Genomic DNA, 55174 nt, shown 5'->3' on the forward strand with positions numbered 1-55174 from the left:
CAAGGACGGCATCCTCGCCCCCTACAAGGTCGCCACCTTCGACAAGGTGCCGGACACCATGAAGGACGCGAACGGCGCCGCCGTCAACGACTACGGCGGCTACGTCTCCATCGGCTGCGACGCCAAGAAGATCACCAACTGCCCGAAGACCTTCGCCGACCTGCTCAAGCCGGAGTACAAGGGCCAGGTCGCCCTCAACGGCAACCCGACCAAGTCCGGCTCCGCCTTCGGCGGCGTCTACGCGGCCGCGCTCGCCAACGGCGGTTCGCTGGACAACGTCCAGCCCGGCATCGACTTCTTCGGCAAGCTGAAGCAGGCCGGCAACTACAACCCGGTCGAGTCGACCCCGGCCACCATCGAGAAGGGCGAGACCCCGATCTCGATCGACTGGTCCTACCTGAACGCCGGTTACACCGACGAGTTCAAGGACAAGGGCGTCGACTGGAAGGTCTCCATCCCGACCGACGGCTCCTACGCCCAGTTCTACAACCAGGGCATCAACAAGTGGGCCCCGCACCCGGCGGCCGCCCGCCTGTGGCAGGAGTACCTGTTCAGCGCCGAGGGCCAGAACCTCTTCCTCGGCGGCTACGCCACCCCGTCCACCTTCGAGGCCCTGAAGAAGGACGGCACCCTGGACACCACCGCGGCCGCCAAGCTGCCGACCGTCGAGAAGCCGTTCACGACCTTCCCGACCGTCGACCAGATCAACGCGGCCAAGAAGGTCGTCACCGAGAACTGGACCAAGGCCGTCGCGGGCTGACACCCCGGCCACGTACCGCACTTCGGGCTGAGAAAAGGCACTCATGACCACGGCTCCCACCCCGGTGCCGACCACCCCCGCCGCCACCTCCCCCGGTGGCGGCGCGGGGGCGTCCGCCACCGCCACGACCACCTCCCCCACCAGCACGGCCCCCACCCCGCGGCGCCGGCCGCTCGCCCGCCTCGGCGGCGCGTCCTGGCTGGCCACCGTGCCGCTGCTGCTGTTCTTCCTGATCGGCTTCGGACTGCCCACGGTCGCCATCGTGATCGGCGCGTTCACCACCTCCAGCGACGCGGAGGCCGGCGCCGGGCAGTTCACCTTCGACAACCTGACGGCCTCCGTCCAGGGCGGCTACCTGACGGCCATGCTGAGCAGCCTCAAGCTCTCCGCGCTGACCGCGCTGCTCGCCACCGCGCTCGGCCTGCCGCTCGCCCAGGCCGTCGTCACCTCCCGGCGCGGCTGGCTGCGCCAGGCGGTGCTCACCGCCTCCGGCGTGCTCGCCAACTTCGGCGGCCTGCCGCTCGCCTTCGCGTTCGTCGCCACCCTCGGCAACGCCGGCGAGATCACCAAGCTGCTGCACCTCACCGACCACGGCTGGTCGCTGTACTCGTTCACCGGCCTGACGGTCGTGTACCTGTACTTCCTCGTCCCGCTGATGGTGCTCACCATCACGCCGGCCCTGGACGGCCTGCGGATCCAGTGGCGCGAGGCGGCCCAGAACAACCGGGCCACCACCGTCCAGTACTGGCTCCACGTCGCCCTGCCGATCCTGGCGCCCTCCCTGCTCGGCGGCTTCGTGCTGCTCTTCGGCAGCGCCTTCGCCGCCTACGCGACGGCCGCCGCCATGACCGGCGCGACCGTCCCGCTGGTCAGCCGCTCGATCGCGGACGCGCTCTCCGGCAACGTGCTGGTCGGCCAGGGCAACCTCGCCCTCGCGCTCAGCCTCAACATGATCATCGTGGCCGTCCTGGTGATGGCCGTGTACCTCCCCCTCCAGCGCCGGAGCGCCCGATGGCTCAGCTGACCACCCCCGCCCGCCCCGGCCGACGCACCGTGCGCTGGTGGCGCGGAGCCGTGCTGCTGCTCGCCGGCGTCTACTTCGTCGTCCCGCTCGCGGCCTCCTTCTGGTTCTCCATCGACGACCCCAAGGGCATCTCCTTCGAGGCCTACACCGGGCTGCTCTCCGCCCCCGGCTTCCTGGACAGCCTCTGGCTGACCCTCGGCCTCGCCGTGGTCACCGTCCTGGTGCTGCTGCTCCTGCTCGTCCCGGCGCTGATCGCCGTCCGGCTCGGCTCGCCGAAGCTGCGCCCGGTCATCGACGTGCTCTGCACCCTGCCGCTGGTCGTCCCGCCGGTCGCCCTGACCGCCGGTCTGATCGGTGTGCTCCGCTGGGGCCCGGACTACCTGATGGACACCCCGTTCTTCCAGACCTTCGTGTTCATCCAGGACCCGGACTTCCCGCTGGTGCTGGTCATCGCGTACGTGCTGATGGCCCTGCCGCTCGCCTACCGCGCCCTGGACGCCGGCCTGCGCTCGATGGACGTGCGCACCCTGGTCGAGGCCGCCCGCAACTGCGGCGCGAGCTGGCCGCGCGCGGTGCTCACCGTCGTCCTGCCCAACCTGCGCGGGGCCCTGCTGAACGCCTCCTTCCTCACCCTGGCCCTGGTCCTCGGCGAGTTCACCACCGCCTCGATCCTCGGATTCCAGCCCTTCCCGGTGTGGATCTACTCGGTCGGCAACAGCCAGGCCCACATGTCGGTCGCGGTCTCCATCCTGAGCCTGCTGCTCACCTGGCTGCTGCTGCTCCTGCTGGCCACCGCCGGGCGCGAGCGCCACGCCAAGACCGCCACCTCCTGACCCCCGGAGTTCCCAGTCATGACCACGCCCACCGCCCTCGCCAACGGCGTCTCGCTCTCCCCCGGCAGCGCCACCGTCGAATTCCGCTCCCTGCGCCGCGCGTTCGGCGCCACCACGGCCCTCGACGGCCTGGACCTGACCGTCCACCCGGGCGAGCTGCTCGCCCTGCTCGGCCCGTCCGGCTGCGGCAAGACCACCGCGCTGCGCATCCTGGCCGGCTTCGAGCAGCACGACTCCGGTGAGGTGCTGGTCGACGGCCGGGACATCACCGCGATCCCCGCGCACAAGCGCGACGCGGGCATGGTGTTCCAGTCCTACAGCCTCTTCCCGCACCTGACCGCCGTGGACAACGTCGCCTTCGGGCTGCGGATGCGCGGCACCGGCAAGGCCGAGCGCCGCAAGCGGGCCCAGGAGCTGCTGGAGCTGGTCGGCCTGCCGCACCGCGCCGACCACTACCCGCACCAGATGTCCGGCGGCCAGCAGCAGCGCATCGCGCTCGCCCGCGCGCTCGCCCTCCAGCCGCGCGTCCTGCTGCTGGACGAGCCGCTGTCCGCGCTGGACGCCAAGGTCCGCCTCCAGCTGCGCGACGAGATCCGCCGCCTCCAGCAGGAGCTGGGCATCACCACCCTGTTCGTCACCCACGACCAGGAGGAGGCGCTGTCGATGGCCGACCGGGTCGCGGTGCTGCGGGCCGGGAAGCTGGAGCAGTGCGCCACCCCGTCCGAGCTGTACGGCCGGCCGGCCACCGCCTTCGTCGCCGAGTTCGTCGGCACCATGAGCCGCATCCCGTGCACCCGCGTCCCGGACGGCGTCGAGGTGCTCGGCCGCCGGCACGCGGTGGACGGCGAGCTCCCGGCCGACGGCGAGCTCCAGGTGCTGGTCCGCCCGGAGAACGTCACCCTGACCCCGGCCGAGGACGGCCCCGCACTGGTGATGACCGCCTCCTTCCTGGGCGCCGTCACCCGGCTCACCGTCCGCCTGGACGACGGCACCGAGGTCAAGGCCGACCTGCCCACCGAGGCCGCCGCCGCCCTGCCGGCCGGCGCCCGGGCCGCGCTCACCCTGCCGGAGCGCCCGGTGCTGGTGGACCGCCGCACCGCCTGAGAACCTCGTACCTCCCCGCTCCGTCCGCCGGAGCCCCGAAGAACCACCGAAGGTACCGCCATGCCTGACTCCGCCATGCCCGAAACCAACGCCGTCACCGCCGCCGCCTCACCCGCCGCCGCCCTGCCCGCCGCCGTCCTGTTCGACATGGACGGCACCCTGGTCGACACCGAGCAGCTGTGGTGGCAGACCGCCGCCGAGATCGCCGAGGAGCTGCACCGCCCGCTCACCGACGAGGACGCCCCCGAGGTGCTCGGCCAGGCCGTCGAGCACACCGCCGCCCACCTGCACAAGGTCAGCGGCACCACCCTCGGCGAGGCCGAACTCGCCGCCCGGCTGGGCGATTCCTTCGCCGCCAGGGTCGCCGCCGAGACGGTTCCGCGCCCCGGCGCGCTCGCCCTGCTGGCCTCACTGCGCGACGCCGGGGTGCCCACCGCACTGGTCTCCGCCTCCCCGCGCCGGGTGGTGGACCTGGTGCTGTCCGCCATCGGCCGGGACTGGTTCGCCGTGACCCTGGCCGCCGAGGACACCGAGCGCACCAAGCCCGCACCCGACCCGTACCTCGCCGCCGCCGAGCGGCTCGGCCTGGACCCGGCGGCCTGCCTCGCCGTCGAGGACACCCCGACCGGGGTCGCCTCCGCCACCGCGGCCGGCTGCGCCGTGCTCGCCGTGCCGTCCACCGCGGTGCCGATGCCCCGGGGCGAGCGGATCACCCTGCTCGCCAGCCTGGAGCAGGCCGACCTCGCCCTGCTCGGGAAGCTCGCCGGTTCCGGCGCGGTTCGCCCCTGACATGCCCTATCTCCTGCTCGCGCTCGCCATCGTCAGCGAGGTCTGCGCCACCAGCTGCCTCAAGCTCACCGAGGGGTTCACCCGGCTCTGGCCGAGCCTCGGCGTCGGCATCGGCTACGCGCTCTCCTTCGTGCTGCTCGGCCGCGCCCTCAAGCACATACCGGTCTCGGTCGCCTACGCGGTCTGGTCCGGGGCCGGCACCGCCGCGGTCGCCGGGATCGGCGTGGTGGCCTTCGGCGAGTCGCTCGGGCGGCTCCAGTGGCTGGGCATAGCGCTGGTGATCGTCGGGGTGGTCGTTCTCAACCTCAGGGGCGGACACTTCTGACGGCTCGTCACTTCACGAACAACTGATCAACTCCCCTGTCGGGGCGGGAAGTCGGACGTGCCGACCGCCCGCCCCGAACGCTTCGCTACGGTGTCCCCCATGACGGACCCCCGGCCCCATCACTACCGCTTCGTCCACCGCGAGCTCGCCCGCCAGGTACTGGAGTTCGGCCCGCGCGTGGCCACCCCGACCCCGGACGGCAACAGCCTGCTGCCCGTCGTCACCCAGATCTGGGACGACCTCGGCGCCGCCCTGCCGCCCGAGGACCGCCTGCCCCACCACGGCCTCGACTGCCGGCACCTGTCGGTCGACGGCCACCACATGCTGCTGGTCACCCTGCCCACCCCGGCGGGCGCCACCGAGGCCCACTTCGTCGCCGCCGTCCAGCCCCAGGGCGCCAGGGCCGTGCGCTACGTGACGCTGGAGCACGCGATCAGCCCCCTCGACGGCAGCCCCGGCACCGTCCTCGGCGAGTGGACCGCCGAGAGCCACCTCAACCACGGCCCGGGTCCCTCGCCCGTCGCCGAACTGTTCGTCACCGCCGTGGTGCAGCTCGTCACCCCGAAGAAGCGCGGCTTCTGGCGCCGCTGAGACCCGACCGCACACGTACTCCTCCGGGCCGGGCCGGCGGCGTCAAGAAGGCGTCGACGGCCCGTAAAAGTCACGCAAACATCCTCCTCCGCCCCCGGATACGGCGATCACCGGCGCAACGGTCGGGGCTATGCTCGCCCGGTCCGACAAACCACGCATCGGGGGGCGAAAGTGTCCGACTTCAAGGTCAGTACCGAATTCCTCGCCAAGTTGGCGCAGGACCTCAAAGGCTGTGGCGACGAACTCGACCAGGGGCTCAAGGCGTTCGAGGCGGCCGGCCACACCGGCACCGGCTTCGACTTCCTGGACGAGGCCTGCGGGCACTTCAAGGACAAGTGGCAGTTCGGCCTGAAGAAGGTCCGCGAGTGCGTCAAGGTCCTGGACGAGGGCCTGGAGCAGGTGCAGAAGAACTACGACGGCACCGAGCAGAGCATCGTCAAGGTCCTCACCCCGGCGGGGCAGTCGTGACCGCCCCCACGCCGCCGGCACCCGACTGGTCCGGCCTCGGCTTCAACCCCACCCCCGGCGACTCCGCCGCCGTCACCGCGCTCAGCACCAGCCTGCGCCGGGTGGGCCAGCACCTGAGCGGCGTGCACACCACGCTCTCCCAGATCTCCGGCAACGAGGGGCAGTGGACGGGAGAGGCCGCCAAGGCCTTCTCGAAGCAGTTCGGCAAGCTGCCCGGCTACCTCCAGGACGCCGCCGACTCGATCACCGCCGCCTACACGGCGCTCGACGTCTGGTACAAGGCGCTGACCGAACACCAGCCCAAGGCAGCCGAGTTGGCCGCCTCGGCGGTCGCCGCCAAGAAGCGGAAGGACGAGGCGGACAAGGCCCACGGCGCCGCGGCCGCCGACCCCGACCTCCAACTCGCCGGCCGGCACTTCCCCGACGACGCGAGCCTCGCCGCCGCCGAACAGCGCTACACCAAGGCCAAGGGCCACCTGGACGCGGCCGCCGGCCTGCTCAGCAGCGCGAGCACCGAGCTCTCCGGCCTGCAGAAGCAGGCCCACGAACTCGCCGGGACCCACCAGTCGGACGCGAAGAAGACGGCCGAGGCCGTCCGCAAGGCCGCCGACAGCAAGGCCCCGCCGGAGCCCGGCTGGCTCAGCAAGGTCGGCGACTGGTTCAAGAACCACGGCGCGGACCTGCTGACCGTCGCGGCCGGCGTCTGCGGCGTCGCGGCGATCTTCTTCCCCGCCTTCGCGCTGCCGGCGCTCCTGCTGAGCGCCGCCGCCGCGGGCGCGCACGCGACCCAGTACGCCGCCAAGGGCCAGCTGTGGCCGCCGCAGAAGAACATCGGCAACTGGCTGACCCTGGGCGGCGACGTCCTCGGCGCGATCCCCGGTGTGGGTGTCGCGGCCAAGGGCGTGACCGCCGTCCGGGAGGCCCGCGCCGCCGGTGCGGGCGTGCGCGGCGCGGTCTCCGCCGGGTCCACCGAGGTCCGGACCGCCGCCCGGGGGATCGACCCGGCCAACCCGGTCTTCACCACGGCGATCGAGAAGCCGGCCATCAAGCTCGGCGTCTCCAAGGCCACCGCGATGAACGTCTCCGACGGCGTCCAGGCCGCCACCACCGCCGGGCTCAACGCCCCGACCGCGTACGCGCTCACCCAGGACAATCCGAGCGACGACCTCGCCGGTGCGGTCAACTACACCACCGGCGGCAACAGCGTCGTCGGCTCGGCGGGCATGGCGGCCGGCGGCGGCAAGGCCAACGTCATCATCGGCAGCGTGTCCACCGTCGGCAACCTGCTCGGCATGGGCGGATGGGCGGCCGGCTATGGCCGTTGAGACCCCGGGCGCCACCGCCCCGCCGCTCTGGCTCGACCTGCCCGCGGGCTTCACCGCCGTCGACCTGGACGAGGACCCCGGCGACCGGATGGCCCGGGCCGCGGAGCGGTTGGACGCGCTCTTCCCCGACGCCGGGGCCGAGCAGAAGCTCGCCGCCGTGATCGCCTCCGAGACCGCGCTCCAGGCCCAGCTGCGGGAGGGCGCGGTCCACGTGTCCGGCTGTCTGGTCCGGGCCGGGGACGGCGGTCCGATCCACGGCGTGCTCTCCGTCTTCCTCCGCCCGCAGGACCTCGGCGCGCCGGGCAGCTACCCCGCGCGGGTCGCCGCGGAGCTGGCCGAGGCCTGGCCGGACGCCGACGTCGGCGTGGTGGACCTGCCGCTCGGCCGCGCCGCCCTGGCCGCCCGCGAGCTGACCGTCCCGGTGCCCGGCGCGGTGTTCGGCGTACCGGAGTCGGCCGTCAGCACGGTCCGCCAGCTCGAACTGCTGATCCCGCACCCGTGGAGCCCGTACGTGGTCGCCGCCGTCTTCACCACCGAGGACGTCGACCACTGGGACGAGTGGCTGCCGCTGGTCGCCGCCGCGTACCGGGGCATCTCCTTCCACCCGCCCCGGGACGAGAGCCGCGACACCGTGCCGCCCGACCAGTGGGACAACGTCCGGAAGGCCTTCGGATGACCGTCGCCCCGCCCGACCAGGCGACTCGAAGCGGCCCGCGCCGGCTCGGGGGCGCGGCGGCGCTCATCGCGCTCTCCACCGCCATGCTCGTCGCCGTCATCGCGCTGGACGTCCACGTCAACTCGTTCCTCGCCACCGTGGTCGGGTTCGGCTACCCCCTGGTGATGCTGATCGCGTTCGCCCTGCGCCGCGACGCCGACACCAACCCCGCCTTCCAGAAGAGGATGTTCGTCTGGAGCGCGGGCATCTGCGCGGTCGCCTTCGTCGCGTACCTCGCGGGTTCCGCCGCCTGGACCAACCTGATCCTGGGCTCCGGCCGGACGGTGCGGGCCGTGGTGGTCGACGAGAAGGTCACCGACTCGCTCCACGGCACCGGGCGGGCGTACACCCTGGCCGCCACGGAGCTGAACGACGAGGTCCCGGGCGGCCCGCTGGAGGAGCGCGACGCGCTGTTCAAGCGCGGCGACGTGGTGACCGTCCGGATGGACCCGGCCGGGCGGGTCGCCCCCAAGCTCCCCGGCGAGGTCGGCTCCCCCGCCTACCTGCTGCTGTTCCTCGGCTGCAACGTCCTGATCGACGGCGCCGTGCTCTGGTCGGTGCGACGGCCCGGGCCGTCGCCCGCCTGAGCCGTCGCCCGCCCCGGGCTGGGCCCGGGGCGGGCGGGCCGGATCAGCCCAGCAGGGTGGGCAGTTCGGCGATCGAGCCGAGGACGTGGGTCGCGCCGTCGGCCCGCAGGCGGGCCTCGTCGTGGGCGCCGGTGAGGACGCCGGCGACGATCGAGGCGCCGGCCCGGGTGCCGGTCAGCATGTCGTAGCCGGTGTCGCCGGCCACGGCGATCCGGCGGACGGAATCGGTGCCGGTGCGCAGCAGCGCGGTGAGCACCAGGTCGGGGTACGGGCGGCCGCGGCCGGCCTCGGCGGGGCAGAGGGTCAGGTCGGCGACGGACTGCCAGCCCAGGGCGTCCAGGATGCGGTCCTGGGTGGTGCGGGAGAAGCCGGTGGTGAGGACCACCTTGCGGCCCTGGCCCCGGAGTTCGGCGATGGCCTCGGCGGCGCCGGGCAGGGCGGCGCAGTGGCCGGCGTCGACGAGGTCGTCGTAGGCGGCCTCGAAGGCGGCGTTGGCCAGCTGGGCCTTCTCCTCCTCGCCGAACAGGTGCCGGAAGACGGAGATCTTGGACTCGCCCATGGTGGCCCGGACGTGGGCCAGCATCGGGTCGAACTCCGGGCTGCCGGCCTCGACGCCGAGCTTCGCGGCGGCCGCGGTGAACGCCTGCTCGACGAGGCCGTCGTCGGCGACGGTGGTGCCGGCCATGTCGAGCACGACCAGGCGGATGTCGGTGGTCACAACAACGTTCCTTACAGGTTGGCGAGTTCGGCGGTGGTCTCGGCGATGGCGGGCGAGCAGGTCATGCCCCGGCCGCCGGGGCCGGTGACCAGCCAGACGGCGTCGCGCACGCGCTCGCGGTGGACGACCCGGGTGGTGTCGACGCACTGCGCGTACACCCCGGCCCAGCGGCGGCGGATCCGCGGCACCGGGCGGCCGAGCAGTTCCTCGACGACGCCCACCAGGTGGTCGTAGGGGTCCTCGACGACGTCGAAGCCGAACGGCTGGTCGTACTCGTGGGTGTCGCCGATGGTCAGGCCGCCGTCGCGGCGCTGGACCATGAGCAGCTGCATCTTGTGCTCGGCGGCGACCGGCGGCTGCGGCTGGGTCTCGCGCAGCCGGTCCAGGGCGGTGCCGGCGAACGCCGGGTAGTAGCGGAAGCTGTCGCCGTCGGCGACGGAGGTGGTGAGGGTCTCGCCGAGCGGGTCGGTCTGCATCATCTGGAGCCGGACCCGGCGGACCGGCAGGGCGGGGGCGAGTTCGCGGACCAGGCCGCCGATCCAGGCGCCGGTGCAGAGGATCACCAGGTCGCCGGTGTGGACGTCGCCGTGGTCGTCGCGGACGGCGTTCTCGCCGACGACCTCGCGCACCTCGCGTCCGGGCAGGAAGGTGTACCGGCCGGTGGCCTCCAGGGCCGCGCGCAGCGCGCGCTGGGCGGTGCGGGGCTCGACGGCGGCGTCGCGCTCGCACCACAGGGCGCCGAGCAGCTTGCCGCGCAGGGCCGGGTTGGCGGCGCGGGTCTCGTCCGGGTCGAGCAGCTCGTAGCCGCGGGCGGCGGCGTCCGGCAGGGTCAGGGCCTGCTCGGCGACGGCGAGTTCGGCCTCGGTGCGGATCGCGGTGAGCGACCCGTTCGCCCGGAAGCCGAGGTCCGGGACGCGGGCGCCGATGGACTCCCACAGGTCGCGGGCGCGCAGCGCGGTGTCCAGTTCCTCGCCCTGCGCCCGGCCGCTGACCCAGACCAGGCCGAAGTTGCGCACCGAGGCGCCGCGCGCCTCGGTCTCGCGCTCCAGGTGGACGACCTCGTGGCCGCGCTCGACGGCCTGCCAGGCGTGCATGCTGCCGAGCACGCCTGCTCCTACGACGATGACTCTCATGCGTCCAGGCTGATGCGCCCGGGTGTCCGAGGGGCGTCGGAATGCCGTCCCGCGGATGAACCGCCTGGAAAGTTGTACAGACAACCCGAGCCGACCATCCGGCGGCGCCCGGGCCGGCTAGGACCGCACCACCCGCGCCCGCAGGTAGTTGCGCCGACCGAAGTTCGGCTCGTCCACCGCCGTCAGCTCCTCCACCTGGAACCGGTAGAGCGCCGACGCCCCGCCGCCGGTCAGGAACTGCCGCCGGACCTCCTCGTCCTGCGCGAAGGCCGGGTAGCGCCCCCGGTAGGCGGCCAGCGCCGCCTCGGCCTGCCGCCCCCAGGCCTCGCTCGCGCCGCCGGTCAGCTGGAGGCCGCGCAGCTGCTCGCCGAAGACCGGCGGCGGCAGGAAGACGGTGGCGGCGGCCCGGGCCTCCTCGGCCAGGTGGTGGCTGTGCCGGGTGGAGCGCTCGCTGACGAAGTAGAGGACGAGGTCGTCGTCGTACGCGAAGAAGGCCAGATTGGCGTGCGGGCCGTGCTCGTGGCCCGCGGTGGCGAGGGTGAGCACCATGGCCTCGGCCAACAGCCCCTCGACGCCCTTGTGCAGCAGGTCCCCCTGCCAGTCCCCCTGCGTGATGTCGAGTCGGTACGGCATTCGGCACTCCCTCCGCTGGCACGCCCGGCGCCCTCGCGCCCGGGCACGACTGAGCCGGGCGGGCGCCCCCCGGAGGAGGCTCCACGCCCGGCTCACATGCTCCACCCGTCGTCCGAAAGCGGACAAGGGGCGGGCGGACACCGGCCCGGTGCTACCGGGACTCGTACGGCGCGTACCCGCGGGCCGTCACCGCCGGCGTCCCCGGCCCGAGCAGCGGCCGCAGCGCGCCCGCCCGCATCCGGTCCACCAGCGGTCCGCAGCGCCCGGCGACCGGCGCCAGCACCACCGCGACCAGCAGCCCGACCAGCGCGCCCACCGCCACGTCGTGCGGGTAGTGCACACCGACCCAGACCCGGGAGGCGGCCATCAGCACCGCGAACAGGCCGGCCACCGCGCCGAGCCGCCGGTCGACGAACCAGAGCGAGGCCGCGGCGGCGAAGGCGATCACCGAGTGGTTGCTCGGGAACGACCAGTCCCCGGGGCCCGGGCAGGTCTCCAGGCTGACGCTGCCGGGGATCTGCGCGCACGGCCGGAGCTCCTCGACCCCGTCCTTGAACACCGAGTTGACGGCGTACGCGACGACCACGATCAGCGGCGAGGCGAGCACCCTGGCCATCACGGCCGAGTCCGCGCCGCGCGCCCGCCACCACGCGTAGAGCATGAAGACCGCGAACAGCCCGAGGCCGAGCGCCGACCAGACCTTGATCAGCTCGTCCAGCCAGTGCGGGGCGGACTGCGCCCAGCCGTTGACCCGGGTGTACAGGCCGCCGTCGATCCCGCTGCCGTCGTACACGGCGAGCACCCGGGAGGACATCACGCGTCACCTCCGTGACGTCGCGCCTTACGGGCGCGGAACAGTTCGAGAACAAGGGGGAGCATGGAGACAACTACTACCAGACCGATGATCGGCAGCAGATACCGGTCGATACTGGGGACGGACGAGCCGAGCCCGTACCCGGCGAGCACCACGCCGACCGTCCAGACCACACCGCCCGCCACCTGCCAGAAGGTGAACGAGCGGACGGGCACGTCGAGCACGCCGCAGAGCGGATTCAGCACCGTACGGACCACCGGGATGAACCGGGCGAGCACGATCGCCTTGCCGTGGCCGTACCTGTTCAGCAGCTCCTCGGCCCGGGCGACACCCTCCAGCAGGCTCTTGCGCCTGGTCCGGCCGAGCAGCGCCCGACCGCCGCGCCGGCCGATGAGGTAGCCGACCTGGGCCCCGACGAGCGCACCGACCAGGGCGGCGGGCAGCACCTGCCACAGGTGCAGCTGCGGGCCCTTGGTGGCGCCGGGCACGCAGAGCAGTCCGGCGGTGAACAGCAGCGAGTCGCCGGGCAGGAAGAAGCCCACCAGCAGGCCGGTCTCGGCGAACAGCACCGCGGCGATGCCGAGCGCGCCGAACGCGGCGAGCAGTGAGGACGCGTCCAGCGGGTTCACCGCGAGGTGAACGGCCGGATCGGCGAGGAACTGGAGCAAGGCCGACGGACCTCCCGTACGTTGGGGGGCGGTTCGCATCGGAACCCGCCCCGACCGTCTACAGTTGCGTAGACGGTCTACATGACTGTAGACGAAACTTGGAGGAAGCGCCGCCATGCCCGACGTACCGTCCGCCCGCCGGCCCGCCGGGGAGCTGGAGGCCGAGGTGCTGGCCGCCCTCTGGTCCGCCCGGCAACCGATGACGCCGCAGGACGTCCAGGCCGCGCTCGGCGGGGACCTCGCCCGCACCACCGTCGCGACGATCCTGGGCCGGCTGTTCGACAAGGGAACGGTCGTCCGCACCCGGGCCGGCCGGGCCTACGCCTACACCCCGACCGTCCAGGACACCGCGGGGCTCGCCGCCCGCCGGATGCACACCGAACTCGGCCGGGAGTCCGACCGCTCCACCGTGCTGGCCCGCTTCGTCTCCGACCTCTCCGCCGAGGACGAGCAGCTGCTGCGCGAACTGCTCGGCGACGGCGCCCCGGGCGTGGACGCGGCGGGCATGGGCGCGGCGGTGGACGCGGCGGGGCCGAGCGCCGAGGGCCCGGGCAGCGCCGGCCCGGGCGCGCCCGGAGCGGCCGGAGCGACCGGAGCGACCGGAGCGACCGGAGCGACCGGAGCGACCGGAGCGACCGGCCGATGATGCTCGCCGTCTGGGTCCCGCTGCTGCTGCCCTTCCTGGCCGTCCCCCTGGCCCGCCGCCTCGCCGAGGCGCTGCCGCCGCGGCCCGCCGCCTGGATGCTGGCCGGCAGCGCCACCGTGCTGGCCGGCGGCACCCTCTGCTCGCTCGGCCTACTGGCCGCCGACGGGCTGCTCCAGCTCCCGCCCGTCGCCGCCCTCGGCCACCTCTCGCTGCCCTGGCTCACCGCCGCCGCGCCCGACGCGCCGTTCGCGGCCGCGCTCGCCGCCCTGGCGCTCCTCGCCCTGGGCGCGCTGGCCGTGCGCACCGTCCGCCGGCGGCAGCGCGAGCTGCGCACCGCCCGGGCCGCGCTCCCGGCCCACCACCACCGCGCGGAGCCGCTCGACGACCGGCTCGCCGACGGCGCCGACCACGCCGACCACGCCGACCACGCCGACCACCACCGTACGGACCGGACCGGCGCCCACCGGCCGGGCCGCGCCCCCTCCCCTGTCCAGCATCCGGACATGCGCCCCCCGCAAGCCTCCGTGCGCCGGTCGCGCCCCTCGGCGCGGCCGACTTCCCTCTGCCGGCCCGCCGTGCTCTTCCGGCCCGCCGCCCTCCTCCGGCCCACGGCCCTGCTCCGGCCCGCCGACCACCCGCTCACCGTGCTGGACGACGAGTGCGCCGACGCCTTCGCCCTGCCCGGCCGCCTGGGCCGCCCCGGCCGACCGGGCGAGCCCGGCCGGATCGTGGTGACCTCCGGCATGCTGCGCGCCCTCGACGGCCCCGAGCGCTCCGCGCTGCTCGCCCACGAACGGGCCCATCTGACCGCCCGCCACCACCTCTTCCTCGCCCTCGCCGAGCACGCCGCCGACATCCACCCGGCGCTCCGCCGACTGCGCGCGCCCCTCGGGTACCACCTGGAGCGCTGGGCCGACGAGGTCGCGGCGGCCCGGGTCGGCGACCGCGCCGTGACCGCCCGCGCGGTCGGCCGGGCAGCCCTGGCCGCGAGCCGTTCCCCCTGGCCGGCCCGCCCCCGGACGGTCGCCACCGCCCACTCCGGCCCGGTCCCGCGCCGGGTCGCCGCCCTGCTCCAGCCCCGCCCGGCGACCGCCCCCGGCACCCGGCGGCGGGCCGCCGCCGTGGCCCTGGCCGCCTGCCTGGCGCTGAGCACCGCCGCCACCCTGGAGGCCACCGCCGACCTGCACCACACCGTGGAGGCGGCCCAGCACGGCTCCGGCGCGCAGCACTGAACCGACCCCCGCCCGCCCCGGGGCCCGGGCGGCGGGCCGCGTTCCGCCCCGCGTTCCGACCGCCCGGTATGCCGACTTGCCGGACCCCATCCCCTGCGGCCCACGGCACCCGTACGCTTTCGTCAGCGCGTCGGCCCCGACGCGTCCTCGAACGGCGGCGAGGAGCGAAGCGAGTGCGGCAGACCGGACGGCAGTCCCGACGACCAGAGCGCCGCACCCCGCCGACCGCGACGGAGCTGGCCAAGGTCCACGACCGCACCCTCGCCGACGCCGCCGCCCGGGAGCTGGCCGTCCCCGCCCGCGCCGAGGAGGCCGCGAGCCCCGGCCTGCTCGAACCCCGGCCCGAGATCGGCGACTCCTGGGCCCGGCTGCGCCGGCTCGGCCTCGACCCCGACACCGGCGCCGCCGCCGTCCTGCTGGGCCCCGGCGAAATCGAACAGCGACGCCGCACCAGCGGGCTCGACACGGTCCTGCCGGTGCTGCGCGAGACCCTGATGGACGGGGGCGGCACGGCCCCGCTGCTGTTGGCCGTCGCCGACGCCGAGGGCCACGTGCTATGGCAGGAGGGCGAACGCGGCCTGCGCCGCAGCGCCGAGCGGATCGGCTTCACCACCGGCGCCCGCTGGATCGAGGAGAGCGTCGGCACCAACGGCATCGCGGTCGCGCTGCGCGCCCGGCGCCCCATGCACGTCCACTCCGCCGAGCACTACCTGCGCAGCCACCACTCCTGGACCTGCGTGGCCGCGCCGGTGCGCGACCCCGGCACCGGCCGGCTGGTCGGCGCCATCAATCTGAGCGGCCCCGCGCACACCGTCCGCCCGTACCTGCTCCAGCTCACCGCGACCGCCGCCCGGCTCGCCGAGACCGAACTGCGCGCCCACCGGATGGAGGCGCTGCACCAGCTGCGCGCCCTGGCCGCCCCGCTGCTCGCCCGGGTCGGCGGCCCGGCGCTGGTGGTGGACGCCGCCGGCTGGACCGCCGCCTCGGCCGGGCTGCCGCCGCCCAGCCGGCTGCGGGTGCCCAGCGAGGGCTGGACCCCGGCCGCCGTGCACTGGGTGCCGGGCCTCGGCGAGTGCGTGCTGGAGCCGCTCGCCGACGGCTGGCTGGTGCGACCGGTCCGGTCGCCCGAGGCGGACGGCTCCGGCACGGTGACCGCCGAGCAGGCCGAGGGCGCCCGTCTCCGGCTGGACCTGCGCCGCCCGGACCGCCCCGAACTGTCCGTCCGGGGCGCGGCCGGCAGCTGGTCGCACCCGCTCAGCCCGCGCCACGCCGAACTGGTGCTCCTGCTCGCCACCGGACGCGAGGGCAGCACGGCCGCCCAGCTCGCCGAGGCGCTGTTCGGCGACGCCGGGCGGACGGTGACGGTGCGCGCCGAGCTCTCGCGGCTGCGCCGCTACCTGGGTGGGCTGCTGGCCCACCGGCCGTACCGGATCGCCGAGTCGGTGCTGGTCACCGTGGACGGGCCGGACGACCCGTACGACCTGCTGCCCGCCTCCTCGGCTCCCGCCGTGCGGCGGCTGCGGGCCGCGCTGGCCGCGGGGACGACCCGGCTGCCCGGTGCGCCGCCCCTCCCGCCGCCGCCGCTCCGCCGCACCGGCGGAGCGGCGCTGACGGAAACGGAGCCGGCGGAACGACGCTGACGGCGGAGCGCCCTCGGCCGGTCGGGGCGTCGGCGCCCCGCCGTCAGCCGTTCGCGAGCAGCGCGGCCAGCTCGGCGTCGGTGGGGCCGCAGCGCCGCTCCTGGTCCTCGGAGACCAGCGCGTAGGTGCGGTCCAGCCAGGCCTGCACCCGGGGCTTGGAGGCCTCCAGCAGTGCGCTGCCGTGCGGGGATTCGAGCGCCAGGTGCAGCGTCGAGCCGTGGCACGGGCAGTACGCCGGCCACAGTTTGACGTCGCCCTGGCCGCTCAGCGTGCGCAGGCCGTCGCGCAGCAGTTCGCGCGAGAACACCCAGTCGGCCTCGTCCGGCCGCCCCAGGTGGAAGGTCAGCAGCACCTCGTACGGGCGAGCGGCGACGAACCGGAAGCGGGTGCGCACCTCGCCGACCACCTCCTCGCCCAGCGAGATCCGCAGCATCAGCACCTCCTCCACCGCCGCCGGAGCGGCGGTGGAGCCGTCCCCATCGCCGCCCGTGGGGGTGGCGGCGAGGGGTGCACTGGAGGCTGCGGACAGCGGGTCGGGCGGCATGACGGTCTCTCCGGGACGGCGTGGGATGACCTCAGCCTGCGTCACGCCCAAGGCACCGGGCAAGGGTTGCAAGGGGGTTGCAACAACCCCCGCCGAGGGCCGTCGCCACCCCGCCCGCGCTTGTCAGACGATCCGTCAACTTCCGTGCTTCGGAAGGGCATCGGTGACACAGACGGGGACCGATCGGGAAGCGACCACCCACTGGTACGCTCTCCCCTCTCCCCGGGCGGGCCCGCGCGGATCCGGTCCCCGGCGGCCGGAGCCGGACCGGGCGGCGACGCGTGGGAGAATACGGCGGACGCGACGGCGGCTTCGGGGAGGGAGGGGTCCGGTGGCTGTGCGCGAGGACACCGCGCGGGACGTGCGACACGAGCCCGCACGGCAGGCCCGCCACGGGCGGCCGCGCCCGTTCGGCGGCCGTTTCCGGCTGCCCACCCTGCGCTTCTCCGGCGCCGCGATGGCGATGTCCACCGTGGTCGGCATCAGCATCGCCACCACCCTGCTGCTCAACGAGCAACAGGGGATCGGCCGCCGGGCCGGTGTCGCCCGGGTCGGCACCACCCCGCCGCCCACGCCGGGCGCCACCGACCAGGCCGAGGCGGCCTCGGCACAGACCCCGACCGACGGCCTGTCCTCCGCCCCCTCCGCCGGCCACCCCGCCGCGGGCCGGCCCTCGACGGGCCCCTCCGGCCACCTCTCGGCACGCCCGTCCGGGCCGGCGCCGGTCGCCGCCACCCCGCCCGCACCCCGCACGGCGGGCCCGGGCACGCCCCAGACCGGCGGCCAGGCCTCGGCCGGGCAGGACGCGCCGGCCCCCGGCACCCAGCTCGCCGGCACCGAGGCCGGCACCCCGGCCCCGGCCGGGCCGTCGCCCTCCCCGTCCGTCCCCGTCCCGGACTGGCAGGCCAAGCAGCCCGGTTACGGCCCCTCCGCCCCCGGCCAGGGAGCGAACGCCCCCGGGCCTCGGCCGACCGCGCCCACCCGCCCGGTGCCGCCGCCGCCCGGCGCCACTCTCCCGGACTCCGGCGTCGCCGCGGGCGTCCCGGGGAAGGACGCCCCGGCCGACCCCGCCGAGGGCACCGGGCCGGCCGGCCCCGGGAACGTCCCGGACACCGACCACGCGCTGTCCGGCGTCGGCCTGCTCTCCCCCCTCGGCCCTGACGGCCTGCGGCACCGGCTCACCCTCGCGGTGGCCGAGCCGGTCACCGCGTTCCAGGCCGAGTTCCGGCTCGCCCCGGGCGAGTCCGCGCCCGGCACCGGCGCCGCCTGGACCGACCTGCCGGGCGCCGTGGTGACCGCCCAGCAGGAGCGCGGCACCCTCGTCTACCGCTTCACCACCCCGCCCGGCACCGACGTCCGGCCCGGCCACTACACCTTCGCCGTCCGCGGCGCCCGGGCGGCCGCCGAGCCGTCCGCCGCGGTGCGCAAGGCGCCCCCGGCCGAGAGCTGGAGCGCCGCCGCCTTCGCCCTCGACCACCCCCGCGCGGTCGCCGCGCTCGGGGGCTTCGGCCCGGCGCAGCCGCTGCCCGTCGCTCCGTGCGCGCCCGGCGCCCGCGCCGCCGCGCCGCTCCCCCGGCCGACCGTCGGCCCGGACCCCGCGCCGACCGCCGCGCCGGACTTCGTACCGGCCCTCGAGCCCGCCACCGGCCCGGCCCCCGCGGCGCGCTGACCTGCCGACGGCCGGGTGTAACGGTCGTTCGACGATCCGACGGTCGGCCGTTCCCGACGGGCACTTCCCCGAACCTCGTTCGTTACTGTGGGCAGCACCCGGCCCGGCGCCCCGACGGCCCCGGCCCGGCCGCCGTCCCGCACCCGAGGAGGAGTCCGTGTCCACCGTCCTGACCCAAGGCGGCAACGCACCGCTGACCGCCGCGCGAGTGACCGTCGAGGTCACCGCACCCAAGGCGTTGGACGTCTCCGGCCTGCTGCTGACCGATGCCGGAAAGGTCCGCTCGGACGACGACTTCGTCTTCTTCAACGCCCCGAACGGCCCCGGCGTCAGCCACCGTCCGGCCGCCGCCGGGACCCCCGACGCGATCACCGTCGACACCCGGGCCGTCCCGGCCGGCATCACCAAGATCGTGGTCACCGCGAGCCCCGCCGACCAGGTCTCCACCTTCGCCGGGACGGAGCCGACCGCCACCGTGCGCGACGCCGACACCGGCGAGGTGCTGGTCACCTTCACCCCGCCCCGGCTGGGCCTGGAGACCGCGCTCATCGTGGTCGAGGTCTACCTGCGGGGCGGCGCCTGGAAGGTGCGCGCGGTCGGCCAGGGCTACGCCGACGGGCTCGCGGGCATCGCCACCGACTTCGGCGTCAGCGTCGAGGACTCCCCGGCCCCGGCGGCCCCGGCTCCTGCCCCGGCCGCACCCGCCGCACCGGTCGCGCCGCCGGCGCCGGCCCCGGCGGACCGCACCGTCCAGCTCCCGACCCCGCCGGCCGCCCCGCCCGTGCCGCCCGCACCGGCCGGCCCCCCGGCCACCGCCCCGGTCGACCCGCGGATCGCCCTCGCCACCGGTCAGACCGCCGTCCCGGCCCCGCCCGCGGCTCCCCCGGCTCCCGCCGCGCCCGCGGCCCCGGCCGCCCCCGGCCGGATCACCCTGGACAAGGGCCGGGTCAGCCTGGTCAAGGGCAGCTCGGTCTCGCTGGTCAAGAACGGCCGCCCGTTCCTCTCCTCCATCCGGATGGCCCTCGGCTGGGAGCCCGCCGCCCGCGGCCGCAGCGTCGACCTGGACGCCTCCTGCCTCGCCTTCGACGCCCGGCACAAGCGCCTGGAGACGGCCTGGTTCATGAAGCTGAACATCTTCAACGGCGCGATCTCCCACTCCGGCGACAACCTCACCGGCGGCGGCGAGGGTGACGACGAGCAGATCACCGTCCACCTGGAGGGCCTGCCGGCCGAGGTCCACGGGCTGGTCTTCGTGGTCAACTCCTTCTCCGGCCAGAAGTTCACCGACGTGAAGAACGCCTACTGCCGTCTGCTGGACGCCCGGACGGAGGAGGAGCTGGTCCGCTTCGACCTCACCAACTCCGAGCCCCACACCGGTGTGATGATGTGCAAGCTGGTTCGCCGCCCGGGCGGCGAGTGGGAGATGACGGCGATCGGCGAGTACGTCGACGGCAAGACCGCGCGGGCGATGATCGAGCCCGCCGCCGCGGCGCTCTGACGCCCTCCGTCACAGGAACGCCCGTGGATTCACCCTCCCGAGGCATCAAGTCGTCCACACGGCGACTCGATTGACTCTCAGGGGGGTGAATCGCACTCTCCCCCGCCCCTCGAGGAGGAGAGCCGTGCCACGCTTCCTGTCCCGCCTCGCCGTCGCCGGCACCGCCACCGTGCTGGCCGCCGGGCTGACCACCCCGACCACCGCCCAGGCCGCCGCCCGGCCCGGCGACCGCGCCGCCGCACTGCGGTGGACGGCCCTCGGCGACTCCTACACCGCCGGAGTCATCGTGGCCACCGGCAACGAGACCGAGCCACGCGACGGCTGCGCCCGTACCGCCGAGTCCTATCCCGAGATCCTCCGCCGCGACCTCGGCTCCCTGGTCGCCCTGCGCAACGTCAGCTGCAGCGGCGCCACCACCGACAGCGTCGACAGCAGCGCGCAGTCCCCGCTCGGCCGGCCGCTCCCGCCGCTCGGCACCGACCCGAACGGCCCGTACCCGGCCGTCCCGCCGCAGATCGACGCCGTCGACCCGGCCACCGACCTGGTCACCGTCGGGATCGGCGGCAACGACCTCGGCTTCGCCGAGATCCTCAAGAGCTGCTTCGAACTCGGCGCCGTCCAGCTCGGCCAGGGCACGCCCTGCAAGGACAAGTTCGACGCGAGCCTGCCCGACCGCCTGAACCGGCTGCGCGGCGACTACGGCCGGATGCTGACGGCGGTGCACATCAAGGCCCCGTCCGCCAAGGTCCTCACCGTCGGCTACCCGCACCTGATCCCCGAGAACGCCGCCCTCTGCCAGTACGGCAACCCCCTGCAGTTCGGCACCTTCACCACCGGCGACCTCGCCTGGGCCCGCACCGCGCTCCTGGAGCCGCTCAACGCGGTCATCGCCCAGGACACCGCCGCCCGCGGCGACACCTTCGTGGACCTCTACCCCGCCAGCGCCGGCCACAGCGTCTGCGACGCCGACCACTGGCTGGACGGCGTGCTGACCAGCGTCATCCCCCTCAAGTACGCCGTGGTGCACCCCAACGCCACCGGCCAGGCCCACACCGCCGCCCTGGTCGAGGACGCCCTCCTCGGCGGCTGACCCGCCCCCGAGAACGGCCCGGCGCCGGGCGGGACCACGGAAAACCGGTGGCCCGCCCGCCCGTCGGGGACCATCCTGGTCCGATGCCCATCGACATCCGCGAGGCCACCCCCGAGGACTGGCCCGCCATCTGGCCGTTCTTCCACACCGTCATCGCCGCCGGGGAGACCTTCCCCTACCCCCTGGACATGGACTCCGAGCTGGGCCGGGAGTGGTGGATGCTCGCCGCCCCGAACCGCACGGTGGTCGCGGTGGACGAGGACGGGCGGATCCTCGGCACCGCCAACATGAACCGCAACCGCCCCGGCAACGGCTCGCACGTGGCCAGCGCCAGCTACCTGGTCGACCCGGCCCACCACGGCAGGGGGATCGGGCGGGCCCTGGTCGAGTACACCCTCGACTGGGCCCGCCGGTCCGGCTTCCGCGCCATGCAGTACAACGCGGTGGTCGCCAACAACCACCACGCCGTGAAGCTCTACGAGTCGCTCGGCTTCGAGGTCGTCGGCACCGTCCCCGAGGCCTTCCGCCATCCGGTGGACGGCTACGTCGGCCTGCACGTCATGCACCGGCCGCTGTAACCGACCGCGGTGACCGGCCGCGGTGACCGGCCGCGGTGACCGGCCGCGGTGACCGACCGTTGTCACCGGCCGCAGTGACCGGCCTACTCCTCGATCGCCCCGCCGACCCGCCGCAGGTGCTGCCGGAAGTTGTACGCCGGGTCCGCGGCGCGCCGCTCCAGGTACTCGTCGAAGGCGGTCTGGCGGCGCAGCGTGTCCCCGGCGGCGATCCGCCCGGCCTGCGCGCGCTCGGTCCGGGCGATCGAGCGCGCCGTCTCCAGCACCTCGTCGACCCGGTCGGCGGGCACGAACAGCACCCCGTCCGCGTCGGCGAACACCACGTCCTCGGCGCTCACCGGGTGCGGGCCGAACTTCGCCGTCAGCAGCGCCTCCGGCTCCCGGTCGTCCAGCCGCACCGGGCCGAGCGGCAGCGCCCCGTAGCTGAACACCGGCAGCCCGATCTCCAGCAGCTCGGGCGTGTCCCGGTGCAGCCCCCACACCACGATCCCGGCCACCCTGGCGGCGCGCGCCTCCAGCACCGCGAGGTCCCCGATGCAGGCCTCGTCGGTCCGCCCGCCGTTGTCGACCACCAGCACGTCCCCGTCCCGGGCCGCGCCGTACGCCTCCAGGAACACGTCCACGCTCCCGTAGTGCCGCACCGGCAGCACCCGCCCCGCCACCCGGCTCCCCGCGACCACCCCGGCAACCCCCACCGGCGCCACCCGCACCCCCACCCCGAGCCGCACACAGGCGTCCGCCACCAACGGCGTCGACAGCTCCGCGAAAGCCTTCAGCATCCCCAACTCCTCCACTCGAAAAGCCAGTTCACCAGCACCAAGATCCTAGGCCCGACCTCAAACTCACACCATCGAGTGAAACCTCGCCGTATACGGCATAACCCCGCCGAGCAGCGAATAGCGTGACGGCCACCTGAAGGAGGGGCATCATGAGTGCTGTGGCGCATGAGCAACCGATCACGGGCTCCCCATCGCAGGCCGACATCCTGCTGGAGAGCTTCCTGAGCCTGCACTCCCCCGAAGGCTTCCGGGCCGAGCTCATCGAGGGAGAGATCATCGTGGCACCACCGCCGGACGGCAGGCACGAGTACTACTTCGACCTGCTGATCGACGAGGTGAAAGCCAAGTCGGCTGTCCGCATGCAAGGTTCCGGCAACAAGGGACTGCGATTGACCAGGGGTGGCCTCTGCCCCAAGAACTACGTCATCCCGGACCTGACCTTCGCGCCGAGAGAACTCGACCTCTTCTGGGATGCCCCGTCCTGGATGGACCCGGATGGGGTTGCGATGGTCGCGGAGATCACCTCCAACAAGCCCGACCAGGACCGCATCGCCAAACGCCACTGCTACGCCCGGGCCGGCATCCCGCTCTATCTCCTTGTCGACCGCGAGAAGTCGCAGGTCAGCCTGTTCGCCAAACCGCACCGTGAGGAGTACACCGAGGTCCACCTGGCCGCATTCGGCGAGCCGCTCGCCCTCCCCGCGCCCTTCGACTTCGACCTGGACACCAAGTACTTCCTCCGCCCCTGAGCATGACGACGGCCCGCACCCCCCGTCAGGGGTGCGGGCCGTGGTTCGTGGGCGCCGGGGTCAGCCGCGGGTGGCCATGGCGCGCAGGAAGAAGGTCAGGTTGGCCGGGCGCTCGGCGAGGCGGCGCATGAAGTAGCCGTACCACTCCTGGCCGTACGGAAGGTACACGCGCATCGTGTTGCCCTCGCCGGCGAGGCGCAGCTGCTCCTCGGGGCGGATGCCGTACAGCATCTGGTACTCGAAGGAGTCCCGCTTGCGGCCGTTCCACTGGGCCAGCTGGCCGGCGATCTTGATCATGTTGGGGTCGTGCGAGGCGATCATCGGGTAGCCCTCGCCCGCCATCAGGACCTTCAGGGCGCGGACGTACGCGAGGTCGACCTCGTGCTTGCCCTGGAAGGCGACCGACTCGGGCTCCTTGTAGGCGCCCTTGCACAGGCGCACGCGCGAGCCCTCGCCCGAGAAGTCGCGGCAGTCGGCCTCGGTGCGGCGCAGGTAGGCCTGGAGCACGACGCCCACCCAGGGGAAGTCCGCCCGCAGCTCGCGGGCGATGGCGAGGGTGGAGTCGGTGGTGGTGTGGTCCTCCATGTCGAGGGTCACCGTGGTGCCCGCGTCGGCGGCGAACTCGCAGATGCGGCGGGCGTTCTCCAGCGCGATCTTCTCGCCGTCCACCGGGAGGAACTGGCCGACGGCCGACAGCTTGACGGACACCTCGGCGCCGGCCGCGAGGCCGGTCTCCTTGAGGGCCTTGAGCAGGTGCTCGTAGGCCTCGGCGGTGCCGGCGGCCTGGGCGGCGTCCTTGGTGTCCTCGCCGAGGTGGTCGAGGGTGACCTTGCGGCCGGTGGCGATCAGGTCGTCCGTGGCGGTGACGGCGTCGTCGAGGACGTCGCCGGCGACGAAGCGCTCGACTATCGCGTGGGTCGGCGGGAACTTCTCGACCACGGTGCGGACCTGCGGGGACCGGGAGGCCGCGAGAAGGGCGGAACGGAGCATCGTGACTCCTGGTGCTGGTGTTTCCAAGGGTGGCAGAAGGGCCGGGGCGGCGGGTACGGGGGAGCCCCGCCGCCCCGGCGGGCGACGCCCGGCTGCGGGACCGGGCGTCGCGGGTGACCGGTGGCTACTGGACGAGCCGGACGATCAGTGGCACGGGGCTGGTCAGCCCATGTGCGGGTAGCGGTAGTCCGTCGGCGGGACGAAGGTCTCCTTGACCGAGCGGGTCGAGGTCCAGCGCGCCAGGTTCTGCTTGGCACCGGCCTTGTCGTTGGTGCCCGAGGCCCGGCCGCCGCCGAAGGGCTGCTGGCCGACGACGGCGCCGGTCGGCTTGTCGTTGATGTAGAAGTTGCCGGCCGCGAAGCGCAGCTTGTGCATCGCGTCCTGGGCCGCGGCGCGGTCCTGGGAGATGATCGAGCCGGTCAGGCCGTACGCGGACACCGACTCCATCTGGGCCAGCATCTCCTCGTACTTCTCGTCCTCGTAGACGTACACGGCCAGGATCGGGCCGAAGTACTCGTCCTTGAAGTACTCGCTCGCCGGGTCCTGGCAGACCAGGACGGTCGGGCGGACGAAGTAGCCCACCGAGTCGTCGTAGGTGCCGCCGGCGAGGACCTCGACCTGCGGGTCGGCCTGGGCGCGGTCGATCGCAGCCTTGTTCTTGGCGAAGGAGCGGTCGTCGATGACGGCCGACATGAAGTTGGACAGGTCGCTGACGTCGCCCATGGTGAGGCCGTCGACCTCGGCGGCGAACTCGTCCTTGAGGCCGGCCCAGATCGACGCCGGGACGTAGGCCCGCGACAGCGCCGAGCACTTCTGGCCCTGGAACTCGAAGGCGCCGCGGGTCATCGCGGTCTTCAGGACCTTCGGGTCGGCGGACGGGTGGGCGACCAGGAAGTCCTTGCCGCCGGTCTCGCCGACGATCCGCGGGTAGGTGCGGTAGCCGGCGATGTTGGTGCCGACCTCACGCCACAGGTGCTGGAAGGTGGCGGTGGAGCCGGTGAAGTGGATGCCGGCCAGCGCGGGGTGCTTGAGCGCGACCTCGGAGACGGCCAGGCCGTCACCGGTCACCATGTTGATGACGCCCTTGGGCAGGCCGGCCTCCTCCAGCAGCTGCATCAGCAGGTGCGCGGAGAACTGCTGGGTCGGGGACGGCTTCCACAGCACCACGTTGCCCATCAGCGCGGGCGCGGTCGGCAGGTTGCCGGCGATCGCGGTGAAGTTGAACGGGGTGATCGCGTAGACGAAGCCCTCCAGCGGGCGGTGGTCGCTGCGGTTCCACACGCCGTCCGAGGAGATCGGCTGCTCGGCCATGATCTGGCGGGCGAAGTGCACGTTGAAGCGCAGGAAGTCGACCAGCTCGCAGGGGGTGTCGATCTCGGCCTGCTGGGCGGTCTTGGACTGGCCGAGCATGGTGGCGGCGGCCAGGGTCTCGCGCCAGGGGCCGGCCAGCAGGTCGGCGGCCTTGAGGAAGATCGCGGCGCGGGAGTCGAAGGAGAGCGCCTGCCAGGCCGGGGCGGCGGCCAGGGCAGTGTCGATGGCGTCCTGCGCGTCGGCCTGGGTGGCGTTGCGCAGGGTGCCGAGCCGAGCCGCGTGGTTGTGCGGCTGGACGACGTGGAACTCGGTGCCGCCGCCCATCCGGCGCTCACCGTTGATCGTCATGGTCAGCTGGACCGGCTCCTGGCCGCCCAGCTCCTTCAGCTTGGCCTCCAGGCGAGCCCGTTCCGGGCTGCCGGGGGCGTAGCTGTGGACCGGCTCGTTCACCGGCGCGGGGACCTGGGTCACAGCGTCCATAGAGCGCACGCTCTCCTTCGTTCAGTGCGGGGGGAAGGCCGGCGCGGGTTGCACACCGACCACAGCACGAACGCTATTCCTGGCCACCGGGCCACATGATTGGCCGGGCGGCTAAATTCCCCCGTACGGCGTTGTCCGGCTCGACGAACAGGGTCACGCCGCGGTCACGAACCGTCCCCGTTCGCCCCACCGTTCACACCCCCTCGCACCTCCTCGCACCCCGTCGCACCACCTCGCGCCCCCGGGCCCGCGCCCCCGGCCCGGGGCCCCGGCTCACGCTCCGGCGCTGGCGGCTCCGACCGGTGCGAAGACGGCGCGAAGACGGTGCCCGGACGTCGCGCGGACGTCGCACGACGCACATCGGGGGTCGCGAAGGGGCTTCCCATCCGATGACGGGCCCGAACACTGTCCACCCGGCTAAAATCGACGGCGAAACGTTGTCCGGACGGCTGAAGGAGGACCGGCGTGACCACCCCCGGCCTGCCGCTCCGTCAGCTCCTGATGTCCCTGGGCGAACCGCTGGTCGAGCTCCAGGCCGCCCCGCAGGGCCTGGACGTCCCGGTGCGCGACGTCGCCATCCTCGACCCGGAGGACCCTCCGACCGCCGCTCCCGGCGAACTCGTGCTCGCGATCGGCGCCCGCGGCCGGGCCGCCCTGCCCGCCCTGCGCGCGGCCGGCCGGGCCGGGGCCGCCGCCGTCGCGGTCAAGCTGGACGCCCCCGGCCAGGCCGACGCGCTGCGGGAGGCCGCGACCGACGCGGGCGTCGCCCTGCTCTCGGTGCGCCGCGAGACCCGCTGGGAGCACCTCGACTCGCTCGTCCGGGCGATCATCGTCGGCCCGGACGCCCCGGACGCCGCCGGTTCGCCCGAACCCAACGCGGGCGACCTCTTCTCGCTCGCCCAGACCGTCGCCGTGCTCACCAACGGCATCGTCTCGATCGAGGACACCTCCAGCCGGGTGCTGGCCTACTCCCGTTCCTCCGACTCCGACGAGGTCGACGACCTGCGCCGGCTGTCCATCCTCGGCTGGCAGGGCCCGGAGCCGTACCTGTCCAAGCTCCGCGAGTGGGGCATCTTCCAGCACCTGCGCAGCTCGGACACCCCGATCGCGGTCGAGCCGCACCCCGAGCTGGGCCTGCGCCGCCGTCTGGCGGTCGGCATCCGGGCCGGGGCGCAGCCGCTCGGCACCATCTGGGTGCAGGAGGGCTCCCAGCCGCTGGCCCCGCTGGCCGAGCAGGCCCTGGTCGGCGCCGCCCGGGTCGCGGCCGCCCAGCTGGTGCGCCGTCGCCGGGAGCTGTCCGCCGACGTCCGGCTCACCCAGACCCTGCTCACCGGCCTGCTGGAGGGGTCCACCGGCCCCCAGTCCCTCGCCACCCACCTCGGCCTGGACCTGCGCCGCCCGGCCACCGTCCTGGGCTACAGCGCGCACACCACCGACGCGCTGCACCGCTCCGACGTCACCGGCCTGATCTCGGTGCACACCGCCGCCCGGCACCGCACCGCGCTGCTCGCCCCGATCGAGTCCCGGGTGTACGTGCTGCTGCCCGAGCTGCCGCCCGGCCTGCCGATGACCACCGTGCGGGGCTGGGCCTCCGAAGTGGTGACGGCCGCCCGCGAGCACCTGGGCGTCCCGCTGCGCGCCGCGATCGGCTCGACCGTCGACGGACTGGCCCAGGTGCCCGACTCCCGCGCGCAGGCGGACCGGATCCTGGACGCGATGGGCCGCGGCGGAGTGGACCTCGACGTCGCGGCGCTGATCGACGTCCAGGCGGAGGTGCTGGTCAGCGAGATGCTCGCGCTGCTCCAGGAGCGCACCGGCCTGCGCGACCCGCGGCTGACCGCGCTCACCGAGTACGACCGCCGGCACGGCACCCGGCTCGCCGAGTCGGTGCTGGCCTGGCTGGACGCGCTCGGCGAGGTCCGGGTGGCCGCGGACGCCCTGCACATCCACCCCAACACCCTGCGCTACCGGGTCCGCCGGGCCGAGCAGCTGACCGGCGTCGACCTCGCCCAGCCGCAACAGCGCCTGCTGGCCATGCTGCAACTGCGACTGCCCGCGGACGAGTGGTCCGCGGGCAGTCCGTCACGCTCGGAGGGTCACTCGCCGTAGCCCTGGCCGCGCTTGTGCTCGTTCAGCCGGCGCCACGGGCCGCTGATGGCCAGCTGGATGCCCGGGGTCTGGATGTTGGCGAAGAGGGTCTTGCCGTCGTCCGAGAAGGTCACCCCGGTGAACTCGCTGAACTCGGGCTTCTCGGCGGTGCCGATGTTCAGCTCGTTGCGGGCGATCGGGAAGACCAGGCCCTCCTCGGTGGCGCCGAACAGGTGCGAGACGCCCTCGCCGTCCTCGGCGATCACGATGCCGCCGTACGGCGAGACGGTGATGTTGTCCGGGCCGTCGAAGTTGTCGTGGTCGCCCCAGACGTCGTTGTTGACGCCCAGCAGCACCTTCAGGGTGATGGTGCGGCGGGCCGGGCTGTAGAACCAGACCTGGCCGTCGTGCTGGAGCGGGCTCTCCGAGCGGGCGAAGCTGGAGACGAAGTAGAAGCCGCCGTCACCCCACCACATGCCCTCCAGCTTGCGGGCGCGGGTGACCTCGCCGTCCTTGAACTGCTTGCGCACCGAGACGGTCTTGGCGTCGCGGTCCTGGACCTTGACCCAGTCCACGCCGTAGGTGGTGCCGACCTTGGTCGCGCGGGAGAGGTCGTCGACGAACTTGCCCTGCGCGTCGAAGACCTTGAAGGCCTCCAGCACACCGGCGTCGGCGGCCAGCTGGCGCAGCTTGTAGCGGCCGTGCTTGAAGCCGGCCGGCGGGGTCCAGCGGAACAGCAGGCCGTTCGGGTTCGAGGCGTCCTCGGTCAGGTAGACGTGGCCGCGCTTGGGGTCCACGACGACGGCCTCGTGCGCGTAGCGGCCGAAGGCCTTGACCGGCTGCGGGTCGCGGTTGTAGTCGTCGTCGAACGGGTCGACCTCGAAGATGTAGCCGTGGTCCTTGGTGAAGCCGTTCTTGCCGGCCTTGTCCTCGGTCTCCTCGCCGGACAGCCAGGTGCCCCACGGGGTCACGCCACCGGCGCAGTTGGTGGAGGTGCCCGCGATGCCGACCCACTGCTCGACCGAGCCGTCCCGCTTGGCGTGCACGATGGTGCAGCCGCCGGCCGCGCCCGGGTCGTAGACGTGGCCCTCGGTCAGCGGCACCGGGTGCGGCCACTTGTCGCGGGAGCCGGACAGCTCGTGGTTGACGACCATGTAGTTGCCGCCACGCTCGTCCTCGAAGGCGGAGGTGCCGTCGTGGTTGCTCGGGGTGAACTCGCCGGTGCGCAGCTTCGTGACGCCGGCCCGGTTGAGGACCTTGTACGAGAAGCCCTTCGGCAGCGACAGCAGACCGGCCGGGTCCTGGACCAGCGAGCCGTAGCCGATGGCGGTGCCGGCGGCCGAGTTGGTCCCGGCGGCCGCGGCGACCGGGGCCTCGCCGCCGACCGGGGCGGCGATCGCGCCCGGGGCGCTGGCCAGCGCCTCGGCGCCGCCGGCGATCAGCACGCCGGCCCCGACGAGGGTGGAACGGTTGACGAAGTCCCGGCGGGACAGCGACATGGCAGCAACTCCTGAGGATGAGCGGGGGCGTCGGTGCGGGATGCCGACGCCCAGCAGGCTCCGCCCGGCGGGTGAACCCGGTATGACGTCCACCTCACGTCCAGGCGGCCATTTGCCGACCGATGACCGTCACATGACCTTCGCTTTACGCGCCTCCCCACCGGACGGGCGCCCCACCGGAGGCCGCCCGGACCGACGTCCCGTCAGCGCCGGGCCGCCCGCCACTGCTCCCAGGCCGACAGCCACAGCTGCTCGGCCAGCCGCTGCTCCTCCCACACCCCGGCCCCGCCGCCGCCCGGCCGCTCCCGCCACAGCTGCGCCCAGGCCCGCTGCGCCGGCAGGCTCGCCACCTCGCTGGCGAACACCGTGTACCGGACCACCTCCTCGACGGCCGCCTCGCCGTCCGCCGTGCCGACCAGCCAATGCGTCTGCTGGGACAGCCGGTTGAGGTGGTTCACCATCGAGGTCACCGCCGCCGCGGCCTCCTCCCGGGTCTCGGTGGCCAGCCGCATCTGCTGGCGCACCGCGGCCTCCCAGCGCACCGCGCCGACGTCCCCGCGCAGCCCGCGCGGCAGCCTCGGCGTGCGCCCGACCCGCACCTGCGCCTCGATCGCGGCGGACTCGGCGACGGTCTGCGCGATCAGTGCCCGGTGCGCCTCCATCCCGACGGCGGGCGGCAGTTCGCGCTCCTCGACCGGCACGTGGCGGGCCCGCCGGGCGGCCAGGGCGCGCAGCAGCTCGGTGCGCCCGCGCAGGCAGCGCTCGAAGTCGCCGATCGCGCCGAGCTCCAGAGCGCCGGGGGCCACCCCGCGCCCGCACACCGTCACGGTCAGCCCGCCGACCCGCAGCCGCCCGGCCCACACCGCCTCCGGCCCGGCCGGCGCCGGGGCACCGGACTCCGGCACCGGCCGGTCCTCGTGCACCTCCACCGCGCAGGGCTCGCCGTCCACCGTGATCCACACCCGCAACGCCCGTACCCGGCCCGGCCCGTCGCCCTCGTCGACGCCCAACTGCTCGTAGACGCGGTCCCGTTCGTCCTCGACCAGGTCCTCCAGCTCGGGCAGCTGCTCGCCCCGGTCCGCGCCCGGCCGGTAGGTGCGCACGGTCACGTAGGGGCCGGCCGCCGAGCGCCAGTCACCGCACTGGACCTCGACCCAGCGCAGCTCGCCGCCGGAGGTCTCGAAGGCGGCCAGCGCCTGGCCGATCGCCGCGCCTCCCCCCGGCCCGCCCGCGGGGGCCGGACAGGCGGCCACTCCGTACACCGGGAAGTCGGCCGCCGCCAGGGTCCGGCGGGAGAACTCCTCCTGGTCGGCGAACGGGTCGGCGGCCCGCTCTGCGGCCTGGGCCGCGGCCCGGTCTGCGGCCTGGTCGGCGAGCCGGTCCGTGGCCCGGTCGCCGCGCTGGTCCGCGGCCCGGTCCGCGCTCCGCTCCGCGGGCCGACCGGCGAAACGATCCTCCCGGACCGGCCGGTCCGGAGCCGGGGCGGACCCCGAGGGCCCGCTGTTCCGCTTCTGGTGCCTGCCGCCGCTCTCCCGCATCATCCTGTGCCGCACCCCCGATTCCTCGCACCCGCACCGCTGACGCCACCTTACGTGCCCGCAGCTGCCGGGTCATCAGCTCCGCCTCCGGACGGGGGTGGTGGCCGTGTCAGGCGCCCGGTTGTCAGCGGCCCTCCCTAACCTGGCGGCATGACAGCACAGAACGAGACCACGCAGGGCGCCTTCCCCGCCCGGATCAGCATCGTCACCCTCGGGGTGACCGACCTCGACCGCAGCGCCCGCTTCTACGAGGCCCTCGGCTGGAAGCGCTCCGCCGCCTCCAGCCCGGAGATCGTCTGGTTCCGCACCGCGGACTCGGCGCTCGGCCTCTTCCCCACCGACGAGCTGGCCGCCGACGCGGGCGTGCCCGCCACCGGCGAGCCCTCCTTCCGCGGCGTCACCCTCGCGGTGAACCTGGAGTCCCCCGCGCTGGTGGACGCCGCGCTGCGGACGGCGGTCGAGGCCGGCGCCGTGGTCGTCAAGCCGCCGGTCCCGACCGACTGGGGCGGCTACTCCGGCTACTTCGAGGACCCGGACGGCCACCTCTGGGAGCTGGCCCACAACCCCTTCTTCCCCTTCACCGAGGACGGCTCACTGGACCTCCCGTGACCAGCGCCCCCACTCGGAGCACCCCGTGAAGGTTCGGAGGTTCAGTTCCTGGAGCGCGCCTTGAAGGCCGCCTTGCGCGCCTCCTTGGCCAGCGCCCGGTCCGGGTGCAGCTCCCCGATCGCCTCCAGGACGTCCGCCGTGTACGGGTGGTCGACCCGCCACAGCTCGCCGAACCACCCGGCCGGATCGCCGTTCACCGGCAGGTCGGTGATCAGTTCGCGCAGCAGCTCGGCGTCCCCGCCGTTGTCCAGCAGCTGGGCGGCGAAGGTGTCGACCACCGTCCACAGCGCCATCGCCCGGTCCGGCACCGGCACGTCCGTCGCGCCCTGCGAGGTCAGCCAGGCCCGCGCCGCGCCCCCCAGCTCCGGGTCGTCGATGACCTCCCGGACGGCCGGCTCCGCGGCCGGCCCGAGCAGGTTGAGCGCCGAGACGCAGAGCATCCGGCGCAGCGGGCCGTAGCCGTCGGTGCCGCGCGCCGCCGCGAGCAGCTCGCGCGCCGCCGCCACCGGTTCCCGGTCGGCGGTCCACACCCGCAGCTCCTCGTCCGGCAGCACGTTGGCCGACTCGCACACCCCGCGCAGCAGCTCGGCCGCGTTCCCCCGGGCCAGGTCGCCGACGAGCGGCGCGTCGTAGCCGTCCTCCAGCAGCCACTGCCGGATGCCGTACTGGCCGAGCGGGGTGAGCCGGACCAGCCCGAAGCGGGCCGACTCCTCCTCGTCCAGCGGCTCCTCGCCGACCACGGCGGGCTCCTCGCCGTCCTCCTCGTCGAACAGCTCGGGGTCGATCGGGCGGTAGTCCAGCAGGCCGAGCTCGGCGAGGTCGCCCAGCATCGGGTCGAGCGTGACCATCACGTCCGTGATGTCGCCGAGCAGCTCCTCGCTGGGCTCCTCGCCCTCGGGGACCACCAGCAGCGCGGCCAGCACGCCCAGCGGCACGGTCTCGTTGCCCGGCTCGGCGAAGGCGGTGGTCTCGTAGAGCACCTGGAGGGCCTCGTCCAGCAGCTCGGCGGCCTCGTCGCGGGCCTCCTCGACCTCGGAGAGCCCGTCCTCGTCCTCCTCGGCCTCCTCGCCGTCCCCGTCCGCCGCGCCCTCGGCCCCCTCCGGGACGGAGTCCGCCTCGACGGCCAGCTCCCGGACGATCCCCGCGGCGGTCAGCCACAGCTCCAGGACGGTCTCCGGGTCCCCCTGCTCGGCGGGCTCCAGGTCCGGGCCCGGGACGGCGACGTGCTCGCCCTCGGCGGTCGTGCCGAGCTCCACCAGGTCCAGGTCGCAGGCCAGCGACCAGGCCCGCAGCGCCTCGACCTCGGCCTCCTCGGGCACCTCGCCCCCGCCCTCCGCCGGGGCCAGGCCCAGCAGCCGGGCCGCGGGCGCCCGGTCCTCCTCGACCAGGTCGCCGAACTCGTCCACCGCCCGGTGCGGGGCGGCCCAGCGGGCCAGCGCCAGCGCGTACCCGAACATCGGGACGGCCTTCGCCTGCTCGGCCAGCTCCCGCTCGGCGGGCAGTTTCACCGGCGGGACCAGGACCGCCGCGTCGTCCAGGTCCTCGTCGTCCAGCCCGTGCGCGGCGAACGCCCCGTAGAGGTCCTGGAGCTCCAGGTCCGCGGGCAGCACCGGCTCGGCCGTGCCCTCGCCCGCGGAAGCCCCGGTGTTCTTGCGACGTCGTCCGGCCATCGTTAGTGCGCTCTCCCTCAGCCAGCGGTCAGCCCAACAGCGCCGCGTACCGATCCACCACCTCAGCGTATAGGCCGGGCACTCCCGATGCCCCGCCGATCGGGGCGCATCCAGGGGCGCGCGCCGTGGGCGTGCGCCCACCCTTTATCCTTCGGTCTGGTACGCGCACACCCCGCGCGTGCCACCGGGGCAACGAAGCCCATCGCCCTCCACCCGACCCCGGGCCGGAGGGGCCCTCTTCAGCTCACCTCGCCCCACCAGGGAGCCCGTACCCGCGGCCACCACCACAGCGCCTCCGGACGGGCGCGCCGGCACACCCCGCCGACCCCGGTGGTGCCCGGCCACAGGAGATCCCTGCCATGGCGGACCTCTCCCCCGCCGGCTCCGGCCTGCGCACCGCGCAGCTCGACGGACGCCGACTGTCGGAGGCCCTGCTTCCCCTGGAGCTCGCACCACGTGCCCAGCTCCAGCTCGCCGCGATCAGCCGCTGGAACGCGCTGCGCGGCGTCCGCGTCGGCCTGGTGGCCGCCGCCCTGCTGCTGATGCTGATCGGCGCCAACCTGGCCACGCCGATCTACTCGCTCCTCCAGCAGCAGCTGCACCTCACCGCGCTCGACACCACCGTCCTGTTCGCGATCTACGTGTTCGCGCTCGTCCCGGTACTGGCCGTGGTCGGCCACTGGTCCGACCACCTCGGCCGACGCGCCCTGATCCTGCCCGCCGTCGCGCTGTCCGCCGTCGGCGACGTCGTGTTCGCCACCTCCGGCAGCTTCTGGCAGCTCGCCGCCGGCCGCGCCGTCCAGGGCATCGCCGTCGGCCTGTCCACCGGCGCCGCCGGGGCCGCCCTGGGCGACCTGCTGCCCGACCAGCCGACGCTCGCCGCCAAGATCACCCTGGCCTGCTCGGCGGGCGGCGTCGCCCTCGGCCCCATCGTCGGCGCCCTGCTGGCCGGCGGCTCCGACCCGCTGCTGACGCCCTTCCTGCTGCACGCCATCGCCCTCGTGGCGCTCTGCGTGCCGCTGGCCCTGGTCCACCCCCGGATGCCCGGCCGCAACCGCCCGCCCGCGTCGCCGCCGCGGATCACCACCCCGGCCCACCTGCGCCCCCAGCGCCTGCGGCTGCCGCGCACCGGCCGCCGGGAGTTCCTGCTCGCCGCCACGGCCGGGTTCATCTCCTACGCGGTCTTCGGCGTCTACCTCAGCCTGGCCCCGGCCTTCGCCGCCACACTGCTGCACACCGACTCCAAGCTGGTCGGCGCGATCGTGGCCGCCCTCCTGCTCGGCTCCTCGGCCGCCACCCAGCTGATCGTCCCGCCCACCTCGGACCGCGTGGTGACCGCCCTCGGCATGACCGGCCTGGCCACCGGCCTCGGCCTGGTCGTGGCCGCCGGGTACACCGGCACCCCCGCGCTGCTCTTCATCGGCAGCGTCCTCGGCGGCATCTCCCAGGGCGTGGCCTTCCGCTCCCTGTTCACCAGCGCCGTCGCCGCGATGAACCCGGAGCGCCGCGGCTCCGAGCTCAGCTCCCTGTGGATCATCGTCTACCTCGGCAGCTCCCTGCCCATCGTCATCGTCGGCGCCCTGGTCAGGAGCTACGGCCTCCTCCCCGCCGTCAGCGGCTTCGCCGCCCTCGCCGCCCTCCTCTGCGCGGGCCTCGCCGTGGCTGTGGCCCGCAAGCCCCGACCGACGGCCTGACCGTACGAACCACCGCTGCCCGGGCCCTCTGTGGGGGTCCCGGGCAGCGGCGCATCCGCCGCCGGGTGAACACCCGCGCATGGTCTGCTTCGGCTGAGCAGGTCCCCCGCCGTTCCCCACCATCCACCCCCCACCCGCCTGCCGGCGGGTGCCCGCCCCCGCCCCAGCGCGGACCGGAGCGCGACGAAGCCGACGCGCGCGACTACCGCGTGAGCTTCGCCCACCTCCAGCACCGCATCCCCGGGGCGTGCTCCACCACCCTCAAGGAGGGTGTGCAGGAGATCGCCGATCTCCTGGCGACCCGCCAGGTCACCGACACCGACGAGCCGCAGTACGACAACCACCGGGGCCTGGTGGACGCCTTCGCCACCGGCAAGGTACGGGCCCCGCGTACCCCCGCGTGCCGACGTTACCGGTCCGAGTACACGGCCGTGTGGGGGCAGTCGTGACGGCCACCGCCCCGTTCCTGCCGTGGAACCGGCCCTCGCTCGGGCAGGAGGAGGAGGCCGAGGTCATGAACACCTTGCGCTCGGGTTGGCTCACTGCCGGCCCGAAGGCGGGCCGGTTCGAGGCCGCGGTGAAGGACGCGCTCGGCGTGGAGGAGGCGTTCGCGGTCTCGTCGTGCACCGCCGCTCTCCACCTTGCACTGCTGGCGGCCGGGATCAAGGCGGGCGACGAGGTGATCACCCCGAGCCTGACCTTCTGCGCGGCCCCGAACGCCATCGTCCAGTGCGGCGGCACCCCGGTGTTCGCCGAGGCCGATCCCGACACCTTCAACATCGACCCCTCGGCGGCCGAGCAGGCGATCACCTCCAGGACGAAGGCCGTCGTGGTCATGCACTACGGCGGCCAGCCCTGCGACCTGATGGCCTTCCGCAAGCTGGCCGATGACCACGGCCTGATCCTGATCGAGGACGCCGCCCACGCCCTGCACGCCTGGCGCGACGGCCTTCGGGCGGGCAGCGTCGGCGACCTGGCGGTCTTCTCCTTCTACGCCAACAAGGTCATCACCTGCGGCGAAGGCGGGATGATCGTCGGCCGCACCGACCTCGTCCAGGCCGCCCGTCTGCTCGGCCGGCACGGGATCGACTCCTCCGTGTGGCAGCGGCACGGCGAGCGCCGCACTGCCGACTACGAGGTCACTGTTGCGGGGCTGAAGTACACGATGCCGGACATCACCGCCGCGGTCGGCCTCCAGCAGTTCCACAAGCTGCCGGACTTCACCGCGCGCCGGGCCCAGATCGCCGCCTCCTACGACCGGTCGCTGACCGGTCTCCCGGGGCTGCGGCTGCCGACCGTCCTGGACGGGGTCCGGCACGGCTGGTTCCTCTACCCCGTGCTGATCGACCCGGTGGGCGACCGGACCAGGGATACGGTGGCCGGCATGCTCCTGGACGGCTACGGGGTGGGCACCAGCGTGCACTTCAAGCCGGTGCACCGCCTCGCCGCGTACCGCTACCTGGACTGCCACCTGCCCGTCACCGAGCAGATCGCCGCCCGACAGCTCTCCCTGCCCTGCTACCCGGCCATGACAGCTGCGGACGTGCAGCGCGTCATCGACGCCCTCCATGCCATCTGGGCCTGACCGGGCGTGCTGGGCCGGCCGTCAGAACACGGGCGGCCGGCCCAGCTTCGCCATCCGCCACACCGTGCTCCACCGCATCGGCCGACGCGGCGGACAGGCTGTCCGAACGCCCTCGAGGAAACCGGACCACCACGCCTTGAGTCCCGACATCGGCGGCCGACGAACCACCGTGTAGGCCGCCCAGGAGGTGAGGTAGATCGGCACCAGGACGGCGGGCAGGTGGCGCTTGGCCAGCCACACCCGGTTGCGGGCCGTCATCCGGTAGTAGGTCGCGTGACGGGCCGGGTCGGTGCGAGGGTGCTGAAGCACCAGGTCGGCCCGGTAGTCGATGCGCCAGCCCGCGTCCAGCGCACGCCAGGCGAAGTCGGTCTCCTCGTGCGCGTAGAAGAACGGGGCGGGGAAGTCGCCGACTTGGTCGATCACGCTCATGCGGATGGCGTGGCCGCCGCCGAGGAAGGTGGTGACCTCCCCGGACAGCATCGGGTCCGACGCGCCAAGGCGGGGGACGTGTCGGCGCTGGGTGAACCCGGTCTCATCCGCGATCCGGAAGCTGGCAATGCCCAGCTTCGGCTCGTGCTCGAAGGCCTCCCGGATCAGCCGGAACGTGTCGGTGCGGGGCAGCAGCCCGTCGTCGTCCAGGACGACCAGCACGTCCGTGCCGCCCAGCTTGCGTAGCCGCTCGACACCCGCGTTGCGGCCACCGGGGATGCCGAGGTTCTCCGGCAGCTCCACCGCGTCTACCCACTCCGGCAGCTCGGGCAGCTTCACGCCCTGCCCGAGCACGACGGTCCGAACGCCGCTGTCGCCGCCGTCCTGGGCCCGTACCGACTCCAGCAGCGCCGTCAGCTCCGCAGGCCGGTTTCCCATCGTCAGCACCACCACGCCCAGCGTGACGCCCATCGCACCCGACCCCAACTCGGAGGAACCCTTCATGATCTCGCTGACACCCCGGCCCGGCGGGCCGTCGCTGCGCGAGCTGGCCGGCTCTGGCCGTCTGCCAGACCACCAGGTGATGGACCGGCCGACACTGGACTGGATCACCCGCCACCGGCCGGCTGGCGCGAGTGTCCGAGTCACCATGCCACACCGGCCGCTGCTGCTGGTACCGAACGCCTCCTGGTTCGCCCGCAGGGAGACGGCCACCTCGATCCACGGTGTCCGCCACGGTGCCCGGCTCGCCGTGCTCGTGCAGCTGCTCGCCCCCGGCCTCGGCCTCCCGTTGGACCGTGGGCTGGCACTCGCGGCTGCTGCGGCCTGCCACGACTGCCGGAGGCTCAACGACCGCGACGATCCCGGCCACGGTCAGCGCGCCGCCGACTGGCTCACCGAGTACATCGCCGACGTGGAGGCGGTGTTCGGGACGGCGGCCACAACGGAGGCGATCACCGCGGTCGCCCTCCACGACGTCCCGCACGACACCTTCACCCGCAACCAGGCACGCGGCTACCGGCAGCACCAGGTGGCGGTGGACCTCCTCAAGGCAGCTGACGCGCTCGACCGCTACCGGCTTCCGCTGGCCCGCTGGTGGCCCGACCTCAACCGCCTACGCCTGCAGGTTCCCGCCTGGGCCCCGGTCCTCGCCCACGACCTGGTCGTGGGCAGCGAGCAGGCCCACCTCGACGGCGCGACCGACACCCAGGCCCTGGAGCACGCGCTCCGGGCCGTGATGCCCGAGTAGGAGAAGCCCCGTGCACACCGAGTGGGATCTCGCGCACAACGACTACAGCGCGCTGCCCGACCGACCGTTGCCCGCCGGCCTCACCGACACCGAGGCCGACTGGCGCCAGCGCCTGGCCCAGAGCCCGAACGGGCACCTGCTGCACGAGGACGGCAACGCCATGCTCGCCTCGCTCGCCTCCGGCGGCCCGGTCCACCTGCTGCACCTGACCCGTTCCCTGGACGCCATCCGCTCCAGCGGCCACCTGCTCGCCTCCACCGGATGCCTGATCGGGGCCGTCTACGGCTCGCCCCTCACCCCGCTGCCCGGCGGCGCGCTGCGGCCCCACAACCTCGGCTCCTACCTACTGGACGCCCGCCACGGCCTGGCCAGCCGCCGCGACAGCACACCCCTGGTCATCCAAGTCACCCCCGGTCGCCCGGCACCGGCCAAGGGCCTGAACTACCTGCGGCTCGGCGGCATCCATCTGCGGACCTACCAGGCGTGCCGGCATGTCCTCACCGCAGCCGAGGACGACCAGGTGCTGCGGTCCATCGTGGACCGGGTGTGCGTCGCAGCCCCGTTCCTCGACAAGCTCCTGCACAACGCCAGTGGTGGCACGACGCCGGAAGAGTCGTTCATCGACGCCCTCGCCGCCACGGTCCCCGTCTTCCCCTATCTCGGGTACCTCTACTTCGAGACCGTCGCCGAATACCTGATGCTCCACTCCACCAGCCGGGCCACCCGGGAGTACGCGGACCGTGGGGAGATGAACAACCGGCTCTACAAGGAACTCGCCTTCTCCGCCGTGGACAGCATGGGCACTCTCTTCGACCTCGGGCGGTTCTACCCGGGCCACGCCCGGCTCCTCGATCTCGTCGGAGGCATCGAGCCCGGCCTGGCGACGTCGGCCGCCGACTACATCCGCCGGCGCATGTCCCATCTCTTCGCCACTACGTCCCTGACACCCCGCCAGGACATCCGGGACTTCACGTTCCACGCGGCGGACCTGGGCGCGATGGCCGAGACGGCACCACACCTCCTCGGCCAGCTGATCTTCCGGGAGATCCGGCTCCTCGACCGCTACCCGCAGCTCTACCACTGCTTCGAGCAGGCCAAGGCCATGCAGGCGTGGGCCTACTGGAACAGGGAGGGCATCTCGACGCCGTTCAACGGCGTCAGCCCCAAGGGAGAGATCGGCATCAACCCGGCCTGCCCCGACGCCCGGTTCACCGTCTGGACAGCGGAGTCATGCAAGCAGGGGCTTCTCCGACCGGTTGAGCAGATCGCCGCTGTTCCAGCCCCGCGGCTCGTGCCGTGGCTGGTTGCTCCCTTTCGGGACCGGACGGAGGAGGAACGGTGGTCGAAGCGCCGCGTGGCCCCGACGTGATCGGGCGGCACCAGTTGATCGTGCTTCGCGGCAACTCCTACGCGGTCAAGGGACGCCACCCGAGCCCGCACCAGCCGGTGCGGGCCCGACCGAGGCCTACGCCGCCCTCGGACTGCCCCTGCGGGTCTTCCGGCTGCGGATCGGACCCCGGCGAGGGCTACATTGCCCCCACCGAACTGCTGCCCCACGACAGCTCCACCGAGGACCAGCCCCAACCGTCCACCGTCGCGTTCCGGCTCGGCCACTGGCCACGCGGCGTCCTGGCCTCGCTGATCTGGGCCCGGCCCGTGTGAGCCTTTCCGCTGCCTGTGATGGTGGCAGCATCGCGTCCAACTCCCGTTCATGTAGGAGAACTTCCATGGCTGCTGCGCCACCGCGTAGCCCCCGTCCGGTCACGCCTCGACTTCCTGACGGCCCGACCTTCGACCAGGAGCTGTGCGGGCTCGTGCTCGACACCGCACCCCGCCTGTTCGCCGTTGTCCAGGTGTGCGACGAGGGCCTGCCGGATGTCGACGGGTGGGTCGTGGCCTGGGGGGGTCGTCGACCACCGCGGGCGGGCGCACGTGATCAGCATCGACGGGCAGGCGCGAATGACCCTCACATCTCCCTATCGGGCCTTGCGCCATTTCGCCGAGCGACCGGGGATCACCGCGCGGCTGGTCTGGCTCGCAAGGCCGACTGCAGCCGCGCTGGAGCAGGCCGAAGCCGCCTAACCTTGACCTGCTGGCACGAGCGGGCCGTGAAGGACGCGGCAGGCTGGGGTCTTGGGGCGAACCCACCCAGTTGGGCCGGGTGGGCCCGCCCCTGCGGCATTGGTGCCTGACCGTCCCCCGCACCACCGACCAGGAAAGCAGACCACCATGCAACACCGCGTCCGTGCCGTCCTCCTCACCCCGAACAACACGATGCTGCTGATCAAGCGCATCCGCCCCGGCGTCGCCCCGTACTGGGTGATCGTCGGCGGAAAGATCGAGCCGACCGACGCCGGCCCCGAGGAGGCCCTGCTGCGTGAGGTCCGTGAGGAGATCGCCGGCGAGGCCGAGATCGTCGGCCTCCTCCACACCGTCCAGACCGGCGACGAGCGCCAGGACTTCTACCTCGCCACCGTCGACAAGTGGAGCTTCGAGGACCGCACCGGTCCCGAGTTCAGCCAGGAAGGCCGGGGCGAGTACCTCCTGGAGGAGATCCCCCTCACCGCCGGAGCCCTCGATGCGGTCAACCTCCTGCCTCAGGAGATCGCCGTAGTCCTCCGCGAGGCGGTCGAACGCGGGGAACTCCTCGCCGCCAGGTAGTCGCGGTAGTCGCAAACGCCGGATGCCACGAAAGCCTCACCCAGTGTCAAATACCGTGATACGTTCCGTCATCCAATCGAAGAACAGGCGACCCCGGCGGTGCTGGTAACACCCCGGGGTCCGGCAACAGGAGCAGACACTCCCGATGCGTGTCCATCGTAGCGCCCACGTGCGCGACTTCACCGTGCTGCCCAACGCCCTTCTCCAGTACCGGCGGTTGAGCTACACCGCCCGCGGCCTGCTCGCGGACCTCCTCTCCCGCCCCGACGGCTGGCGGGAGGACGGTCGGCACATGGCCGACTCCAGCCCGCAGGGGCGCGGTGCTGTCCGCAAGGCCCTGAAGGAGCTGACCGACGCGGGCTTCTACCGCGTCGAGAAGATCCGGATGCCGGACGGCACCATCCGCACCGAGACCCACGTGTACGACACGCCGTGGTGCGCGCCGGGTGCCACCCCTCCGGCGCCCGGTAGAGCGGCAACCGGCGCTGCTGGCAGCCCTGTTGTAAAGAACCGGCACAAAGAACCCTCCCTCCCCGCGAGTTCGGACGGTGACGTCAGGCCGGAGGAGCGGGACGAGGCTTCCGAGACCGAGGAGGTCCGGGAAGCGATGGCCACGCTCTTCCGCGTGATCCGCCCCGACCCCCGCCTGCGCCTGGGCGAGGCCGAAGCGCGCGAACTCGCTCCCCTGGTCGCCGAATGGCTGGCTCGCGGCAGCACGCCGGCCGACCTCACCCACGCCCTGCTGCCGGGCCTGCCTGTCCCGATGCACTCGGCGGCCGCCGTGCTCCGCTACCGCCTGGAGCACAAGATGCCGCCCGCCCGGCCCGCTGCACGGCCACCGGCCCGGTACGCCGAGTGCGCCGAGTGTCACGACCCGGTGCCCGGGCCGGGCATCTGCCGCCCGTGCGCCGGCCTGACGCCCCGGACCCTCACGGTCGGCCAGGGGGCGGACGTGGCAGCGGCAGGTGCCGCCCGGGTCCGAGCCGCTCTTCGCTCCGCGATGACCGGCGGTCGGCCTGCCCGCATCGCCGCCTGAGACACACTGTCCCACCGGTCCGAAGGGGCTCCGGCAGGTAGGTCGCCCTGCTCCGTCAGCGCCGCGTGGGCCGGGGGCGGGGGCGGGGGCGGGAATGATGGCCTCGCGACGGGCAGAGCCACCGCGTGCCGACGCGCCGAAACGCCGCTGCCCGCGACTTCCGAAGAAGTCCCGGGCAGCGGCGTCCGGTACGGCAGGCCTCAGACGTTGAAGCCGAGGGCGCGGAGCTGCTCGCGGCCGTCGTCGGTGATCTTGTCGGGGCCCCACGGCGGCATCCAGACCCAGTTGATGCGCAGGTCCTGCACCAGGCCGTCGGTGGCGGTCTTGGCCTGGTCCTCGATGACGTCGGTCAGCGGGCAGGCCGCCGAGGTGAGCGTCATGTCGATGGTGGCCACGTCGGACTCGTCGATGTGGATGCCGTAGATCAGGCCCAGGTTGACGACGTCGATGCCCAGTTCGGGGTCGACGACGTCCATCAGGGCCTCGGTCAGGTCCTCGACCGAGACCGTGCCGGCGGTGGTGCCGACGATGATGCCGGCCTGCTGCTCCTCCGCAGCGGAGGCCTCGGCGGCGGCGGTGGTGGTGCTCTCGTCACTCATGGTCTTGTCCTCCTCTGCGGGGTCAGTCGTTCACGGCGGGGTTCTGGGCGAGCGCCTGGGCGGTGGCGTCCTTCCAGGCCATCCAGCTGAGCAGGGCGCACTTGACCCGGGCCGGGTACTTGGAGACGCCGGCGAACGCGACCGCGTCCTCCAGCACCTCCTCGTCGCCCTCGCCCTGGCCCTTGCTCTGCATCAGCTCCAGGAAGGCCTCCTGGACCGCCTGCGCCTCGCCCACGGTCTTGCCGACCACCAGGTCGTTGAGCACCGAGGCGCTCGCCTGGCTGATCGAACAGCCCTGCGACTCGTACGAGACGTCCGCGACGGTGGCGCCGTCGAGCTTCACCCGCAGGGTGATCTCGTCGCCGCACGTCGGGTTGACGTGGTGCACCTCGGCGTCACCGTCCCGCAGCCCCTTGCCGTGCGGGTTGCGGTAGTGGTCCAGGATGATGTCCTGGTACATCGAGTCGAGCTTCATGGTTCGTCCTGCCCCGTCCCGTCAGCCGAAGAAGTTCCGGACGTGGTGCAGGCCGTCGATCAGCGCGTCGACCTCGCCCGGCGTCGAGTACAGATAGAACGACGCCCGCGTGGTCGCCGGAATTCCGTACCGCAGGCACACCGGCCGCGCGCAGTGGTGGCCGACGCGCACGGCGATGCCCTGCTCGTCCAGCACCTGGCCCACGTCGTGCGGGTGGATGTCGCCGAGGGTGAAGGAGATCGCGGCGCCGCGGTCCACGGCCGTGCGCGGGCCGATGATCCGCAGGTCGGGGACCTCCAGCAGCCGCTCGACGGCGTACTCGGTGATCGCGTGCTCGTGCGCCGCGATCCGCTCCATGCCGATGTCCTGGAGGTAGTCGATGGCCGCGCCGAGCCCGACCGCCTGGGCGATCGGCGGGGTGCCGGCCTCGAACTTGTGGGGGGCCGGGGCGTAGGTGGACGAGCCCATGGTGACGGTCTCGATCATCTCGCCGCCGCCGAGGAACGGCGGGAGGTCCTCCAGCAGCTCCTGGCGGCCCCAGAGGACACCGATGCCGGTCGGGGCCAGCATCTTGTGGCCGGTGAAGGCGACGAAGTCGGCCTCCAGCGCCTGCACGTCCAGCACCATGTGCGGCGCGGCCTGCGAGGCGTCGATGACGACCAGCGCGCCGACCGACTGGGCCTTGCGGACGATCGTCTCGACCGGGTTGACCGTGCCCAGCAGGTTGGAGACCAGGGTGAAGGAGACCACCTTGGTCTTCTCGGTGATCAGCTCGTCGATGTTCGACAGGTCGAGCCGGCCCTCGTCGGTCAGCCCGAACCACTTGAGCTTCGCGCCGCTGCGCTGCGACAACAGCTGCCACGGGACGATGTTGGAGTGGTGCTCCATCTCCGTGATGACGATCTCGGAGTCGGCGTCCACCCGGTACGGCTCGTCGGCCCAGGCCAGCATGTTGGCGACGAGGTTGAGCGACTCCGAGGCGTTCTTGGTGAAGATCACCTCGTTGCGGCTCGGCGCGTTGACGAACGCCGCGACCTTGTCCCGGGCGCCCTCGTACAGCGCCGTGGCCTCCTCGGCGAGCACGTGCACGCCGCGGTGGACGTTGGCGTTGTGCCGCTCGTAGTAGGCGTTCAGCGCCTCCAGCACCTGGCGCGGCTTCTGCGAGGTCGCCGCGTTGTCCAGGTAGACCAGCGGCTTGTCGTCGTGCAGCACCCGCTGGAGGACCGGGAAGTCCTTGCGGATCGCGTCGGTGTCGAGCAGTCCCGTAAACGGATGGGTCACTCGGACGCGCCCCCCTTCACGTACGCCTCGTAGCCCTCGTTCTCCAGCTTGTCGGCCAGCTCGGCGCCGCCGGACTCGACGATGCGGCCGCCCGCGAAGACGTGGACGTGGTCGGGCTTGATGTACCGCAGGATGCGGGTGTAGTGGGTGACCAGCAGGGTGCCGACCTCGCCGGTCGAGCGGACCCGGTTGATGCCCTCGGAGACGATCCGCAGCGCGTCGACGTCCAGGCCGGAGTCGGTCTCGTCGAGGATCGCGATCTTCGGCTTGAGCAGCTCCAGCTGGAGGATCTCGTGGCGCTTCTTCTCGCCGCCGGAGAAGCCCTCGTTGACGTTGCGCTCGGCGAAGGCCGGGTCCATCTGGAGGGCGGCCATCGCCTCCTTGACCTCCTTCACCCACAGCCGCAGCTTCGGGGCCTCGCCGCGGACGGCGGTGGCGGCGGTGCGCAGGAAGTTGCTGACCGAGACGCCGGGGACCTCGACCGGGTACTGCATGGCCAGGAAGACGCCGGCCTTGGCGCGCTCGTCGACGGACATCTCCAGGACGTCCTCGCCGTCCAGCAGCACCGAGCCGCCGGTGACGGTGTACTTGGGGTGACCGGCCAGCGAATAGGCCAGGGTGGACTTGCCGGAGCCGTTCGGACCCATGATGGCGTGGGTCTCGCCCTGCTTCACCGTCAGGTCGACGCCCTTCAGGATCTCGCGCGGGCCGTTCTCGGCCTCCACGGAGACGTGCAGGTCGCGGATTTCAAGGGTTGCCATGTGTACTCAGGACTCCTGGTTGACGGAGACGAGCACATCGTCCCCTTCGATCTTTACGGGGTAGACAGCGACCGGCTTGGTGGCGGGCAGGCCGGAGGGCTTGCCGGTGCGCAGGTCGAAGCTGGAGCCGTGCAGCCAGCACTCGATCATGCAGTCCTCGACCTCGCCCTCGGAGAGCGAGACGTTCGCGTGCGAGCAGGTGTCGTTGATCGCGAACACCCCCTCGTCGGTGCGGACGACGGAGACCGGCACGCCGTTCAGGTCCACGCGCTTGGGAACGTCCTCCTGGAGGTCGCTCAGCGCGCAGGCACGCAGGAAGGTCATCGGGCTCAGACCGCCGCTTCCAGCTCGGCGTCGATCTTCTCCATGAGCTGGTCCTGGACCTCGGCCACGCCGATCTGCTGGAGCAGCTCGGCGAAGAAGCCACGCACCACCAGGCGGCGGGCCTCGTCGGCCGGGATGCCGCGGGCCTGCAGGTAGAAGAGCTGCTCGTCGTCGAAGCGGCCGGTCGCCGAGGCGTGGCCGGCGCCGACGATCTCGCCGGTCTCGATCTCCAGGTTCGGGATCGAGTCGACCCGGGCGCCGTCGGTGAGCACCAGGTTCCGGTTGAGCTCGTAGGTGTCGGTGCCGAGCGCGGCGGCGCGGATCAGCACGTCGCCGACCCAGACCGCGTGGGCGTCCTGGCCCTGGAGCGCGCCCTTGTACGCCACGTTCGACCGGCAGTGCGGCGTGTCGTGGTCGACCACCAGGCGGTGCTCCAGGTGCTGGCCGGCGTCGGCGAAGTAGAGGCCGAACAGCTCGGCCTCGCCGCCGGGGCCGGCGTAGTTGACCCGCGGGTGCAGCCGGACCAGGTCGCCGCCGAAGGTGACGACCACGGACTTGTACGAGGCGTCCCGGCCGACCAGCGCGTTGTGCTGGGCGACGTGGACGGCGTCGCGCTCCCAGTCCTGCACGGAGACGAAGGTCAGCTTGGCGCCCTCGCCGACCAGCAGCTCGACGTTGGCGGCCCGGGTGCCGGTGCCCGCGTGGTTGAGCACCACGACGGCCTCGGCGAACGGCTTGACGTCGATCACCACGTGGGCGAAGCGGACCCCGCCCTCGCCGCGCACGTCGATCCTGACCGGCTCGGCCAGCACCGACTCCTTGGGGACGGTGACCACCAGGGCCTGCTCGAAGGCGCTGAACGCCTGCGCGGCGACCCGGTCGACCGGCGTGCCGGCCTTGCCCAGGCGGGCGTCGTCCCGGCCGACGGTCTCGGCGGTGACGCCGTCCGGCAGCGTGAACTCGACCTTGTCGGTGCCCACGCCGCCTCGCTCAGCTTCGGCGGCGGCGGTTCCGTCGTGCAGCCCGCCGAGGCGGTGCAGCGGGGTGAACCGCCAGTCCTCCTCGCGGCCGGTGGGCACCGGGAAGTCGTTCACGTCGAAGGACGGCTTGACCGCGACGCGCGCGTCGATCGGCTGCTGGACCGTGGTGCGGCCGGTGCCGGGGCCGGCGAGCTGCGCGCCCGCGCCGGCGGTGCCGACCTCGATCGAACCGGCGGTGGTGGAGCCGGTGGTGTTCTGCTCAGCCATGGCTGTTCGTAGTGCTCTCTTCCTCGGAAATGAGTGGACGGCGGCGGCCGGAGGTCAGCCGACCGCGCCCTCCATCTGCAGCTCGATCAGCCGGTTGAGCTCCAGCGCGTACTCCATCGGCAGCTCGCGCGCGATCGGCTCGACGAAGCCCCGGACGATCATCGCCATCGCCTCGAACTCGGTCAGGCCGCGGCTCATCAGGTAGAAGAGCTGGTCCTCGCTGACCTTGGAGACGGTCGCCTCGTGGCCCATGGACACGTCGTCCTCGCGGACGTCCACGTACGGGTAGGTGTCCGAACGGGAGATGGTGTCCACCAGCAGCGCGTCGCACAGCACGTTGGACTTGGCGCCCTTGGAGCCCTCGCCGATCTCGATCAGGCCGCGGTAGGAGGTCCGGCCGCCGCCGCGCGCCACCGACTTGGAGACGATGTTGGACGAGGTGTTCGGCGCCATGTGCACCATCTTGGCGCCGGCGTCCTGGTGCTGGCCCTCGCCCGCGAAGGCGATCGACAGGGTCTCGCCCTTGGCGTGCTCGCCCATCAGGTAGACGGCCGGGTACTTCATGGTGACCTTGGAGCCGATGTTGCCGTCGACCCACTCCATGGTCGCGCCCTCGTACGCCACGGCGCGCTTGGTGACCAGGTTGTAGACGTTGTTCGACCAGTTCTGGATCGTCGTGTAGCGGCAGCGGCCGCCCTTCTTGACGATGATCTCCACGACCGCCGAGTGCAGCGAGTCGGAGGAGTAGATCGGGGCGGTGCAGCCCTCGACGTAGTGGACGTAGGCGTCCTCGTCGACGATGATCAGCGTCCGCTCGAACTGGCCCATGTTCTCGGTGTTGATCCGGAAGTAGGCCTGGAGCGGGATGTCCACGTGCACGCCCTTCGGCACGTAGATGAACGAGCCGCCGGACCACACCGCGGTGTTCAGCGCGGCGAACTTGTTGTCGCCGGCCGGGATCACGGTGCCGAAGTACTCCTTGAACAGCTCCGGGTGCTCGCGCAGCGCGGTGTCGGTGTCCAGGAAGATGACGCCCTGCTCCTCCAGGTCCTCGCGGATCTGGTGGTAGACGACCTCGGATTCGTACTGGGCGGCGACGCCGGCGACCAGGCGCTGCTTCTCCGCCTCCGGGATGCCGAGCTTGTCGTAGGTGGCCTTGATGTCCGCCGGCAGGTCCTCCCAGGACTCGGCCTGCTTCTCGGTGGAGCGGACGAAGTACTTGATGTTGTCGAAGTCGATGCCGGTGAGGTCGGAGCCCCAGGTCGGCATGGGCTTCTTGCCGAACAGCTTCAGGCCCTTGAGCCGCAGGTTCAGCATCCACTCGGACTCGTTCTTCTTCGCGGAGATGTCGCGCACGACGTCTTCGCTGAGCCCGCGCTTGGCCGCGGCACCGGCGGTGTCCGGGTCGGCCCAGCCGTACTCGTAATTGCCGAGGCCTTCGAGCTCGGGGTGCGAAACGGTGTCAGTCATGCGAGCTTCCTAACGCGCGGACGCTGAATCTTCGGTGGACGTACCGGCAGTCGGCACCGCATCGGAGCCGCGTCCCGCCGGGGGCTGGGCGGGCGACGATGCGGCACCGGATGCCGGCACATAGGTGGTGCAGACCCCGTCGCCGTGGGCGATCGTGGCCAGCCGTTGCACATGGGTGCCCAGGAGCTGGGAGAAGACTTCGGTCTCCGCCTCACAGAGCTGCGGGAACTGCTCGGCGATGTGCGCGACCGGGCAGTGGTGTTGGCAGAGCTGGGCGCCCGCCGGGGCCTTGGCCGCGGCCGTCGGGACACGCCGCACCGTGGCAGCGTAGCCGTCGGCGCTCAGCGCCTGGGCCAGCGCCTCGGTGCGCTCTCCGGCGGCGGCCAGGCGCAGGGCCTCCAGGTACTTCTCGGCCTGCTTGCCGAACCGTGCGCGGGCGAAGGCGGCGACCGCCTCCTCGCCCGCCTTGCCGCCGCCCACCGAGTCCGCGATCCAGCGCAGCGCGTCGGCGGCGAGCTGGTCGTACGCCTGGTAGAAGGCGTCCCGGCCGGCGTCGGTGAGGGCGAAGACCTTGGCCGGACGACCCCGGCCGCGGCTTCCGTAGACCCGCTGTTCGCGGGACTCGACCAGGCCGGTGGCGACCAGCCCGTCGAGGTGGCGGCGGACGGCGGCGGCGGTGAGGCCGAGCCGGTTCGCCAGGTCGGCGGCGGAGGAGGGGCCGTGGTCCAGGATCGACCGCGCGACCCGGTCCCGGGTGGCCCGGTGGCCCTCGAGCAGCACCTCGGCCGCCGTCACGGGCACGTCACAGGAGGAGGCCGTCTCGGCCTCCTGCTGCTGGGCGTGCTCGCGCATGTTTTTCACAACACCAGTGTTGCGTAATTACTTCCGTCGGGACAAGCCGTGATCCAGGCCTCACCGGTGTCATCTGTCACGCAGGTTAGCCTTACCTGACCTGCGAAAACGATCATCGAGCCGCCGTCCGGGACGGATGTCGGGCCCTCTTAGACTCGCCGGTATGCACTCCGAACCCGCGGTCCAGATCGCCGGGCTGGTCAAACGCTACGACGACAAGCTCGCGGTGGACGGCCTCGACCTCACCATCCCGACCGGCGCGATCACCGCCGTCCTCGGCCCCAACGGCGCCGGCAAGACCACCACCATCGAGACCTGCGAGGGCTACCGCCGCCCCGACGCCGGCACCGTCCGGGTCCTGGGCCTCGACCCGGTCACCCAGAGCGCCGCACTGCGGCCCCGGATCGGCGTCATGCTGCAGTCCGGCGGCGTGTACGCGGGCGCGCGCGCCGTCGAGATGCTGCGGCACACCGCCAAGCTGCACGCCCACCCGCTGGACGTGGACGCCCTGGTCGAACGCCTCGGCCTCGGCTCCTGCGGCCGCACCACCTACCGGCGGCTGTCCGGCGGCCAGCAGCAGCGGCTCGCCCTGGCGATGGCCGTGGTCGGCCGCCCCGAGCTGGTCTTCCTGGACGAACCCACCGCGGGCCTCGACCCGCAGGCCCGCCGGGCCACCTGGGAGCTGGTGCGCGACCTGCGCCGGGACGGCGTCACCGTGGTCGTCACCACCCACCACATGGACGAGGCCGAGCAGCTCGCCGACCGGGTCGCCATCGTCGACGGCGGCCGGGTGATCGCCAACGGCACCACCGAGGAGCTGTGCCGCGACGGCGCCGAGGACGCCCTGCGCTTCGACGGCCCGCCCGGCCTCGACCTCGGCCCGCTGCTCAAGGAACTGCCCGAGGGCGCCGCAGCCACCGAGACCGCCCCCGGCAGCTACCGCGTCGAGGCGCCCGTCGACCCCCGGCTGGTGGCCACCGTCACCGGCTGGTGCGCGGCCACCGGCATCCTGCCCGAACGGCTGTCCGTCCAGCGCCGCAGCCTGGAGGACGTCTTCCTCGACCTGACCGGACGGGAGCTCCGATCGTGACCACCACGGACTACTCCCCCAAGCCGGGCCCCGCGCCGGTCGGCCGGATGCTGCTGGCCCAGACCGCGTTCGAGACCCGGATGCTGCTGCGCAACGGTGAGCAGCTGCTGCTCACCGTGGTCATCCCGACCGTGCTGCTGGTGCTGTTCTCCGCCGTGGACATCGTCGCGGTCGAGGGCCCCGGCAAGCGGGTCGACTTCCTGGCCCCCGGCCTGCTGGCGCTGGCCGTGATGTCCACCGCCTTCACCGGCCAGGCCATCGCCACCGGGTTCGAGCGCCGCTACGGCGTGCTGAAGCGGCTCGGCGCGAGCCCGCTGCCGCGCTGGGCGCTGCTGACCGCCAAGACCGGCTGCGTCCTGGTGACGGAGGCGCTGCAGGTGGCGCTGCTGTCGGTGATCGCGCTGGCCCTCGGCTGGTCCCCGCACGGCAACCCGCTGACCGTCGCCGCACTGCTGGTCCTCGGCACCGCCGCCTTCTCCGGGCTCGGCCTGCTGATGGCCGGCACCCTGAAGGCCGAGGCCACCCTGGCCGGCGCCAACCTGGTGTTCATCCTGCTGCTGCTGGCCGGCGGGGTGATCGTGCCGCTGAGCCGGTTCCCCGACGCCGTCCGGTCGGTGCTGGAGCTGCTGCCGATCTCGGCGCTCTCGGACGGCCTGCGGTCGGTGCTCCAGGACGGCGCCTCGGCGCCGTGGGCGGACCTCGGGATCCTGGCCGGCTGGTCGGTGCTCGGCCTGGCCGCGGCCGCCCGCTTCTTCCGCTGGGAGTAGCCGGCGGGCACCGACGCGCGACGCCCCCCGGCCACCTCGGGCCGGGGGGCGTCGCGCGTCAGCGGGCCGCGGAGCGTCAGCTCTCCCTGCCGCCACGGCGCTTGCGGGCGAGCAGGACGAGCGCGCCGCCGACCAGCAGCACGCCGCCGCCGGCCGCCGCGATCATCGGGGTCGCGTCGCTGCTACCGGTCTGGGCGAGCGCCGGCGCGCTGGTGGTGGGCGCCGGGGTCGCGGTCGGGGTCTTGCTCGGGGTCGGCGTGGCCGAGGGGGTCTTGCTCGGGGTGGGCGTGGCCGACGGGGTGGGGGTCGCGGTCGGCGTCGGCGTCGGGGTCGGGGTCGGGGTCGGGGTCGGGGTGGGCGTCTTGGTGGGGGTGGGCGTGGGGGTCGGAGTCGGCGTGTGGCACGGCTCGATGGTCTTGGTCTCGTTGATGTTCCAGCCCTTCTCGTTCGGGCTCTCCGTGGTGGTGACCACCAGGTTCGCCTTGATCGGGCCGTTGTGGTCCTTCACCGGGAAGGTGCCGTGGTACTCCTTCGGGAAGGTCTGGGCGTCCAGGACCTTCTCTCCGTCGATGGTGAGGCTGACGGTGTTCTTCACGTCGGCCTTGGGGCTGTAGTTGATCAGATCGATCACGATCTTGTCGCAGGTCACCGTCCAACTCGGCACGTGCGCCGAGGCGTTGGTGGCCAGTGCCAGGGGCAGGAGAAAACCGGCCGCAGCCGTGCCGGCAAGTGCCGTCGCACCGATCGCGAAGTGCCGCTGCTGTCGCGCCATTACTTGTTCCCCTCCGAACGGTCTTGTGCAGCAGGCGTGTTGAGTGGTTCGCGGTGGCCCGCTACGACTGTCCGGGGGACTCTACCGGCACTCCCGCACCCCGCCACACCCCGCCGTACGACCGGATATCGACTGTCCGTCCGTCTTCCGATGTGCATGACCAGCCCATCACAGCCGCCACCTCGCAGAACGTGGATTCGGCAAACCTGAATGGACTTCGTCATCTTCAAGACAGAACGGAGCCCTCGGTGATCGGGTTCAATCACCGAGGGCTCCGATTCAGTCAGCCGACGAACAGCGGGCCATTCCGGCCTTTCCGTCGATACCACCCCTCCGAGCCGGGAACGCCAGGCTCGGCCGGGCTGGCCGGGTCGGCCTGGTCAGTCAGGTCGGCCGGTTCGGGGGCTCAGGCCTTCCCGGCCGCCTTCCGCCGCGCGGCCACCACGATCCCGCCACCGGCCGCGAGCACGACCGCACCGCCGATCGCCAGCGGCAGCACCGGGCCGGAGCCGGTGTGCGCCAGGTCGCCGCCCGCGTCCGGCCGGGCGGACGGGCTGCCCGAGGCCGCCGGAGCGGCGGTCGAGCCGCCGGCCGACGGACCGGCCGAGCCGCTCGCACTGGGCGCACCGCTCGTCGGGGCGGACGGGCTGCCCGAGGGGCTCGCCGAACCGCTCGGGGAGGCCGAGGCGCTCGGCGTGGCCGACGGCGAACCGCTCGGCACGGTCGGCGGGACGGACGGCGTCGGGACGGTCGGGCCCGGCAGGCAGCCGGTGAAGGGGTAGTGGTGCGTCTCCGCGCCGCCCTTGCCGGTCAGCGAGGCGGCGATCACCGAGCCGTTGACCGGGCCGCCGCTGCCGAGGTCGAAGGCGGCGTTCGGCGCGAGCACGGTGCCGGCCCAGGCGGCCTGGCTGTTCTTGACCACCTTGGTGGCGGTCGGGAAGTTCCAGAGCAGCTTGGCCCGGATAGCCCCGCCCGCGGCACTCTGCAGCTTGTCGTCCAGCACGAAGGCCTTCTTGCCCTCGTCCCACAGGTGGAAGCCGGTGGTCCCGGCCGCCGCCATGTCGTACGAGCCGCCGGTCACGTTGACCACCGTCACCGAGCCGGCCGGCACCTTGAGGTAGACGTCCTTGGCGCCCTGGAGCTTGGCCGCGTCGACGGTGAAGCTGTTGTACTTCGCGTCCCCGCCGGTGAACGTCAGCTTGGCGCCCTCGGCCTGGACGGTGGCGCCGGCGGTCTGCGGAACGGCGGCCAGCGAGGTGGCGGCGGTGCGCAGCTTGGCGAACTCGGCCTTGAAGTCGATCGGCGAGGGGCCCTGGGCGACGGCGCCCTGGTGCGCCTGGACCACGGCGCCGTCGGCCTTGGCGCCGAAGACTCCGTTGCCCTTCATCACCTGGGTGTTGTGCCCAGTGATCCTGCCGGCCACGACCAGGGCGTTCTTGCCGGGCAGCGCGTCGACCTGGGCCGCGGTGAGCTCCTGGCCGACCGAGAAGCCGCCGGTGAAGTCGGCGTTGCCGCCGACCGCGACCGCGCCCTCGGCGTCGGGGGTGTGGGTGTCGTCGCCCTCGATGAACTCGCCGTAGAGGTTGGCGACCCCGAGGCCGCGGCACTCCTGGTCGGCACCGACGGCCTGGGCGGCCGGCGCGACGAGGCCGGCCAGTGCGAGCGAGCCGCCGACCGCGAGCGCGGCGGCGGAAGTGGGTATGCGCATGTGCAGGTCTCCGCTTGCGTGCGGGCGTAGATGGGGGAGGGGTCCGAAAAGGTATGGACCAACCCGCACTCTTTCGGCCAAACGGGTCAATGGTCAAGACCAATTCACTCCTTGACCGAACCGCCCCGTTTTGTCCGCGTGTCGCTCCCCCGCGTGTCGCCGCCCGCCGCCCGCGCCCTTCCCGGCCCCGCCGCCCCCACCGCCCCGTCCCGCTGCCCGCGCCCCGCCCGCGCCCCGCCCCAAGATCGCCTGTAAGGCCACCTACGATGGACCCCGTGTTTAACCCCTTCTCCCTGCTCGCCGAGCGCTGGCAGCCATCCGCCGAGATGGTCCGGCGCGCCGCGTTCGCCGCGCTGGTGATGAGCGTGGTGATCGTCGTCACCGGCGGCGCCGTCCGGCTCACCGCCTCCGGCCTCGGCTGTACCACCTGGCCCCGCTGCACCGACGAGAGCCTGACGCCCACCGCCGAGATGGGCTTCCACGGCGTCGTCGAGTTCACCAACCGGATGCTCACCTACGTGCTGAGCGCCGCCGTCGGCTGGGCGATCCTGGCCGCCCGCTGCCACCGCCCCTGGCGGCACAGCATGACCAGGCTCGGCTGGGCCCAGTTCTGGCTGGTGATGAGCAACGCCGTGCTCGGCGGCATCACCGTGCTGACCGGCCTCAACCCGTACACCGTGGCGCTGCACATGATCGCCGCGATGGCCCTGGTCTGGGTCGCGCTGCTGATGTGGGAGCGGTCCAAGGAGGGCGACGGCCCGGCGCGACTGTCCGTGGCCCGGCCGATCCACCAGCTCTCGTACGTCCTGGTCACCGTGATCGGCCTGCTCGTCGCCGCCGGCACCCTGGTGACCGGCGCCGGCCACCACCCGGGCACGCCGAAGGACAACAAGATCGTCCCGCGCATCCCGATCGACTACGACCGCCTGGCCCAGTTCCACGCCGACTTCGCGTTCGTCTCGGTCGGCCTGGCCATCGCAGTGATCTTCGTGTTCGCCGCCGTCAAGGCCCCGCAGCCCGCCCGCGCCCGGGCCAAGGAGCTGCTCGCAGTCCTGCTCCTCCAGGGCGTCCTGGGCTTCATCCAGTACTTCACCGACGCCCCCGAGCTGATGGTCGGCCTCCACATGCTGCTCGCAGCGCTGACGTGGATCGCCGCCCTACGCGTCCCCCTCGCCCTGCGCACCCGCGGGACCGAGGAAGTCACCGACCAGCTCCCCGCCCAGACCCCGCAGACCGCCTCGGTCTGACCCCGGCGACACACGACGGCCCGGTTCCCCCGTGCGGGGGAACCGGGCCGTCGCCGCGTCCGGGGGGGCGGGCTCAGCCGCCGATCTGGATGCCGGCCATCCGCTTCCACTCGTACGCGCCGGTCTTCACCTTGAGGCCCAGCTCGCCCTCGAAGTTCTCGTGGAGGGTCAGCCCGGCCAGCTCCGCGGCCCGGCGGCCGACGGCGTAGCTGGGGGCCACCTGGTCGCCCCAGGCGCCGTCCGCGCCGACCACGACGATCCGGGTGGCCACGGCGCCGACGTACTCGACGACCGCGTCGGCGCTGCCCCCGTGCTGCTGGGCGAAGCTGGTCAGGTGCTTGGCGATGCGCTTGGCGCGGCGCTCAGTACGGGCGTCCGGCGTGGCGGTCTCTGCGCTGGTCATGCCCGCATGCTACCCACCGGTAGCGCCGCTGGCGACGGGACCGCCCTGTGCACCGGGCCACATACTGGAGGAGTGACGTTCACAGGCTGGCCCGCCGAGGCGCTCGACTTCTACGAGCACCTGGAAGCCGACAACTCCAAGACCTTCTGGCAGGCCCACAAGGACGCCTACGACGGCGTCGTCCGGGCCCCGATGGAGCTGCTGCTCGCCGAGCTGGAGCCGGAGTTCGGGCCGGGGAAGATCTTCCGCCCGAACCGCGACGTCCGGTTCAGCGCCGACAAGTCCCCGTACAAGACCCACATCGGCGCGCACCTGGAGAGCGGCGGCTACATCCAGCTCTCCGCCGACGGCCTGGCCTGCGGCAACGGCTTCTACCAGCTCGCCCCGGACCAGCTGGAGCGCTACCGGGCCGCCGTCGCCGAGGACGTCG

General features: G+C 73.2%; 57 protein-coding genes and 1 pseudogene (2 of these 58 cut by a window edge). 34 read left to right on the forward strand and 24 right to left on the reverse strand.

Going from position 1 to position 55174, the window contains the following annotated elements:
• The 11 genes from ACFWP2_RS26650 to ACFWP2_RS26700 form a co-directional block, all read left to right on the forward strand.
• Positions 1-760 carry the 3' portion of an ABC transporter substrate-binding protein gene (locus ACFWP2_RS26650; RefSeq protein WP_380455805.1) on the forward strand. It extends 410 nt beyond the left edge of the window, so only the last 760 of its 1170 coding nucleotides appear in the window; its start codon lies off the left edge, out of view; it ends in the stop codon at positions 758-760.
• Between the two features lie 43 nt (positions 761-803).
• Entirely contained in the window at positions 804-1784 is a 981-nt protein-coding gene (locus tag ACFWP2_RS26655) for an ABC transporter permease (RefSeq protein ID WP_380455808.1), read from the forward strand.
• Positions 1772-2617, forward strand: a complete 846-nt coding sequence (locus ACFWP2_RS26660) for an ABC transporter permease (RefSeq protein WP_380455811.1) — start codon at positions 1772-1774, stop codon at positions 2615-2617. Before ACFWP2_RS26655 ends, ACFWP2_RS26660 begins: the two co-directional genes overlap by 13 nt.
• Positions 2618-2635: 18 nt before the next feature.
• Positions 2636-3721 (forward strand): ABC transporter ATP-binding protein, encoded by a 1086-nt coding sequence (locus ACFWP2_RS26665; protein ID WP_380455813.1) that lies wholly within the window; start codon positions 2636-2638, stop codon positions 3719-3721.
• Positions 3722-3781: 60 nt separating this feature from the next.
• Entirely contained in the window at positions 3782-4510 is a 729-nt protein-coding gene (locus ACFWP2_RS26670) for an HAD family hydrolase (protein ID WP_380455815.1), read from the forward strand.
• A gap of 1 nt (position 4511) precedes the next feature.
• Positions 4512-4835: a DMT family transporter gene (locus ACFWP2_RS26675; protein WP_380455818.1), complete on the forward strand. Its 324-nt coding sequence runs from the start codon at positions 4512-4514 to the stop codon at positions 4833-4835.
• 99 nt (positions 4836-4934) lie between these two features.
• The gene (locus ACFWP2_RS26680) at positions 4935-5426 is read left to right on the forward strand and encodes a hypothetical protein (RefSeq protein WP_380455821.1); all 492 of its coding nucleotides are present in this window, start codon (positions 4935-4937) and stop codon (positions 5424-5426) included.
• Positions 5427-5597: 171 nt separating this feature from the next.
• Positions 5598-5894, forward strand: a complete 297-nt coding sequence (locus ACFWP2_RS26685; RefSeq protein ID WP_380455824.1) for a hypothetical protein — start codon at positions 5598-5600, stop codon at positions 5892-5894.
• Positions 5891-7219 (forward strand): putative T7SS-secreted protein, encoded by a 1329-nt coding sequence (locus ACFWP2_RS26690; protein WP_380455827.1) that lies wholly within the window; start codon positions 5891-5893, stop codon positions 7217-7219. The genes ACFWP2_RS26685 and ACFWP2_RS26690 overlap by 4 nt, the downstream gene beginning before the upstream one ends.
• Positions 7209-7895, forward strand: coding sequence for a hypothetical protein (locus tag ACFWP2_RS26695; RefSeq protein WP_380455830.1), 687 nt, complete (start codon positions 7209-7211; stop codon positions 7893-7895). The genes ACFWP2_RS26690 and ACFWP2_RS26695 overlap by 11 nt, the downstream gene beginning before the upstream one ends.
• Positions 7892-8521, forward strand: a complete 630-nt coding sequence (locus ACFWP2_RS26700) for a hypothetical protein (protein ID WP_380455832.1) — start codon at positions 7892-7894, stop codon at positions 8519-8521. Before ACFWP2_RS26695 ends, ACFWP2_RS26700 begins: the two co-directional genes overlap by 4 nt.
• Positions 8522-8564: 43 nt before the next feature.
• Here the strand turns inward: ACFWP2_RS26700 and ACFWP2_RS26705 are convergent, their stop codons facing one another.
• The 5 genes from ACFWP2_RS26705 to ACFWP2_RS26725 form a co-directional block, all read right to left on the reverse strand.
• Positions 8565-9239, reverse strand: coding sequence for a phosphonatase-like hydrolase (locus ACFWP2_RS26705; protein ID WP_380455834.1), 675 nt, complete (start codon positions 9237-9239; stop codon positions 8565-8567).
• Positions 9240-9250: 11 nt separating this feature from the next.
• Complete coding sequence (locus ACFWP2_RS26710; RefSeq protein WP_380455837.1) at positions 9251-10372, reverse strand: TIGR03364 family FAD-dependent oxidoreductase; 1122 nt, start codon at positions 10370-10372, stop codon at positions 9251-9253.
• A 117-nt stretch (positions 10373-10489) separates the two neighbouring features.
• Positions 10490-11005: a pyridoxamine 5'-phosphate oxidase family protein gene (locus ACFWP2_RS26715; RefSeq protein WP_380455839.1), complete on the reverse strand. Its 516-nt coding sequence runs from the start codon at positions 11003-11005 to the stop codon at positions 10490-10492.
• A 151-nt stretch (positions 11006-11156) separates the two neighbouring features.
• Entirely contained in the window at positions 11157-11819 is a 663-nt protein-coding gene (locus tag ACFWP2_RS26720) for a phosphatase PAP2 family protein (RefSeq protein WP_380455841.1), read from the reverse strand.
• Positions 11819-12487 carry a DedA family protein gene (locus ACFWP2_RS26725; RefSeq protein WP_380455844.1) on the reverse strand — a complete coding sequence of 223 codons (669 nt, stop codon included), beginning with the start codon at positions 12485-12487 and terminating at the stop codon, positions 11819-11821. Before ACFWP2_RS26725 ends, ACFWP2_RS26720 begins: the two co-directional genes overlap by 1 nt.
• A gap of 115 nt (positions 12488-12602) precedes the next feature.
• On the opposite strand from ACFWP2_RS26725, the pseudogene ACFWP2_RS26730 reads away from it, so the two are divergent.
• From ACFWP2_RS26730 to ACFWP2_RS26740, 3 genes and pseudogenes are all read left to right on the forward strand, one after another.
• Positions 12603-12968 (forward strand): annotated as a pseudogene (locus tag ACFWP2_RS26730) (BlaI/MecI/CopY family transcriptional regulator); the annotation flags it as partial.
• A 161-nt stretch (positions 12969-13129) separates the two neighbouring features.
• Entirely contained in the window at positions 13130-14365 is a 1236-nt protein-coding gene (locus tag ACFWP2_RS26735; RefSeq protein WP_380455846.1) for a M48 family metalloprotease, read from the forward strand.
• Between the two features lie 173 nt (positions 14366-14538).
• Positions 14539-16005 carry a GAF domain-containing protein gene (locus ACFWP2_RS26740; RefSeq protein ID WP_380455849.1) on the forward strand — a complete coding sequence of 489 codons (1467 nt, stop codon included), beginning with the start codon at positions 14539-14541 and terminating at the stop codon, positions 16003-16005.
• A gap of 43 nt (positions 16006-16048) precedes the next feature.
• On the opposite strand, the gene ACFWP2_RS26745 is transcribed toward ACFWP2_RS26740, so the two are convergent.
• Entirely contained in the window at positions 16049-16549 is a 501-nt protein-coding gene (locus ACFWP2_RS26745) for an SsgA family sporulation/cell division regulator (RefSeq protein ID WP_380455851.1), read from the reverse strand.
• Positions 16550-16880: 331 nt separating this feature from the next.
• Here ACFWP2_RS26745 and ACFWP2_RS26750 point away from each other — a divergent pair, with 331 nt between their 5' ends.
• The 4 genes from ACFWP2_RS26750 to ACFWP2_RS26765 all read left to right on the forward strand — a co-directional run bounded on the left by ACFWP2_RS26750 (position 16881) and on the right by ACFWP2_RS26765 (position 21384).
• The gene (locus ACFWP2_RS26750) at positions 16881-18218 is read left to right on the forward strand and encodes a hypothetical protein (protein ID WP_380455853.1); all 1338 of its coding nucleotides are present in this window, start codon (positions 16881-16883) and stop codon (positions 18216-18218) included.
• Between the two features lie 157 nt (positions 18219-18375).
• Positions 18376-19716 carry a TerD family protein gene (locus tag ACFWP2_RS26755; protein ID WP_380455857.1) on the forward strand — a complete coding sequence of 447 codons (1341 nt, stop codon included), beginning with the start codon at positions 18376-18378 and terminating at the stop codon, positions 19714-19716.
• Between the two features lie 124 nt (positions 19717-19840).
• Positions 19841-20806: an SGNH/GDSL hydrolase family protein gene (locus ACFWP2_RS26760; RefSeq protein WP_380455859.1), complete on the forward strand. Its 966-nt coding sequence runs from the start codon at positions 19841-19843 to the stop codon at positions 20804-20806.
• Positions 20807-20895: 89 nt separating this feature from the next.
• A complete protein-coding gene (locus ACFWP2_RS26765; RefSeq protein WP_380455952.1) occupies positions 20896-21384 on the forward strand; it encodes a GNAT family N-acetyltransferase in 489 nt (162 codons plus the stop codon).
• 83 nt (positions 21385-21467) lie between these two features.
• Here the strand turns inward: ACFWP2_RS26765 and ACFWP2_RS26770 are convergent, their stop codons facing one another.
• Positions 21468-22160, reverse strand: coding sequence for an RraA family protein (locus ACFWP2_RS26770; protein WP_380455862.1), 693 nt, complete (start codon positions 22158-22160; stop codon positions 21468-21470).
• Positions 22161-22309: 149 nt separating this feature from the next.
• Between ACFWP2_RS26770 and ACFWP2_RS26775 the strand changes: the two genes are divergently transcribed.
• Positions 22310-22909 (forward strand): Uma2 family endonuclease, encoded by a 600-nt coding sequence (locus ACFWP2_RS26775; protein WP_380455865.1) that lies wholly within the window; start codon positions 22310-22312, stop codon positions 22907-22909.
• A 60-nt stretch (positions 22910-22969) separates the two neighbouring features.
• On the opposite strand, the gene ACFWP2_RS26780 is transcribed toward ACFWP2_RS26775, so the two are convergent.
• Together ACFWP2_RS26780 and pruA are read right to left on the reverse strand one after the other, a co-directional pair.
• Positions 22970-23899, reverse strand: a complete 930-nt coding sequence (locus ACFWP2_RS26780; RefSeq protein WP_360340821.1) for a proline dehydrogenase family protein — start codon at positions 23897-23899, stop codon at positions 22970-22972.
• Between the two features lie 162 nt (positions 23900-24061).
• Positions 24062-25690: an L-glutamate gamma-semialdehyde dehydrogenase gene (pruA, locus tag ACFWP2_RS26785; RefSeq protein WP_380455868.1), complete on the reverse strand. Its 1629-nt coding sequence runs from the start codon at positions 25688-25690 to the stop codon at positions 24062-24064.
• A gap of 465 nt (positions 25691-26155) precedes the next feature.
• On the opposite strand from pruA, the gene ACFWP2_RS26790 reads away from it, so the two are divergent.
• Positions 26156-27799 (forward strand): PucR family transcriptional regulator, encoded by a 1644-nt coding sequence (locus ACFWP2_RS26790; protein ID WP_380455871.1) that lies wholly within the window; start codon positions 26156-26158, stop codon positions 27797-27799.
• Here the strand turns inward: ACFWP2_RS26790 and ACFWP2_RS26795 are convergent.
• Both ACFWP2_RS26795 and ACFWP2_RS26800 read right to left on the reverse strand, forming a co-directional pair.
• Positions 27787-29277 (reverse strand): alkaline phosphatase PhoX, encoded by a 1491-nt coding sequence (locus ACFWP2_RS26795; RefSeq protein ID WP_380455874.1) that lies wholly within the window; start codon positions 29275-29277, stop codon positions 27787-27789. The two genes, ACFWP2_RS26790 and ACFWP2_RS26795, sit on opposite strands and share 13 nt — an antisense overlap.
• Positions 29278-29480: 203 nt before the next feature.
• Positions 29481-30830, reverse strand: coding sequence for a hypothetical protein (locus tag ACFWP2_RS26800; protein WP_380455877.1), 1350 nt, complete (start codon positions 30828-30830; stop codon positions 29481-29483).
• Between the two features lie 135 nt (positions 30831-30965).
• Between ACFWP2_RS26800 and ACFWP2_RS26805 the strand changes: the two genes are divergently transcribed.
• Positions 30966-31424 (forward strand): VOC family protein, encoded by a 459-nt coding sequence (locus ACFWP2_RS26805; RefSeq protein ID WP_380455879.1) that lies wholly within the window; start codon positions 30966-30968, stop codon positions 31422-31424.
• A 41-nt stretch (positions 31425-31465) separates the two neighbouring features.
• On the opposite strand, the gene ACFWP2_RS26810 is transcribed toward ACFWP2_RS26805, so the two are convergent.
• Positions 31466-33094: a hypothetical protein gene (locus ACFWP2_RS26810; RefSeq protein WP_380455882.1), complete on the reverse strand. Its 1629-nt coding sequence runs from the start codon at positions 33092-33094 to the stop codon at positions 31466-31468.
• A gap of 359 nt (positions 33095-33453) precedes the next feature.
• Between ACFWP2_RS26810 and ACFWP2_RS26815 the strand changes: the two genes are divergently transcribed.
• The 3 genes from ACFWP2_RS26815 to ACFWP2_RS26825 all read left to right on the forward strand — a co-directional run bounded on the left by ACFWP2_RS26815 (position 33454) and on the right by ACFWP2_RS26825 (position 36373).
• Positions 33454-34788 (forward strand): MFS transporter, encoded by a 1335-nt coding sequence (locus ACFWP2_RS26815; protein ID WP_380455884.1) that lies wholly within the window; start codon positions 33454-33456, stop codon positions 34786-34788.
• 209 nt (positions 34789-34997) lie between these two features.
• The gene (locus tag ACFWP2_RS26820) at positions 34998-35237 is read left to right on the forward strand and encodes a hypothetical protein (RefSeq protein WP_380455887.1); all 240 of its coding nucleotides are present in this window, start codon (positions 34998-35000) and stop codon (positions 35235-35237) included.
• Entirely contained in the window at positions 35234-36373 is a 1140-nt protein-coding gene (locus ACFWP2_RS26825; protein WP_380455890.1) for a DegT/DnrJ/EryC1/StrS family aminotransferase, read from the forward strand. Before ACFWP2_RS26820 ends, ACFWP2_RS26825 begins: the two co-directional genes overlap by 4 nt.
• 21 nt (positions 36374-36394) lie before the next feature.
• Here the strand turns inward: ACFWP2_RS26825 and ACFWP2_RS26830 are convergent, their stop codons facing one another.
• Positions 36395-37306 carry a glycosyltransferase family 2 protein gene (locus ACFWP2_RS26830; protein WP_380455892.1) on the reverse strand — a complete coding sequence of 304 codons (912 nt, stop codon included), beginning with the start codon at positions 37304-37306 and terminating at the stop codon, positions 36395-36397.
• On the opposite strand from ACFWP2_RS26830, the gene ACFWP2_RS26835 reads away from it, so the two are divergent.
• The 6 genes from ACFWP2_RS26835 (at position 37305) to ACFWP2_RS26860 (ending at position 41748) form a co-directional block, all read left to right on the forward strand.
• Positions 37305-38051, forward strand: a complete 747-nt coding sequence (locus tag ACFWP2_RS26835) for a hypothetical protein (RefSeq protein ID WP_380455895.1) — start codon at positions 37305-37307, stop codon at positions 38049-38051. The two genes, ACFWP2_RS26830 and ACFWP2_RS26835, sit on opposite strands and share 2 nt — an antisense overlap.
• A gap of 10 nt (positions 38052-38061) precedes the next feature.
• Positions 38062-39420 (forward strand): hypothetical protein, encoded by a 1359-nt coding sequence (locus ACFWP2_RS26840; RefSeq protein WP_380455897.1) that lies wholly within the window; start codon positions 38062-38064, stop codon positions 39418-39420.
• Positions 39390-39713, forward strand: a complete 324-nt coding sequence (locus tag ACFWP2_RS26845; RefSeq protein ID WP_380455899.1) for a hypothetical protein — start codon at positions 39390-39392, stop codon at positions 39711-39713. The genes ACFWP2_RS26840 and ACFWP2_RS26845 overlap by 31 nt, the downstream gene beginning before the upstream one ends.
• Positions 39714-39983: 270 nt before the next feature.
• Positions 39984-40133, forward strand: a complete 150-nt coding sequence (locus ACFWP2_RS26850) for a hypothetical protein (RefSeq protein ID WP_380455902.1) — start codon at positions 39984-39986, stop codon at positions 40131-40133.
• A 147-nt stretch (positions 40134-40280) separates the two neighbouring features.
• Entirely contained in the window at positions 40281-40712 is a 432-nt protein-coding gene (locus ACFWP2_RS26855) for an NUDIX domain-containing protein (RefSeq protein WP_380455904.1), read from the forward strand.
• A gap of 145 nt (positions 40713-40857) precedes the next feature.
• Positions 40858-41748, forward strand: a complete 891-nt coding sequence (locus ACFWP2_RS26860) for a hypothetical protein (protein ID WP_380455907.1) — start codon at positions 40858-40860, stop codon at positions 41746-41748.
• Between the two features lie 200 nt (positions 41749-41948).
• On the opposite strand, the gene ACFWP2_RS26865 is transcribed toward ACFWP2_RS26860, so the two are convergent.
• Genes ACFWP2_RS26865 through ACFWP2_RS26900 form a run of 8 tightly spaced genes read right to left on the reverse strand, consistent with a single transcriptional unit; the run spans position 41949 to position 48766 of the window.
• Positions 41949-42347 carry a metal-sulfur cluster assembly factor gene (locus ACFWP2_RS26865; protein ID WP_380455909.1) on the reverse strand — a complete coding sequence of 133 codons (399 nt, stop codon included), beginning with the start codon at positions 42345-42347 and terminating at the stop codon, positions 41949-41951.
• Positions 42348-42369: 22 nt separating this feature from the next.
• On the reverse strand, positions 42370-42822 hold the full coding sequence (sufU, locus tag ACFWP2_RS26870; protein WP_380455912.1) for a Fe-S cluster assembly sulfur transfer protein SufU: 453 nt from the start codon (positions 42820-42822) through the stop codon (positions 42370-42372).
• 21 nt (positions 42823-42843) lie between these two features.
• Positions 42844-44103 (reverse strand): cysteine desulfurase, encoded by a 1260-nt coding sequence (locus tag ACFWP2_RS26875; protein WP_380455916.1) that lies wholly within the window; start codon positions 44101-44103, stop codon positions 42844-42846.
• Positions 44100-44864 (reverse strand): Fe-S cluster assembly ATPase SufC, encoded by a 765-nt coding sequence (gene sufC, locus ACFWP2_RS26880; protein WP_380455919.1) that lies wholly within the window; start codon positions 44862-44864, stop codon positions 44100-44102. Before sufC ends, ACFWP2_RS26875 begins: the two co-directional genes overlap by 4 nt.
• 6 nt (positions 44865-44870) lie before the next feature.
• Entirely contained in the window at positions 44871-45188 is a 318-nt protein-coding gene (locus tag ACFWP2_RS26885) for a bifunctional 3-phenylpropionate/cinnamic acid dioxygenase ferredoxin subunit (RefSeq protein WP_063349526.1), read from the reverse strand.
• 5 nt (positions 45189-45193) lie between these two features.
• The gene (sufD, locus tag ACFWP2_RS26890; RefSeq protein ID WP_380455922.1) at positions 45194-46435 is read right to left on the reverse strand and encodes a Fe-S cluster assembly protein SufD; all 1242 of its coding nucleotides are present in this window, start codon (positions 46433-46435) and stop codon (positions 45194-45196) included.
• 54 nt (positions 46436-46489) lie between these two features.
• Positions 46490-47905: a Fe-S cluster assembly protein SufB gene (gene sufB / locus ACFWP2_RS26895; protein WP_380455924.1), complete on the reverse strand. Its 1416-nt coding sequence runs from the start codon at positions 47903-47905 to the stop codon at positions 46490-46492.
• A 9-nt stretch (positions 47906-47914) separates the two neighbouring features.
• Positions 47915-48766 (reverse strand): helix-turn-helix transcriptional regulator, encoded by an 852-nt coding sequence (locus ACFWP2_RS26900; protein ID WP_380455927.1) that lies wholly within the window; start codon positions 48764-48766, stop codon positions 47915-47917.
• 154 nt (positions 48767-48920) lie between these two features.
• Between ACFWP2_RS26900 and ACFWP2_RS26905 the strand changes: the two genes are divergently transcribed.
• Both ACFWP2_RS26905 and ACFWP2_RS26910 read left to right on the forward strand, forming a co-directional pair.
• A complete protein-coding gene (locus tag ACFWP2_RS26905) occupies positions 48921-49847 on the forward strand; it encodes an ABC transporter ATP-binding protein (RefSeq protein WP_380455930.1) in 927 nt (308 codons plus the stop codon).
• 47 nt (positions 49848-49894) lie between these two features.
• On the forward strand, positions 49895-50614 hold the full coding sequence (locus ACFWP2_RS26910; protein ID WP_380455955.1) for an ABC transporter permease: 720 nt from the start codon (positions 49895-49897) through the stop codon (positions 50612-50614).
• Between the two features lie 76 nt (positions 50615-50690).
• On the opposite strand, the gene ACFWP2_RS26915 is transcribed toward ACFWP2_RS26910, so the two are convergent.
• Both ACFWP2_RS26915 and ACFWP2_RS26920 read right to left on the reverse strand, forming a co-directional pair.
• The gene (locus tag ACFWP2_RS26915) at positions 50691-51386 is read right to left on the reverse strand and encodes an LAETG motif-containing sortase-dependent surface protein (protein ID WP_380455934.1); all 696 of its coding nucleotides are present in this window, start codon (positions 51384-51386) and stop codon (positions 50691-50693) included.
• A 406-nt stretch (positions 51387-51792) separates the two neighbouring features.
• A complete protein-coding gene (locus tag ACFWP2_RS26920; RefSeq protein WP_380455936.1) occupies positions 51793-53094 on the reverse strand; it encodes a choice-of-anchor A family protein in 1302 nt (433 codons plus the stop codon).
• Between the two features lie 266 nt (positions 53095-53360).
• Between ACFWP2_RS26920 and ACFWP2_RS26925 the strand changes: the two genes are divergently transcribed.
• Positions 53361-54341 (forward strand): heme A synthase, encoded by a 981-nt coding sequence (locus ACFWP2_RS26925; protein ID WP_380455939.1) that lies wholly within the window; start codon positions 53361-53363, stop codon positions 54339-54341.
• 73 nt (positions 54342-54414) lie between these two features.
• Here ACFWP2_RS26925 and ACFWP2_RS26930 read toward each other — a convergent pair whose 3' ends face one another.
• Entirely contained in the window at positions 54415-54744 is a 330-nt protein-coding gene (locus tag ACFWP2_RS26930) for a hypothetical protein (protein ID WP_380455941.1), read from the reverse strand.
• A 72-nt stretch (positions 54745-54816) separates the two neighbouring features.
• On the opposite strand from ACFWP2_RS26930, the gene ACFWP2_RS26935 reads away from it, so the two are divergent.
• Positions 54817-55174: the 5' portion of a DUF2461 domain-containing protein gene (locus ACFWP2_RS26935; RefSeq protein ID WP_380455943.1), read on the forward strand. It continues 284 nt past the right edge of the window; the window shows 358 of its 642 coding nt (coding positions 1-358); it begins with the start codon at positions 54817-54819; its stop codon lies beyond the right edge, outside the window.

Origin of the sequence: Kitasatospora sp. NPDC058444, assembly GCF_042721415.1 — a bacterium.
Lineage (GTDB): Bacteria > Actinomycetota > Actinomycetes > Streptomycetales > Streptomycetaceae > Kitasatospora.

Coding starts and splice junctions, on each gene's coding strand:
- ACFWP2_RS26655 (WP_380455808.1), top strand. CDS start 804: ATGACCACGGCTCCCACCCCGGTGCCGACCACCCCCGCCGCCACCTCC.
- ACFWP2_RS26660 (WP_380455811.1), top strand. CDS start 1,772: ATGGCTCAGCTGACCACCCCCGCCCGCCCCGGCCGACGCACCGTGCGC.
- ACFWP2_RS26665 (WP_380455813.1), top strand. CDS start 2,636: ATGACCACGCCCACCGCCCTCGCCAACGGCGTCTCGCTCTCCCCCGGC.
- ACFWP2_RS26670 (WP_380455815.1), top strand. CDS start 3,782: ATGCCTGACTCCGCCATGCCCGAAACCAACGCCGTCACCGCCGCCGCC.
- ACFWP2_RS26675 (WP_380455818.1), top strand. CDS start 4,512: ATGCCCTATCTCCTGCTCGCGCTCGCCATCGTCAGCGAGGTCTGCGCC.
- ACFWP2_RS26680 (WP_380455821.1), top strand. CDS start 4,935: ATGACGGACCCCCGGCCCCATCACTACCGCTTCGTCCACCGCGAGCTC.
- ACFWP2_RS26695 (WP_380455830.1), top strand. CDS start 7,209: ATGGCCGTTGAGACCCCGGGCGCCACCGCCCCGCCGCTCTGGCTCGAC.
- ACFWP2_RS26700 (WP_380455832.1), top strand. CDS start 7,892: ATGACCGTCGCCCCGCCCGACCAGGCGACTCGAAGCGGCCCGCGCCGG.
- ACFWP2_RS26710 (WP_380455837.1), bottom strand. CDS start 10,372: ATGAGAGTCATCGTCGTAGGAGCAGGCGTGCTCGGCAGCATGCACGCC.
- ACFWP2_RS26715 (WP_380455839.1), bottom strand. CDS start 11,005: ATGCCGTACCGACTCGACATCACGCAGGGGGACTGGCAGGGGGACCTG.
- ACFWP2_RS26720 (WP_380455841.1), bottom strand. CDS start 11,819: ATGTCCTCCCGGGTGCTCGCCGTGTACGACGGCAGCGGGATCGACGGC.
- ACFWP2_RS26735 (WP_380455846.1), top strand. CDS start 13,130: ATGATGCTCGCCGTCTGGGTCCCGCTGCTGCTGCCCTTCCTGGCCGTC.
- ACFWP2_RS26745 (WP_380455851.1), bottom strand. CDS start 16,549: ATGCCGCCCGACCCGCTGTCCGCAGCCTCCAGTGCACCCCTCGCCGCC.
- ACFWP2_RS26770 (WP_380455862.1), bottom strand. CDS start 22,160: ATGCTGAAGGCTTTCGCGGAGCTGTCGACGCCGTTGGTGGCGGACGCC.
- ACFWP2_RS26775 (WP_380455865.1), top strand. CDS start 22,310: ATGAGTGCTGTGGCGCATGAGCAACCGATCACGGGCTCCCCATCGCAG.
- ACFWP2_RS26780 (WP_360340821.1), bottom strand. CDS start 23,899: ATGCTCCGTTCCGCCCTTCTCGCGGCCTCCCGGTCCCCGCAGGTCCGC.
- pruA (WP_380455868.1), bottom strand. CDS start 25,690: ATGGACGCTGTGACCCAGGTCCCCGCGCCGGTGAACGAGCCGGTCCAC.
- ACFWP2_RS26795 (WP_380455874.1), bottom strand. CDS start 29,277: ATGTCGCTGTCCCGCCGGGACTTCGTCAACCGTTCCACCCTCGTCGGG.
- ACFWP2_RS26805 (WP_380455879.1), top strand. CDS start 30,966: ATGACAGCACAGAACGAGACCACGCAGGGCGCCTTCCCCGCCCGGATC.
- ACFWP2_RS26810 (WP_380455882.1), bottom strand. CDS start 33,094: ATGGCCGGACGACGTCGCAAGAACACCGGGGCTTCCGCGGGCGAGGGC.
- ACFWP2_RS26815 (WP_380455884.1), top strand. CDS start 33,454: ATGGCGGACCTCTCCCCCGCCGGCTCCGGCCTGCGCACCGCGCAGCTC.
- ACFWP2_RS26835 (WP_380455895.1), top strand. CDS start 37,305: ATGATCTCGCTGACACCCCGGCCCGGCGGGCCGTCGCTGCGCGAGCTG.
- ACFWP2_RS26830 (WP_380455892.1), bottom strand. CDS start 37,306: ATGAAGGGTTCCTCCGAGTTGGGGTCGGGTGCGATGGGCGTCACGCTG.
- ACFWP2_RS26855 (WP_380455904.1), top strand. CDS start 40,281: ATGCAACACCGCGTCCGTGCCGTCCTCCTCACCCCGAACAACACGATG.
- ACFWP2_RS26860 (WP_380455907.1), top strand. CDS start 40,858: ATGCGTGTCCATCGTAGCGCCCACGTGCGCGACTTCACCGTGCTGCCC.
- ACFWP2_RS26865 (WP_380455909.1), bottom strand. CDS start 42,347: ATGAGTGACGAGAGCACCACCACCGCCGCCGCCGAGGCCTCCGCTGCG.
- sufU (WP_380455912.1), bottom strand. CDS start 42,822: ATGAAGCTCGACTCGATGTACCAGGACATCATCCTGGACCACTACCGC.
- sufC (WP_380455919.1), bottom strand. CDS start 44,864: ATGGCAACCCTTGAAATCCGCGACCTGCACGTCTCCGTGGAGGCCGAG.
- ACFWP2_RS26885 (WP_063349526.1), bottom strand. CDS start 45,188: ATGACCTTCCTGCGTGCCTGCGCGCTGAGCGACCTCCAGGAGGACGTT.
- sufD (WP_380455922.1), bottom strand. CDS start 46,435: ATGGCTGAGCAGAACACCACCGGCTCCACCACCGCCGGTTCGATCGAG.
- sufB (WP_380455924.1), bottom strand. CDS start 47,905: ATGACTGACACCGTTTCGCACCCCGAGCTCGAAGGCCTCGGCAATTAC.
- ACFWP2_RS26905 (WP_380455930.1), top strand. CDS start 48,921: ATGCACTCCGAACCCGCGGTCCAGATCGCCGGGCTGGTCAAACGCTAC.
- ACFWP2_RS26910 (WP_380455955.1), top strand. CDS start 49,895: ATGCTGCTGGCCCAGACCGCGTTCGAGACCCGGATGCTGCTGCGCAAC.
- ACFWP2_RS26915 (WP_380455934.1), bottom strand. CDS start 51,386: ATGGCGCGACAGCAGCGGCACTTCGCGATCGGTGCGACGGCACTTGCC.
- ACFWP2_RS26920 (WP_380455936.1), bottom strand. CDS start 53,094: ATGCGCATACCCACTTCCGCCGCCGCGCTCGCGGTCGGCGGCTCGCTC.
- ACFWP2_RS26925 (WP_380455939.1), top strand. CDS start 53,361: ATGGACCCCGTGTTTAACCCCTTCTCCCTGCTCGCCGAGCGCTGGCAG.
- ACFWP2_RS26930 (WP_380455941.1), bottom strand. CDS start 54,744: ATGACCAGCGCAGAGACCGCCACGCCGGACGCCCGTACTGAGCGCCGC.